The sequence below is a fragment of the Actinoallomurus sp. CA-150999 genome (genome assembly GCF_050942425.1).
In the GTDB taxonomy this organism is placed as follows: domain Bacteria; phylum Actinomycetota; class Actinomycetes; order Streptosporangiales; family Streptosporangiaceae; genus Actinoallomurus.
In genome coordinates, this window is sequence record NZ_CP192063.1 from 8917018 (window position 1) to 8974156 (window position 57139).

The 57139-nt window shown below is 71.0% G+C and carries 51 protein-coding genes and 1 riboswitch (1 of these 52 cut by a window edge); of the genes, 24 read left to right on the forward strand and 27 right to left on the reverse strand.

Annotated features, from left to right (window positions below; translation table 11 throughout):
* From ACQP2O_RS41255 to ACQP2O_RS41290, 8 genes are all read right to left on the reverse strand, one after another.
* A protein-coding gene (locus ACQP2O_RS41255) for a DHA2 family efflux MFS transporter permease subunit (RefSeq protein ID WP_433174636.1) crosses the window boundary here: on the reverse strand, positions 1–1227 show its 5' portion. It extends 234 nt beyond the left edge of the window; only the first 1227 of its 1461 coding nucleotides appear in the window; the start codon lies at positions 1225–1227; its stop codon lies off the left edge, out of view.
* A 288-nt stretch (positions 1228–1515) separates the two neighbouring features.
* Positions 1516–2628: a mannose-6-phosphate isomerase, class I gene (manA, locus tag ACQP2O_RS41260; protein WP_433174637.1), complete on the reverse strand. Its 1113-nt coding sequence runs from the start codon at positions 2626–2628 to the stop codon at positions 1516–1518.
* 3 nt (positions 2629–2631) lie between these two features.
* Positions 2632–3579, reverse strand: a complete 948-nt coding sequence (locus tag ACQP2O_RS41265; RefSeq protein ID WP_433191317.1) for an ROK family protein — start codon at positions 3577–3579, stop codon at positions 2632–2634.
* A gap of 5 nt (positions 3580–3584) precedes the next feature.
* A complete protein-coding gene (locus ACQP2O_RS41270) occupies positions 3585–5477 on the reverse strand; it encodes a cellulase family glycosylhydrolase (protein WP_433174638.1) in 1893 nt (630 codons plus the stop codon).
* Positions 5478–5491: 14 nt separating this feature from the next.
* Positions 5492–6334: a carbohydrate ABC transporter permease gene (locus ACQP2O_RS41275; RefSeq protein ID WP_433174639.1), complete on the reverse strand. Its 843-nt coding sequence runs from the start codon at positions 6332–6334 to the stop codon at positions 5492–5494.
* On the reverse strand, positions 6327–7298 hold the full coding sequence (locus tag ACQP2O_RS41280; protein WP_433174640.1) for a carbohydrate ABC transporter permease: 972 nt from the start codon (positions 7296–7298) through the stop codon (positions 6327–6329). Before ACQP2O_RS41280 ends, ACQP2O_RS41275 begins: the two co-directional genes overlap by 8 nt.
* A 40-nt stretch (positions 7299–7338) precedes the next feature.
* Positions 7339–8652: an extracellular solute-binding protein gene (locus ACQP2O_RS41285; RefSeq protein WP_433174641.1), complete on the reverse strand. Its 1314-nt coding sequence runs from the start codon at positions 8650–8652 to the stop codon at positions 7339–7341.
* Between the two features lie 122 nt (positions 8653–8774).
* Positions 8775–9803, reverse strand: coding sequence for a LacI family DNA-binding transcriptional regulator (locus tag ACQP2O_RS41290; protein ID WP_433174642.1), 1029 nt, complete (start codon positions 9801–9803; stop codon positions 8775–8777).
* A 172-nt stretch (positions 9804–9975) separates the two neighbouring features.
* On the opposite strand from ACQP2O_RS41290, the gene ACQP2O_RS41295 reads away from it, so the two are divergent.
* On the forward strand, positions 9976–10377 hold the full coding sequence (locus tag ACQP2O_RS41295) for an NUDIX hydrolase (protein WP_433174643.1): 402 nt from the start codon (positions 9976–9978) through the stop codon (positions 10375–10377).
* 27 nt (positions 10378–10404) lie between these two features.
* Here ACQP2O_RS41295 and ACQP2O_RS41300 read toward each other — a convergent pair whose 3' ends face one another.
* On the reverse strand, positions 10405–10776 hold the full coding sequence (locus ACQP2O_RS41300) for a winged helix-turn-helix transcriptional regulator (RefSeq protein WP_433174644.1): 372 nt from the start codon (positions 10774–10776) through the stop codon (positions 10405–10407).
* A gap of 91 nt (positions 10777–10867) precedes the next feature.
* Between ACQP2O_RS41300 and ACQP2O_RS41305 the strand changes: the two genes are divergently transcribed.
* Positions 10868–11707 (forward strand): SDR family oxidoreductase, encoded by an 840-nt coding sequence (locus ACQP2O_RS41305; protein WP_433174645.1) that lies wholly within the window; start codon positions 10868–10870, stop codon positions 11705–11707.
* A gap of 7 nt (positions 11708–11714) precedes the next feature.
* Here the strand turns inward: ACQP2O_RS41305 and ACQP2O_RS41310 are convergent, their stop codons facing one another.
* Positions 11715–12413: a winged helix-turn-helix transcriptional regulator gene (locus ACQP2O_RS41310; protein WP_433174646.1), complete on the reverse strand. Its 699-nt coding sequence runs from the start codon at positions 12411–12413 to the stop codon at positions 11715–11717.
* A gap of 130 nt (positions 12414–12543) precedes the next feature.
* Between ACQP2O_RS41310 and ACQP2O_RS41315 the strand changes: the two genes are divergently transcribed.
* Together ACQP2O_RS41315 and ACQP2O_RS41320 are read left to right on the forward strand one after the other, a co-directional pair.
* Entirely contained in the window at positions 12544–12975 is a 432-nt protein-coding gene (locus ACQP2O_RS41315) for an organic hydroperoxide resistance protein (RefSeq protein WP_433174647.1), read from the forward strand.
* A 244-nt stretch (positions 12976–13219) separates the two neighbouring features.
* Positions 13220–14122, forward strand: a complete 903-nt coding sequence (locus ACQP2O_RS41320) for an acyl-CoA desaturase (RefSeq protein ID WP_433191319.1) — start codon at positions 13220–13222, stop codon at positions 14120–14122.
* Positions 14123–14183: 61 nt separating this feature from the next.
* Here the strand turns inward: ACQP2O_RS41320 and ACQP2O_RS41325 are convergent, their stop codons facing one another.
* Complete coding sequence (locus tag ACQP2O_RS41325; protein ID WP_433174648.1) at positions 14184–14594, reverse strand: winged helix-turn-helix transcriptional regulator; 411 nt, start codon at positions 14592–14594, stop codon at positions 14184–14186.
* Between the two features lie 79 nt (positions 14595–14673).
* Between ACQP2O_RS41325 and ACQP2O_RS41330 the strand changes: the two genes are divergently transcribed.
* Positions 14674–15585 carry an NmrA family NAD(P)-binding protein gene (locus ACQP2O_RS41330; RefSeq protein WP_433174649.1) on the forward strand — a complete coding sequence of 304 codons (912 nt, stop codon included), beginning with the start codon at positions 14674–14676 and terminating at the stop codon, positions 15583–15585.
* A 142-nt stretch (positions 15586–15727) separates the two neighbouring features.
* A complete protein-coding gene (locus ACQP2O_RS41335) occupies positions 15728–16582 on the forward strand; it encodes a hypothetical protein (RefSeq protein WP_433174650.1) in 855 nt (284 codons plus the stop codon).
* A gap of 6 nt (positions 16583–16588) precedes the next feature.
* Here ACQP2O_RS41335 and ACQP2O_RS41340 read toward each other — a convergent pair whose 3' ends face one another.
* Both ACQP2O_RS41340 and ACQP2O_RS41345 read right to left on the reverse strand, forming a co-directional pair.
* Positions 16589–17827 carry a cytochrome P450 family protein gene (locus tag ACQP2O_RS41340; protein ID WP_433174651.1) on the reverse strand — a complete coding sequence of 413 codons (1239 nt, stop codon included), beginning with the start codon at positions 17825–17827 and terminating at the stop codon, positions 16589–16591.
* 182 nt (positions 17828–18009) lie between these two features.
* Positions 18010–18879 carry an EamA family transporter gene (locus ACQP2O_RS41345; protein WP_433174652.1) on the reverse strand — a complete coding sequence of 290 codons (870 nt, stop codon included), beginning with the start codon at positions 18877–18879 and terminating at the stop codon, positions 18010–18012.
* Between the two features lie 34 nt (positions 18880–18913).
* On the opposite strand from ACQP2O_RS41345, the gene ACQP2O_RS41350 reads away from it, so the two are divergent.
* A complete protein-coding gene (locus ACQP2O_RS41350; protein WP_433174653.1) occupies positions 18914–19408 on the forward strand; it encodes an Lrp/AsnC family transcriptional regulator in 495 nt (164 codons plus the stop codon).
* A gap of 9 nt (positions 19409–19417) precedes the next feature.
* On the opposite strand, the gene ACQP2O_RS41355 is transcribed toward ACQP2O_RS41350, so the two are convergent.
* The 5 genes from ACQP2O_RS41355 to ACQP2O_RS41375 form a co-directional block, all read right to left on the reverse strand.
* Positions 19418–20386 carry an aldo/keto reductase gene (locus tag ACQP2O_RS41355; RefSeq protein WP_433174654.1) on the reverse strand — a complete coding sequence of 323 codons (969 nt, stop codon included), beginning with the start codon at positions 20384–20386 and terminating at the stop codon, positions 19418–19420.
* Between the two features lie 148 nt (positions 20387–20534).
* A complete protein-coding gene (locus ACQP2O_RS41360; RefSeq protein WP_433174655.1) occupies positions 20535–21209 on the reverse strand; it encodes a lytic polysaccharide monooxygenase auxiliary activity family 9 protein in 675 nt (224 codons plus the stop codon).
* A 123-nt stretch (positions 21210–21332) separates the two neighbouring features.
* Entirely contained in the window at positions 21333–22796 is a 1464-nt protein-coding gene (locus ACQP2O_RS41365) for an APC family permease (RefSeq protein ID WP_433174656.1), read from the reverse strand.
* 83 nt (positions 22797–22879) lie between these two features.
* Positions 22880–24214 (reverse strand): MFS transporter, encoded by a 1335-nt coding sequence (locus tag ACQP2O_RS41370; RefSeq protein WP_433174657.1) that lies wholly within the window; start codon positions 24212–24214, stop codon positions 22880–22882.
* A gap of 147 nt (positions 24215–24361) precedes the next feature.
* Positions 24362–25948, reverse strand: coding sequence for a DHA2 family efflux MFS transporter permease subunit (locus tag ACQP2O_RS41375; protein ID WP_433174658.1), 1587 nt, complete (start codon positions 25946–25948; stop codon positions 24362–24364).
* A 132-nt stretch (positions 25949–26080) separates the two neighbouring features.
* Here ACQP2O_RS41375 and ACQP2O_RS41380 point away from each other — a divergent pair, with 132 nt between their 5' ends.
* The gene (locus tag ACQP2O_RS41380; RefSeq protein WP_433174659.1) at positions 26081–26722 is read left to right on the forward strand and encodes a TetR/AcrR family transcriptional regulator; all 642 of its coding nucleotides are present in this window, start codon (positions 26081–26083) and stop codon (positions 26720–26722) included.
* Positions 26723–26760: 38 nt separating this feature from the next.
* On the opposite strand, the gene ACQP2O_RS41385 is transcribed toward ACQP2O_RS41380, so the two are convergent.
* Complete coding sequence (locus ACQP2O_RS41385) at positions 26761–28767, reverse strand: HelD family protein (protein ID WP_433174660.1); 2007 nt, start codon at positions 28765–28767, stop codon at positions 26761–26763.
* 133 nt (positions 28768–28900) lie between these two features.
* Between ACQP2O_RS41385 and ACQP2O_RS41390 the strand changes: the two genes are divergently transcribed.
* Both ACQP2O_RS41390 and ACQP2O_RS41395 read left to right on the forward strand, forming a co-directional pair.
* Positions 28901–29860, forward strand: coding sequence for a quinone oxidoreductase family protein (locus tag ACQP2O_RS41390; RefSeq protein ID WP_433174661.1), 960 nt, complete (start codon positions 28901–28903; stop codon positions 29858–29860).
* Positions 29861–29926: 66 nt separating this feature from the next.
* The gene (locus ACQP2O_RS41395; protein WP_433174662.1) at positions 29927–31630 is read left to right on the forward strand and encodes a protein kinase domain-containing protein; all 1704 of its coding nucleotides are present in this window, start codon (positions 29927–29929) and stop codon (positions 31628–31630) included.
* A gap of 172 nt (positions 31631–31802) precedes the next feature.
* Here ACQP2O_RS41395 and ACQP2O_RS41400 read toward each other — a convergent pair whose 3' ends face one another.
* A complete protein-coding gene (locus ACQP2O_RS41400; protein ID WP_433174663.1) occupies positions 31803–32171 on the reverse strand; it encodes an ATP-binding protein in 369 nt (122 codons plus the stop codon).
* 235 nt (positions 32172–32406) lie between these two features.
* Here ACQP2O_RS41400 and ACQP2O_RS41405 point away from each other — a divergent pair, with 235 nt between their 5' ends.
* On the forward strand, positions 32407–33213 hold the full coding sequence (locus tag ACQP2O_RS41405) for a GntR family transcriptional regulator (protein WP_433174664.1): 807 nt from the start codon (positions 32407–32409) through the stop codon (positions 33211–33213).
* 12 nt (positions 33214–33225) lie between these two features.
* On the opposite strand, the gene ACQP2O_RS41410 is transcribed toward ACQP2O_RS41405, so the two are convergent.
* The gene (locus ACQP2O_RS41410) at positions 33226–34152 is read right to left on the reverse strand and encodes an alpha/beta hydrolase (RefSeq protein ID WP_433174665.1); all 927 of its coding nucleotides are present in this window, start codon (positions 34150–34152) and stop codon (positions 33226–33228) included.
* Between the two features lie 299 nt (positions 34153–34451).
* On the opposite strand from ACQP2O_RS41410, the gene ACQP2O_RS41415 reads away from it, so the two are divergent.
* The 5 genes from ACQP2O_RS41415 to ACQP2O_RS41435 all read left to right on the forward strand — a co-directional run bounded on the left by ACQP2O_RS41415 (position 34452) and on the right by ACQP2O_RS41435 (position 39871).
* Positions 34452–35360, forward strand: coding sequence for an endo alpha-1,4 polygalactosaminidase (locus ACQP2O_RS41415; RefSeq protein ID WP_433174666.1), 909 nt, complete (start codon positions 34452–34454; stop codon positions 35358–35360).
* A 222-nt stretch (positions 35361–35582) separates the two neighbouring features.
* Positions 35583–36476, forward strand: coding sequence for an SIS domain-containing protein (locus ACQP2O_RS41420; protein WP_433174667.1), 894 nt, complete (start codon positions 35583–35585; stop codon positions 36474–36476).
* Between the two features lie 29 nt (positions 36477–36505).
* On the forward strand, positions 36506–37843 hold the full coding sequence (locus ACQP2O_RS41425; protein ID WP_433174668.1) for an alpha-glucosidase/alpha-galactosidase: 1338 nt from the start codon (positions 36506–36508) through the stop codon (positions 37841–37843).
* Entirely contained in the window at positions 37840–39009 is a 1170-nt protein-coding gene (locus tag ACQP2O_RS41430; protein ID WP_433174669.1) for a carbohydrate kinase family protein, read from the forward strand. Before ACQP2O_RS41425 ends, ACQP2O_RS41430 begins: the two co-directional genes overlap by 4 nt.
* Before the next feature lie 97 nt (positions 39010–39106).
* Positions 39107–39871: a DeoR/GlpR family DNA-binding transcription regulator gene (locus ACQP2O_RS41435; protein WP_433174670.1), complete on the forward strand. Its 765-nt coding sequence runs from the start codon at positions 39107–39109 to the stop codon at positions 39869–39871.
* A gap of 39 nt (positions 39872–39910) precedes the next feature.
* Here ACQP2O_RS41435 and ACQP2O_RS41440 read toward each other — a convergent pair whose 3' ends face one another.
* The 5 genes from ACQP2O_RS41440 to cobN form a co-directional block, all read right to left on the reverse strand.
* Positions 39911–40792: a carbohydrate ABC transporter permease gene (locus ACQP2O_RS41440; RefSeq protein ID WP_433174671.1), complete on the reverse strand. Its 882-nt coding sequence runs from the start codon at positions 40790–40792 to the stop codon at positions 39911–39913.
* Position 40793: 1 nt separating this feature from the next.
* Positions 40794–41732, reverse strand: coding sequence for a carbohydrate ABC transporter permease (locus ACQP2O_RS41445; RefSeq protein WP_433174672.1), 939 nt, complete (start codon positions 41730–41732; stop codon positions 40794–40796).
* 8 nt (positions 41733–41740) lie between these two features.
* Complete coding sequence (locus tag ACQP2O_RS41450; protein ID WP_433174673.1) at positions 41741–43039, reverse strand: ABC transporter substrate-binding protein; 1299 nt, start codon at positions 43037–43039, stop codon at positions 41741–41743.
* 177 nt (positions 43040–43216) lie between these two features.
* Complete coding sequence (locus ACQP2O_RS41455) at positions 43217–44278, reverse strand: amidohydrolase family protein (protein WP_433174674.1); 1062 nt, start codon at positions 44276–44278, stop codon at positions 43217–43219.
* 67 nt (positions 44279–44345) lie between these two features.
* Complete coding sequence (gene cobN, locus ACQP2O_RS41460) at positions 44346–47984, reverse strand: cobaltochelatase subunit CobN (RefSeq protein ID WP_433174675.1); 3639 nt, start codon at positions 47982–47984, stop codon at positions 44346–44348.
* 41 nt (positions 47985–48025) lie between these two features.
* A riboswitch (cobalamin riboswitch) is annotated at positions 48026–48195 on the reverse strand.
* A 172-nt stretch (positions 48196–48367) separates the two neighbouring features.
* On the opposite strand from cobN, the gene ACQP2O_RS41465 reads away from it, so the two are divergent.
* The 7 genes from ACQP2O_RS41465 (at position 48368) to ACQP2O_RS41495 (ending at position 55021) form a co-directional block, all read left to right on the forward strand.
* Positions 48368–48952, forward strand: coding sequence for a helix-turn-helix domain-containing protein (locus ACQP2O_RS41465; RefSeq protein WP_433174676.1), 585 nt, complete (start codon positions 48368–48370; stop codon positions 48950–48952).
* A gap of 92 nt (positions 48953–49044) precedes the next feature.
* Positions 49045–50331, forward strand: a complete 1287-nt coding sequence (locus ACQP2O_RS41470) for an MFS transporter (protein WP_433174677.1) — start codon at positions 49045–49047, stop codon at positions 50329–50331.
* Positions 50332–50342: 11 nt separating this feature from the next.
* Entirely contained in the window at positions 50343–51686 is a 1344-nt protein-coding gene (locus ACQP2O_RS41475) for an FAD-dependent oxidoreductase (RefSeq protein WP_433174678.1), read from the forward strand.
* Positions 51683–52858 carry a CaiB/BaiF CoA transferase family protein gene (locus ACQP2O_RS41480; protein ID WP_433174680.1) on the forward strand — a complete coding sequence of 392 codons (1176 nt, stop codon included), beginning with the start codon at positions 51683–51685 and terminating at the stop codon, positions 52856–52858. The genes ACQP2O_RS41475 and ACQP2O_RS41480 overlap by 4 nt, the downstream gene beginning before the upstream one ends.
* Positions 52855–53634 carry an enoyl-CoA hydratase-related protein gene (locus ACQP2O_RS41485; RefSeq protein ID WP_433174681.1) on the forward strand — a complete coding sequence of 260 codons (780 nt, stop codon included), beginning with the start codon at positions 52855–52857 and terminating at the stop codon, positions 53632–53634. The genes ACQP2O_RS41480 and ACQP2O_RS41485 overlap by 4 nt, the downstream gene beginning before the upstream one ends.
* A 144-nt stretch (positions 53635–53778) precedes the next feature.
* On the forward strand, positions 53779–54624 hold the full coding sequence (locus ACQP2O_RS41490; protein WP_433174682.1) for a helix-turn-helix domain-containing protein: 846 nt from the start codon (positions 53779–53781) through the stop codon (positions 54622–54624).
* A gap of 4 nt (positions 54625–54628) precedes the next feature.
* A complete protein-coding gene (locus ACQP2O_RS41495) occupies positions 54629–55021 on the forward strand; it encodes a VOC family protein (RefSeq protein WP_433174683.1) in 393 nt (130 codons plus the stop codon).
* Between the two features lie 141 nt (positions 55022–55162).
* On the opposite strand, the gene ACQP2O_RS41500 is transcribed toward ACQP2O_RS41495, so the two are convergent.
* Positions 55163–55975, reverse strand: coding sequence for an AMP-binding protein (locus ACQP2O_RS41500; RefSeq protein ID WP_433174684.1), 813 nt, complete (start codon positions 55973–55975; stop codon positions 55163–55165).
* 76 nt (positions 55976–56051) lie between these two features.
* Here ACQP2O_RS41500 and ACQP2O_RS41505 point away from each other — a divergent pair, with 76 nt between their 5' ends.
* The gene (locus tag ACQP2O_RS41505; RefSeq protein WP_433174685.1) at positions 56052–57065 is read left to right on the forward strand and encodes a Gfo/Idh/MocA family oxidoreductase; all 1014 of its coding nucleotides are present in this window, start codon (positions 56052–56054) and stop codon (positions 57063–57065) included.
* Positions 57066–57139 lie beyond the last annotated feature (74 nt).

The following is a 57139-nucleotide window of genomic DNA, read 5'->3' on the forward strand; positions in this document are numbered from 1 at the left end:
GAGACCCGCGTCGCTCGGGGTGGCGTCCGACATGGCCAGCGCGGCCAGCGCCGGGAACGCGATGCCGACGCCGGTGCCGATGAGGACCACCGCGGGTAGGACGTCGATCAGGTAGGCGCCGTCCACGGGCGCGCGGGCGAACAGCACGAGACCCACGGCGGCCAGCGTCAGCCCACTGAGCAGCGTCGCCCGGACGCTGAACGCCGTGATGAGGCGTTCGGCGAAGCGCAGCGAGACGGTGGCCATCACGACGGTCGTGGGCAGGAAGGCGAGCCCGGTCCGCAGCGCGTCGTAGCCGAGCACGCGCTGGAGGTAGAGCACGCCGAGGAAGAACATGCCGAACATCCCGGAGACCGCCAATGCCTGGACCGCGTTGGCGCCGGTGACGTTCCGCGAGCGGAAGATCCGCAGCGGCACCAGCGGGCTGCGCGCCGTCGCCTCCCGTACGACGAAGGCGGTCAGCAGCACGAGCGTGACGGCGGCGAGTTCGAGCGTGCGCGGCGCGGTCCAGCCCTGGGCCGCCGCCGGGTCGACGATGGTGTAGACGCCGAGCATCAGCGCGGCGGTGATGAGGACGGCGCCGAGGACGTCCGTGCCCGCCCCGAACCCGAGGCCCTTGTCCCGGTCGAGCACCCGCAGGGACAGCACGAGCGTCGCCACGCCGACCGGCAGGTTGATGAAGAAGATCCAGTGCCAGTTCAGCGCCTGCGTCAGCAACCCGCCGGCGAGCAGCCCGGCCGAGCCGCCGGCGGACGCGACGAAGCTGTAGACGCCGATGGCCTTCGCCTGCTCCCGCGGCTCGGGGAACAGCGTGACGATCATCCCGAGGATCACGGACGAGGTCATCGCACCGCCGACGCCCTGGACGAACCGCGCCGCGATCAGCGCCGCCGGTCCCTGCGCGAGCCCGCAGGCGAGCGACGCGGCCGTGAAGACCACGAGGCCGGTGATGAAGACACCCCGGCGGGAGACCAGGTCGCCGAGTCGCCCGGCGAGCAGCAGCAGTCCGCCGAAGGCGATCAGATAGGCGTTGACCACCCAGGCGAGGCCGGAAGAGGAGAAGCCCAGGTCACGTTGGATGGCGGGCAGCGCGACGTTCACCACCGTCGCGTCGATGACGATCAGCAGCATGCCGCCGCACAGCACGACGAGCGCGAGCCATCGGGCACGGTCGCTCACCGCCGGTGCGATCAGCTCGGGTTCGGTCGATTCGACGGTGTCGTACATGTGGGGTCCTTAGGGGTTTCGAAGGCGTCACCCCAAACAGACCGCCGCCGGCGAGAGAACTCATCGCCGCACCGTCAAGATCTATTATCGCCGTCGGCGATACCGCGGCCTCGAGCCCTTCCCGGGCTGAACGAACCGAGATCGGCCGGCCCCCTTCTCGGGCTGAACGAACCGCCTGCGGAGATCGGCCAGACCTCTTCCCCGCCCGACGGGCAGCCGTCGGCCCGGGGATCCGTCGCCGTCGCCGAGATCCGAGCCGGACCGCCCAGGGGGTTCTGGCCCTCTGGGTCAGCTCTCCGGGAGGCTGGCGCGGAAGAGGACGCCGGCGCCGGTCGCCTCGATCGGGCCGCCGCGGTGCTCGGCGAACGCGGCCTCGCCGCGGCTCAGCCCGGTCGTCCGGCCGTCGCGGCGCAGCTCCACCCGGCCGTCCGTGCACAGCAGCAGCTGCGGGCCGCCCGAGGGAAGCACCGCGTCGTCCGCGACGTCCACGCGCGACAGCCGGAACTCCGGCGCCGGGGTGAGGTAGACCTCCTCTTCGCCGTGGCGGACGGGGTCGAGCACGTCCGGGCGTCCGGGTTCGAAGGAGGCGAGGTGCAGCAGTTCGGGCACGTCGACGTGCTTGGGCGTCAGCCCGGCCCGCAGGACGTTGTCGGAGCCGGCCATCAGCTCCACGGCCGTGCCGTCGAGGTAGGCGTGCGGCACGCGCGGCGGGACGTACATGGCCTGGCCGGGGGCGAGCCGTACCTCGTTCATCAGCATCGCGAGGATGACGCCCATGTCGCCCGGGTAGCGCTCGGCCAGCGAGGCGTACGGCTCCCCGGCGATGGCGGCGGCCTCCGGCACGACCGCGTCCGGTGACGGCCAGGTGAGCAGCGTCTTCACCGCAGCGCGCAGGTCGCCCGCGGTCAGGAGGTCCGCGACCGGGCGCAGCGCCGGGACCTTCGCCAGGAGTTCGGCGCTCTCGCCCGGGTCGCGCAGGCCGCACAGGGCGTGCACGTCGGTCAGCGCGCACAGCAGCTCGGGCTTGGGCCAGTCGTCCTTGTAGTTGCGCGCCGGGTCGCCGAGCGGGGTCCGTTCCGCGGCGAATCCGCGCTCGGCCTGCTCCCGGTCCGGGTGGACCTGCAGGGACAGGGGCGCGGCGATCGCGAGGACCTTCAGCAGGAACGGCAGCCGCGGTCCGAACCGCGCGACGGCGGCGGGTCCGAGGGTCGCCTCCGGGTCGGCGGCGATGTGCTCGTCCAGGGACGGGCCGCCGGGCAGCCGCGACGGGGCGGCGGGGTGCGCGCCGATCCACAGCTCCGCCTGCGGCCGCTCGGTGGGCGACGGCAGGCCGAGGAGGTCGGCGAGCACGGTGTGCGATCCCCAGGCGTACTCCTGGACGGGGTTCTGCAGACGTTCCATGGGTCAGACGAGCTCCGGGTCGTGGGCGAGGGCGGCGGCGCCGAGAAGACCGGCCTCCGCGCCCAGTTCCGATGGGACCACTGTGACACGCCGGACGAAGGCGAGGCCCGCGTAGTCCCGCATGGCGCGGACCAGGGGTGGCTCGAGGACATCCCAGGACCGGGACACGCCCCCGCCGATGACGACGCGATCGAGGTCGCAGAGGGCGGCGGCCGACGCGATCCCGGCGGCCAGGCCCCGGCCCGCGCGGTCGAACGCCGCCAGGGCCACCTGATGGCCGGCGCGCGCGTCGGCCGCGAGCGCGGCGCCGTCGGGCGCCGGGTGCGTCCAGCCGTTGGCGCGCGCCCAGCGGACCATGGAGGTGCCGGAGGTGAACGTCTCGACGCAGCCCCGTGACCCGCACGGGCACCGCTCACCGTTCAGGTCGACCGTGGTGTGCCCGATGTGCCCGGCGTTTCCGGTCGGCCCGGCGTACACCTTCCCGTCGAGGATCAGCCCGCCGCCGACGCCGGTCGAGACGACCATGCCGAGCATGGCGCGGCTGCCGCGTCCGGCGCCGTGGCGGTACTCCGCGACGGCGCCCGCCACGGCGTCGTTGACCAGCGTCACGGGCGGGCCGCCGAGCAGGGCGGCGAGCCGGTCCCGTACGGGGAAGCCCCGCCAGGAGGGGATGTTCACCGGGCTGGCGGTGCCGGCGACGGTGTCGAGCGGCCCGGCGCAGCCCATCCCCGCTCCGATGACGGTCTCCTCGCCCATCGCCTCGGTGACCGCTGCGGCCAGCGCCGTCCAGATCGCCTCGGCGTCGCCGGGCGGGGTGGGCCGGGTGGTGCGCCCGCGCAGCCGGCCGTCTTGGTCGACGAGGGCCGCGGCGAGCTTGGTGCCGCCGATGTCAATGGCGAGGACGGCGTGCCCGGGCGACCGGCCCGTCGCCGGGGCCGTCTCGGGTACCACGCCGGTCAACTTCGAAGCTCCAGCACACGCACACCATAAGGCCCGAGCACGATCTCTTCATCCCCGGGATGTCCGTTTTCCGCGACGAGCGGCCGGACGGCGAGTTCGGCGTCCGCCTGGCTGACGAGAACGGCGAACCGGGCCCCGTCCGCGCGCACCAGGACGTCGGCGGACACGCGCGGATCCGCGACCCGCACCGGCCGACGCGCCCCGGCCAGCGCCGCGAGCGCGTCGTAGATCCGGTAGGTCGGCTCGGGGTTCACGCGGGGCGTGACGGCCGCCATGTGCTCCAGTGGATAGGTGCACAGGACGGTCCACCCGTCGCCGCATCGTTGCCGCAGGAGGGCGGGCCGGCCGTGGCCGTCGACGGCGACGACCTCCGCCGTCGTGGGCCGCACCGGCAGGTACGCGCGGCTGTGCGCGGTGCCGCCGGCGCGGAACGCCAGCGTGGTCCCCTTCTCCAGCGTACCGAGATCGGCGGTGAGGGTGAGCTCGACGACGTCGTCCTCGATCGGGTCGACGAGCCCGTACGTCAGCCGGTGCTCGACGCCGAACATCGCGTTCATGTGGGAGTACCACGGCCCGCGCTGCCCGCCGTGCGGCCCCGCGCTGTACGACACGTACACGACCGCACCGCCGCGGGCGAGGTCCTCCAGCCGGTGCCAGCCGGGGGCGGTCAGCTGCTTGGCCGAGGGGACGAGGTACAGGCGGGCGTCGCCGGCGATGCCGTCGGACTCCCGGGTCACGCCAGGCGCCAGGTCGGCGGCGCGGGCGGAGACGTACGCCTGCCGGAGCGTGGCGAAGACATACGTGCGGTCCTCCGCCTCGGTGAACGGGAACCCGCCCTCGAGCACCTGGGGCACCACCAGCGCTGTGTCGGTCTCGGCCCGCTCGCAGCCCGCCAGGTCGATCTCGGCGAGCGTACGGGCGAAGTCGCGCATCTCCCGCAGCACCGGCTTGGGCGTGCCGTCGACCGTCGTCAGGCCGAAGTGCAGCTCGAACGGATGGTGGCTGTACGGCGGCTGGTCGACCAGGTCGAAGTCGGTGTTGTTCCACGCGACCCAGCCGGTCGCCCCGGCCAGCAGGCTGTTGTAGAGGACCTGCCGGTAGTAGTGCGCGGCGTTGTCGTCGGCGACGAAGTCGGAGGAGCAGCCGAACTCCTCCAGCACCACCGGCCGCCCGAACGTCCCAGCCAGCTCGCACACGAACGCCGCGCCGTAGTGCTGGCGGACCAGGTCGTCCTCCATGCGGTAGACGTGTGGGCCGACGAAGTCGGTGAGCGCGGCTAGCGCGCGGACCGAGAAGCCGTTGTCGACCCCGCTGACCTCGACGCCCCAGGCGCCGTCCCCGATGGACACCGGCTCCTTCGCCCCGGCCGCGTGGACCGCCTGCACCATGAGCTGCGCCCAGCTCGTCACCCGCTCCTCCGGGGCGATCCCACCGTAGATCGGCATCTCGTTGGTGATCAGCCACCCGGCGATCGCCGGGTGGCCGGTGAACCGCCGCGTCATCTCCTCGGCGAACCACGTCTGCCGCGCCACCAGCCACACGTCCGCGTACAGGTCGCGGCCCTGCCGCCACGCCGGGTCCCAGTTCTCCCCCGACATGTGGCCGACGATGAACGTCGGGATCGTCCGCATCCCCCGCTCGGCGTGCGCCTCCAGGAAGTCGGCGTACCGCTCCGCGAGCGTCTCGTCGATCCGGTCCGGCTCCGGCATGAAGTCGGGCCAGTAGAAGAACGACCGGGTGACGTTCAGCCCGTGCTCGGCCAGCACGTGGAGCTCGTGGCGGACGACCCCCGGGTCGTACGAGCGCCACATCAGCGGGCCGCCGGTCCGGGACCAGAAGTTCGCGCCCAGCCACGCCGGTCCGGGCAGCTTGCGAGAGTCGCGTCGCATTGGGGAGCCTTTCGCTAGGACTTGACGGCGCCCGCGGTGAGCCCGTGGACGAGGAAGCGCTGCAGGGCCAGGAAGCCGACCACCACCGGCAGGCTGATGACCAGGGACGCGGCCATCACCTGGTTCCAGTAGACGTTCGCCTGGGTGACGTACCCGCGGAGGCCGACGGCGAGCGTCCGCGTGTCGTCGTCGGTGAGCACGGAGGCGAACAGCACCTCGCCCCACGCCGTCATGAACGCGTAGATCGCGACGGCGACGACGCCCGGCGCGGCCACCGGCAGCACGACACGGAAGAGCGTGCGCATCGGGCCGGCGCCATCCACGCGCGCCGCCTCGTCTAGCTCGCGCGGGATCGTGTCGAAGTACCCCGCGATGAGCCAGATCGAGAACGGCAGGGCGAACGTGAGGTAGGTGATGGTCAGGCCGGTCCGGCTCCCGTACAGCCGGATGCCGGTGTACCGCTCGACGTTGACGAAGATCAGGAACAGCGGCAGCAGGAACAGGATGCCGGGGAACATCTGCGTCGACAGGACCGCCGTCATGAACGTGCCGCGCCCGGCGAACCGGTACCGACTGACGGCGTAGCCGGCCAGGATCGCGATCACCATCGAGCAGAGGGTGGCGGAGACGGAGACGATCAGGCTGTTCACGAAGTAGCGGCCGAGCGGCACCGTACGCCACATGTCGACGAACGGCCGGAACGTCACGTGCGTCGGCAGCCAGGTGAACCGGCCCTGCACGTCCTTCAGCGGTTTGATCGACGAGACCGCCATGACGTACAGCGGAATCACGGTGAACAGCGCGAGCAGGCCGAGGACGACCGGCCGCGCCCACCGCAGCGTACGAGACTCACGCATGGCGCTCCCTCACCCGTCCGATTCCGAGGTACCCGAGCGTGACGACCATCAGGAACGCCAGGAGCAGCACGGACATCGCCGAGCCCAGCCCGAAGTTCCAGGTGATGAAGGACGCGTTGTAGATGTGGATGGAGATCATGTCGGCGGCCGCGGGCGGCTGGTCGAACAGGGTGTAGGCGGTGGTGAAGTCGTTGAACGTCCACAGGAACAGCACCAGCAGCAGCACCCGGTCGACCGGCCGCAGCAGCGGGAGCGTCACCCGCGTGAGGAGGCGCAGCGACCCGGCGCCGTCGATGGCCGCCGCCTCGTACAGGTCCGCGGGGATGCTCTGCAGCCCGGCGGTGATCGTGAGGAACGCGAACGGCCACAGCCGCCAGACCAGGATGACCACCACGGCGGCGAAGCTGCGATCGCCGAGCAGCCAGAACGGATGGCCGTGCGCCAGCAGCAGTTCGTCGGACAACAGGGCGTTCACCAGGCCGGTGTCGCGCTGGAACATGAACCGCCAGGTGATGACCGCGGTGAACACCGGCAGCGCGTACGGCACGAGGAACAGCGTCCGCAGCGCCGCGCGGCCCGGGAACGGCCGCTGCAGCAGCACGGCCGCGGCCAGGCCGAACAGCCAGCAGCAGACGACGACCACCGCGGTGATCGCGACGGTGATCAGGAAGGAGTGCAGCAGGTCCTTGCCGACGGGCCCGTTCGTGTTCACCGCGATCCGGTAGTTGGCCAGCCCGCCGTACGGCGCCTGCGTCCAGTTGCGGATGAAGAACTGGGTCAGATGCAGCAGGCTCATCCACGCCCCGACCAGCATCGGGACGATGTGGACGGCCAACTCGGCGACGAGGGCGGGCAGCAGCAGAAGGTACGGCAGCGCCTTCGCGAGCCGGGGCCGCCGCCATGGTCGCGGACGCCCGGGAGCCCGCGCGGGCGCGCTCCCGGGCGCCTTGGTCGTCCCGATCACCGGCGCTCCCTGCGGGGCGTTTCCGGACGCTTCGGCACGCTCATCCGCCGGCCTGCATCTTCTTGTTGGCGTCGGCGAGGCGGGCCTTGATGGTGGCGTCGTCGACCGGGCGGCCCGCGGCGGCGTCGGCGATCAGCCCCTTGACGGTGTTGCCGACGAGGGTCTCGAACTGCGCCTCCTGCGGGATCATCGGCAGGGTCTCGGCGGCCTCGGCGAGGACCTTGCGGAACGTCTGGATCGCGGGCGTCTGGAACTTCGGGTCGTCGTACGCCTGCGGGACCACCGGCAGGCTGCCCCACGCCGCGTTGAGGATCTTCTGCTCGTCGGGGCTCGTGAGGAAGTCGACGAGTTTGAGGGCGCCGTCCTTGTTGCCGGAGTTCTTGAACACGCCGATGTTGATCCCGGCGACGTGGCTGGCGACGCGGCGGCCACCGGCCGGCAGCGGATCGGGCAGCGGGATCTGCTCGACGCCGTACTCATCGTCCTTCATGCCGTTCTCGCGGACGCCGGCGGTCGCGTAGCTCTGGATCATCATCATCCCGAACTTCCCGGCCGCGAAGTCCTTGAGGATCTGGTCGTCGTTGACGTACTCCGCGTCGGCGGGATCGACGACCTTGTCGGTGCCGAGCAGGTCGAGGTACTGGCGGACGCCGGCCACCATCGCCGGCGAGTCGAAGCCGGGCTGCCCGCCCTGGAAGAGCCGTGCGCCGTTCTGCGCGCCGAACATGAACGCGAAGTGCGCGCCCTCGGTGTAGCTCGCGCCGAGCATGCCGACGCCGTACCGCTTCTTCGCCGGGTCGGTGAGCCTCTTGGCGTCGGCGACGAGCTCCTGCCAGGTCCGGGGCGGGTTCTTCAGGCCCGCCTGCGCGAACAGCTTCTTGTTGTAGAACAGCCCGTACGCCAGCCCGTACAGCGGCACGAACCCCGGGGGCTTCCCGGCCGCGCCCGTCGAGGTGAGCGTGGAGGGGATGAAGCGGCCCCGGCCGCCGACCTTGGCGATGGTCGCGTCGTCGAAGGACTGGAACGCCCCGGTCGCCTGGAGCGAGGCGGACCAGGTGTTGCCGATGTTGAGGACGTCGGGGCCCTTGCCGCTGGAGGTCGCGGCGAGGATGCGGTTGAGCAGATCGGGCCAGCCGATCACCTCGAGCTTCACCTTGATGCCGGTGCGCTGCTCGAACTTCTTCAGCTCCGGGCCGAGCACCTGCTGATCCTGCTGGATGGAGCGTCCCTGGTTGCTGGCCCAGTAGGTCAGCGTCTTCGGGGACGACTTGTCCCCGCCGCCGCCTCCGCAGCCCGCTCCGGCCATGACCATGATGGCGCCCGTAACGAGCGCCGTGATTCGGCGTGCCTTCACTTGGTGAACTCCCATCAGCCGTCATGGAGGCACCCCGGTCGAGCGCGGACCGGCCGTGGGCGTCTCTCCGAACAACCGCTGGAAATCCGTCGCCTCGATACGATCACTAAACCGGTTTAGCGTCAACCGTTCCGGGCGTTTCTCGGGGCCGGACCCGTGCTGCCCCGTGGTGTCAGCACGGGCGCGGCGTGGCGGCCGCTCTCGACGGGTTGCCCGGCGACCAGGTCGAGCAGGCGGCGCGCCACCTCCGCGCCGTAGGAGGCGATGTCGACGCCGACCGCGGTCAGCGGCGGGTGGACCAGCCGGCAGAGCACCGAGTCGTCCCAGGCGACGATGGACAGCCGGCCCGGAACCGGCACGCCCATCTCCCCGGCCACCCCCAGCCCCGCCAGGGCCATCACGTCGTTGTCGTAGACGATGGCGGTCGGCGGCTCCGGCGCCGCGAGCAGCCGCCGCGTCACGCGCGCCCCCTCCTCACCCGTGTAGTCCGTGGACACCGAGGTCGTCGTCAGGCCCAGCGCGCCGGCCGCCGCCTCGAACGCCGCGCCCCGCGCGGTCGTGTGCCGCAGCTCCGGCGGCCCGGCCACCCGGGCGATCCGCCGGTGGCCGAGGGCCGCGAGGTACTCCACGACGGAGCGCACGGCCTCGGCCTCGTCGTTCCACACTCCGGGCAGCCCGCCGAGCCCGTCCGGGCCGCCGATCACGATCGCGGGCAGCCCGAGCTCGGCCAGCAGCCCGATCCGCTCGTCGTCCACCCGCAGATCGACCAGGAACACCCCGTCCACCCGGCGCTCGGCCCACCAGCGACGGTAGGCCGCCACCTGCGTCTGGCCGTCTTCGGCCATCTGGAGCAGGAGCGCGACGTCGCGCGCGGCGAGCTCGCCCTCGATCCCGGAGATCAGCTGCATGAAGAACGGCTCGATCCCCAGCGTCCGCGCGGGACGGTCCACGACCAGCCCCAGCACGCCCGCCCGGCCACCGGACAGCGCGCGGGCCACACGGCTCGGCCGCCACCCCATCTCCCGCGCGATGTCGAGGATGCGGTCGCGGGTCGCGGCGGACACCCCCGGCCGGTCGTTCAGCGCGAACGAGACGGTGCTCTTGGTGACGCCCGCCCGGCGCGCGATGTCGGCGATCGTCGGACGCTTCATCCCGCCTCCCCCGATTGGCTAAACCGGTTTTGTACTTCCTTGCGACTGTATCGGGAAAGGGCGTTGACATCATTTCTGCGACGGATTAGCTTGCAATCGCCGATGGCATCCGGTCGAGCGCGGACCGTCCTTCCGGATCTCTTCCGGCCCGCATCATGGCACCCTGGGGTGCATGCGAGTGCGGTGCGTCGGAGCGATCGTCCATGACGCCGACGGGCGGCTGCTGGTGATCCAGCGCGGCCACCCGCCGGGCGAGGGCCTGTGGTCACTGCCGGGCGGCCGGGTCGAGCCCGGCGAGACCGACGCCGCCGCGGTCGTCCGCGAGATCGCCGAGGAGACGGGCCTACAGGTCGAGCCCGGACCGCTGATCGGCTCGGTGGACCGCCCGGCCCCGGGCGGGGTGACGTACGACATCCGCGACTACGCCGCCACGGTGACCGGCGGCGTCCTGCGCGCCGGCGACGACGCCCGCGCGGCCCGCTGGGTCGACGCCGAAGAGCTGGCCGCCCTCCCGACGACCACCGGCCTGCTCGAGACCCTCGCCTCGTGGGGCGCCCTCCCCGCCCCCCGCTGACGGTCCACGTTGCCGCCCCGTAACGCGCTATCCCGCGTTGCGCGGCGACAACCGCTGGGTGATCCGGTCGAACAGCTCCGTCAGCGGCTCGCCGACGTCCCGACCGAACTCGGTCAGCCCGTAGGTGACCTGGGGCGGCGTCGTCGGCTCGACCTCCCGCCAGACCAGGCCGTCCTGAACCAGCGCGCGCAGGGTCTGAGCGAGCATCTTCTCGCTGATGCCCTGGATGCTCTCGCGCAGCTCGTAGAACCGCAGGGCGTTACTCCGCAAGGAGATCAACACCCAGACGCCCCACCTGCTGGTCACGTGGTCGACCACATCGCGCGCGGGGCAGTCGGTGTGAAGTACCTCATACCGCTCCACTGCCTCGGCCTGTGTGTGCTGCGAGCCTCCCGCCACGTGATGAGCTTACCTAAAGGTATGTCCTTACCAAAAGTTAGCCCGGCTCCTAGCGTGCAGATCACAGAGGACATCGGAGAAGGAGCTGATCATGATCGTGGTGACCGGGGCTACCGGGAATGTGGGCCGGCCGTTGACGCGGGCGCTGGCCGAGGCGGGCCGGCAGGTGACGGCGGTGTCACGGCACACGGCGGCGGTGCCGGACGGCGTCCGCCACGTGGTGGCGGACCTGGCCGAGCCGGCCGGCCTTGAGCCCGCGCTGGCCGGGGCGAAGGCGCTGTTCCTGCTGCTGTCCGCCGACATGCACGCCGCCGGAGCCGGCCCGGCCGACATCATCCGCAAAGCCGTGGTCAGCGGGGTCCGCCGGGTCGTCCTGCTCTCCTCGCAGGGCGTGGCGACCAGGCCCTTCGGCCCAACGCGGATCGCGGTGCGCGCGGTGGAGGACGCGCTGCGGGAGTCCGGCCTGGAGTGGACCATCCTGCGGCCGGGCGGCTTCGCCTCCAACGCCCTGTGGTGGGCCGAGTCCATCCGCGCGCGGCGGGTCGTCGCCGCACCCTTCGGCGACGTCGGGGTGCCGATCATCGACCCGGCGGACATCGCCGAGGTCGCGGCGGCCTGCCTGCTGGATGACCGGCACACCGGCGACGTGTACGAGCTGACCGGCCCGGAGGTGATCACGCCGCGGCAGCAGGCGGAGGCCATCGCCGCCGCGCTGGGCTCGCCAGTGCGGTTCCACGAGCTCACCCGCGACGAGGCCAAGGCCGCCATGGCCCAGAGCATGCCGGCGGAGCTCGCCGAGGACACCCTGGACATCCTCGGTTCCCCGAGCCCGGCAGAGCTGCGCGTCAGCCCGGACGTCGAGCGGGTCCTCGGCCACGCCCCGCGCCCGTTCGCCGACTGGGCCGCCCGCAATATCGCCGCGTTCCGCTGAGCCGCTCTCAGGACCGGCGAACCGCCTCAGCCGGCGAGCCGGGACGGTCCCGGGCCGGGGGCCGTACGAACAGGTCTTCCAACCTTCGCAGGAGATCAGGGTCGCCGGAGGCGACGGCGCGGCCGTCCTTGAGCCCGGCGGCCAGGTCCGTACGGCCCGAGGCGATGTCGGCGAAGAGGTCTTCGTCGGCCTCGATGACGGCGTCGGGCCGCTGAGCGGGCCCGTGCAGGGTCGCGATCGTGCCGTCGTCGACGTCGGCGTGGAAGACCTCGTCCCCGACCCGGAACTCGTACGTGGCGCGGAGGCCGACGGCGGCCTCGGGGACGAAATAGGCGCGGAGGCCGAGCACGGTCCAGCCCGTGTGGAAGGTCTCACCTTCACGGCGCTCCCCCATCGCCCACTTCATGCCCCACTGGGCGAGGGCGAGCACGGCCGACTCGAGTTCCTCGCCCGCCTCGGTGAGCGCGTAGGCAGGGGTACGGGCCGGGGCGGGCAGCGTGATCTTCTGGGCGAGACCCTCGCGTTCGAGGTGCTTCAGCCGGGCCGAGAGCAGGCCGGTGCCGAGACCGCGCAGGCTGTTCTGCAGGTCGCCGAACCGCTTGGGACCGGTCAGCAGCTCACGGATCAGCAGCAGCGTCCAGCGCTCGCCGACGATGTCGAGGGTGCGCGCGGTCGCGCAGTACTGGTTGTACGATCGCTGGTCCACTTCACCACCATAATGTCCGCACTTCCGATTTTCGAACCATCGGCAGCGCCTCCGCTCGGTGCACACCACGATCTTTACTTCCGATTTTTGAAGTAGTAGCTTCTGTTTTCGGAAACACGAGGAGGAGAACATGAGCGAGGCGCTTTACACGGCCGAGGCACGCGTCACCGGCGGCCGCCAGGGGCACGGGCGGACGACGGACGGCCGCCTGGACGTGGACCTGCGGCTTCCCAAGGAGTTGGGCGGCGACGGCGCGGGAACCAACCCGGAGCAGCTGTTCGCCGTGGGATACGCGGCGTGTTTCGGGGCCGTCCTGGGCATGCTCGGCAAGCGCGAGAAACTGCAGGCCGACGACGCGGTGATCGACGCGACGGTGGCGCTCATCCCGAACGAGAACGGCACGTTCAGGCTCGGCGCCGAACTGAACGTCACGCTGCCCTCGATCGACGACGCCCAGCGCGCCGCCGATCTCGTACGTGCCGCCCACCAGGTGTGCCCCTACTCCAGCGCCACGCGCGGCAACATCGACGTCGTTCTCACGGCGAACGGCGCGCGTCTCTGAGGAACGGCAAGATCGGCCGGCGACTCAGGGTCGGCAGTGTTCATGGCATCTCGTCCAGTGGTTCGGCGGATGGTGGTTTGCGCGTAGCCGGGTAGGAACAACCTTGGGGCGAGGCGCCTCGTCTCGGCCTTTCAGCTGAACGGGATGCCGAACACTCGCATCCACGTCAGAACCGAGGTGACGTGCCGTGTCGACCAGCCTCACCGGCCGATCTCTGCCCGGGCCGGATCGCGGGCCCGCGCCCATGATCACCGGCCGACGTGCGCTCGCCGCACACCTGTCGGTGTACATCTTCGTGATCGTCCCGCTGCTCGCGCTCACCCTCGCGGCCCTCGTGGTGTGGGGCTGGGGCCTGAGCTGGGTGGACATCCTGCTCATGACGATCTGGTACGTGATCACATGTCTCGGCGTGACGGTCGGCTACCACCGCTATCTGACGCATGGCTCGTTCAAGGCCAAACGCGTCATGCGGATAGCGCTGGCGCTGGCCGGCAGCCTGGCCGTACAGGGCCCGGTCATGCACTGGGTCGCCGACCACCGGCGCCACCACGCGTTCTCCGACCGGGATGGTGATCCGCACTCGCCCTGGCTGTTCGGCAACTCGCCGACGGCGATCGCGCGTGGCTTCTGGCATGCTCACCTCGGCTGGCTCTTCGAGCGCGACCTCAGCAACCAGCGCCGGTTCGTGCCCGACCTGCTCGCCGATCGTGACATGCGCGTCGTGCACCGCCTGTTCGGGGCGTGCACGGCGGTCACGCTCGGCCTGCCCGCGGTGCTCGGCGGCCTCATCACGTGGTCCTGGTGGGGAGCGCTCACCGCGTTCTTCTGGGCGGGCCTGGTCCGGATGGCCCTCCTGCATCACGTGACCTGGTCGATCAATTCGATCTGTCACATGATCGGCGATCGGCCCTTCGCCTCGCGCGACAGGTCCGCCAACGTCTGGCCGCTGGCGATCCTCAGCATGGGCGAGTCCTGGCACAACCTGCACCATGCCGATCCGACCTGCGCCCGGCACGGCGTAGGGCGTGGCCAGATCGACGTGTCGGCACGGCTCATCTGGGTGTTCGAGAAACTCGGCTGGGTGTACGACGTCCGCTGGCCGAAGGAGCACCGCCTGGCCCGCCTCTCCGCCACACCGCCCCAGTAGCCCGGAGGCCACGAGCGAGGGGCCGGGTCGACGCCGAAGACCTAACACGCTGTCCGGTGGCCTACTCGGGGTGTACGGCGTCCCAGTGCCGCCGCGCCTCTCCGATCGCGTCCTTGTGCTCGCGGGACCAGTCCGCCAGGCCGGAGACCATCGTTGCGAGGCTCCGGCCCATGGCGGTCAGCCGGTAGTCGACCTGCGGCGGGATGGTGGCGTACACGGTCCTCTCGACGAGGCCGTCCCGGCAGAGCCGGCGCGTCGTCAGGGTCAGCATCCGCTGTGAGATGCCGGGGATCGCCCGCTGCAGCTCGCGGAAGCGCCGGACCCCCTTCGACAGCTCCACGATGACGAGCACGGTCCACTTGTCGCCGATCCGGTCGAGGACCTCACGGATGCCGCAGTCGTCGTCGCCACAAGGACCTGCGGCCTGTGCGCCCCCGGCCTGGGGGGTTACCGCGGTGTGCCCTACGGACATGAGAATGCCTCCTTACGCTCCCGGCAGGTGGTCACGATGCTGGGGCCGGTCATTCGGCAACAACCACCTTGGGGGTCTCATGATTCTCGTGACCGGAACGTCCGGCGCGCTCGGCGGCCTGGTCCACGACCGGCTCGCCGCACTTCCCGGCGTCGACGTGGTGGCGGGCACCCGTACCGCAGGCGGCGGTGCCCGGCGCATCGACTTCGACGACACGGGCTCGCTGGCCGACGGGTTCGCGGGGGTGACCGTGCTGGTGTTCGTCTCGGCCGGGTACGCCGAGGACGACGTGGTCCTCGCCCGGCACGGCGCGGTCGTCGACGCGGCCGCCGAGGCGGGCATCCGGCATGTGATCTACACGAGCCTGGCCGGCTCGGGCGATCGGCTCAGCATCGCGGTGCCGCACCGGTGGACCGAGGACCGGCTCGCCGGCGCCCCGTTCGACGTCACCGTCCTGCGCAACGGACTGTACGCGGAGATGCCCGTCGGATTGGCGCTGATGGCCGCGGAGAGCGCCGCCGCCACCGGCGTGTTCAGCGCGCCCCTGGGCGACGGCAGGGTCGCCGTCGTGGCGCGGGAGGACCTGGCCGACGTCGCCGCGCGGGTCGCCGCGGAGGCGTACGCGGACGTCCATGCCGGTCGCCGTGGCCGGCACGCGGGTCGCACCTATGAGCTCGAGGGGGTGGCCGCAGTCGGCGGCGCGGACATCGCGGCGGTCCTCTCCACGGCGCTCGGCCGCTCGGTCCGGTACGAGCGGGCGGCGCTGTCCGACGTACGCGCCGCGCTCACCGCCATCGGCCTGGAGCCGTACCAGGTCGGCCACACGATCTCGATCTTCTCGAACATCACCGCCGGCTTTCTCGAGCAGCGGGACGGCGATCTGCCGGCGCTGCTGCCGACCGTGCCTCGCCCGCCGCTCGACCTGATCGCCGACGCGATCCGTGCGGGCGGCTTCGCGCCCTCCTCCGTACCGGCCGCGTCTAGACGCTGAGAACCGCGATGGAGCCGATCGGGGACGCTCCCCGATCGGCCTCGTCCCGTCGACCGGATCGCCGGCCACGCCGACGATCCCGGGGCGCTCGGTGGTGATTTCGCCGGACCCGCGGGCCCGGAGGTGGATGACAATGATCCCCGTGACCCGCACCACCGAAGCACCCGCACTGGACATCGCTCAGTTCGTCCCGGGACTGGCCGCGTACGCGTCCACCACCGTACGGCTGCACCCCCGGCCCGGCAGTCCCGGCCCTCGGGACAGCCACATCGGAGGCCCTCTGGCGTGGCCGGCCGCGGAGCCGTGGCCGCACTGCGAGGCCCCCGACTGCGATCAGTACCCGGGAGAGGGTCCGGGATCTCCGATGGTCGCCCTGGCCCAGCTGACCGCCGCGGACTTTCCCGAGATCGCCTTCCCCGAGGGCACGGATCTGCTCCAGATCCTGTGGTGTGTCGGCTACCACTGCTGCGCCGAGCATGCCCCCTGCCGAGTGGTCTGGCGGCGAGCCTCCGAGGTGACCGAGATCCTCGAAGAGCCGCCCGTCCCGGACCTGGAGGACGAGCTTCCGGGGTTCTACGAGACCTACATCCCGCGCCCGTGCGTCCTGCATCCGGAGCGACTGGTCGAGTACCCCTGGCTCTGGGAGCTCCCCGACGACCTCAGGGCCCGCGTCCTGGCATGGAACCAGGACGAGGACGAGTACGAAGAGCTCTCGACCGCTCCCGGCTTCAAGATCGGCGGAACCGTGATCCACGGATCGGCGCCGACCGGCCTGACATGCGTCGCCTGCGGTGCACCGGCCTCCCTGCTCCTGCAACTCGACAACGGTGAGGGCGATGGCCGGTGGTGTGCGGTCGAGGATCGTGACCTGGTCTACGGCACGCCGGAGTACGAGCACGCCTACACGCCGACCGGAATGATGATCGACGTTGGCCCCGGAGGGCTCTTCGCCTGTTCCGCCGACCCCGAGCACCCGGTGCACTTCCACCGGCAGTGAGCTCGATTACCCGGCCGTGAGGTTTACGGGGAGGGAGCTGTGGCCGTTGGAGATGAAGGAGGCGAGCGGCCGGAGTTCGCCGGGCTCGGCGGCGAGGGTCAGGTCGGGGAAGCGGTCGAACAGCGCCGGCAGCGCGATGATCGCCTCCAGGCGGGCCAGGGGTGCGCCGAGGCAGTGGTGGACGCCGTGGCCGAAGGCGACGTGTTCCTTGTCGGCGCGGGTGACGTCGAAGCGGTCCGCGTCGTCGCCGTGCACGCGCGGGTCGCGGCTGGCGGCGGCGTAGCAGGCGAGGATCGCGTCGCCCTTGCGGAGGGTGACGCCGTCGTCGAGGGCGATGTCCTCGACGGCGAAGCGCAGGGGGAGGCTGGCGATGGGGGATTCGGCGCGCAGCGTCTCCTCGACCACGTCGTCCCAGCCGACGCGGCCGGCACGGACCAGCGCGAGCTGGTCGGGGCGGGTGAGCAGGGTATGGATGGCGTTGTCGAGGAGGTTGACGGTGGTCTCGTGCCCCGCGCCGATGAACAGCAGCAGGGTGCCGATGAGTTCCTCCTCGGACAGCCGGGAGTCGTCGTCGCGAGCGGCGATCAGGGCGGAGGACAGGTCGTCTCCGGGGTTCTTCCGCTTTTCGGCGATGAGCGCGCCCAGCAGTTCCATCATGCGCGAATAGGCGGCGGTGGCCTCGCCGGGCTCCGCGGAGGTGTTGAAGAAGGTGCCGACACAGCGGCGCATCTCATCTTGCGCGGCCTCGTCGTCGATGCCGAACAGCTCGCAGATCACCCCGATGGGCAACGGGTAGGCGTACTCCTCGCGCAGGTCCACCGGAAGGCCGGGCTCGACGGCCTCGAGGCCGTCGAGGAGCTCGGTCACGATCTTCTCGATGCGGGGGCGCATCGCGGCGCTCCGGCGCGCGGTGAAGGCGCTGGAGATGAGCCGGCGCAGCCGCCGGTGGTCGTCGCCATAGCTGGTGAGCATGTTGTTCACGACCAGCCAGACGAACAGCGGCGATTCCGGGGAGACCTCGCCATTGATCCACGTGGGCCAGTGCCGGCGAGGGTCCTTGGAGACGCGGGAGTCGGTGAGCAGCAGCTTGAGCAGGGCGGAGTCGCCCACCGCCCACGCCTCCACACCGCCCGGGAGCTCGACTTTCGCCGCGGGCCCACGCGCGCGGATTCGGGCGGCCTCGCCGTGGATGTCGCGACCGGCCGGATCGATGACGATGGGGCCGTCTTGCGGGGTGGTTTCCACCGGAGGTCTCCAGGCATGCGTCGGGAACTCGTACGGCCGTGGCGCTACTCGCGAGTTGATCATCGCCACCCTAACCACGCGGCGACCGGCCGCCAATAGCGCCGGAGATACGGAAGAGTCGGCGAACGCGGCAGTTTTCGGCTGCCGGCCGGCGGTGGCCTTCGCCGAGCGTTCCCCAGGAGTCAGCGGGGTTCGCGGTGGAGGGCGACGCCCGCGATCACCAGGGCGACGCCGGCGATCTCGGCCGGGGACGGGATCTGGCGGAGGACGACGACGCCGACGACGGTGGCGGTCGCCGGGAGCAGCGCGACCAGCAGCGCGTACGTCGAGCGGGCCATTCGCGCCATGGCCAGCTGATCGCAGACGTACGGGATGACCGAGGAACTGATCCCGACACCGATCCCCGCGACCAGCGCGACGGGATCCGTGAACGCCGGCGCGGACTGCCACGCTCCGAGCGGGACGACGAGGAGGCCCGCGACGAGCATGGCCGCCGCGAGCCCGTCGACGCCGCTGGCGGACCGCCGCGCCGCCCGATGGGCGATCACGATGTACGCCGCGAACAGCCCGGCGTTGGCGAACGCGAAGACGAACCCCAGCGGCTGCCCCGTCAGCCGCACGTCGGTGAGCACGTACACGCCGCCGACCGCCGCGACCAGGGCGGCGAGGTTCCGCGGCGTACGGGCGCCGAGCGCGGCCAGCGCGATGACCGGGAGGTACTCGATCGCCGCGACGGTCCCGAGCGGCAGCCGGGAGATCGCCAGATAGAAGCAGCAGTTCATGAGCGCCAGCACGAGCCCCCACCCCACAAGCAGGTGACGTCCGGCGGCCGACCTGGCGAACAGGCGCCAGGGGCGACGCCACACGGCGAAGAGGATCGCCGCGCTCCAGATCCGCAACCCCGCGACGCCGAGCGGCCCCACCCGCGCGAACAGCAGGACGGCGAACGACGGGCCTAGATAGTGGAAGACCGCGCTCCCGGCGAAGTACGACCACGCCGGGACGGTGGCCCGGCGGCGGGTGACGGCCTCGGGCCGCGAATCCGTACGCATGGCCGTATCGTCGATCGGCTCGTACGCTGGCGGCATGGCGAACCGCAGGCCACGGCCCGGACGGGCCTACGAAGCCAAGGATCTCGATGACATCGACCTTCGGATCCTGGCCGAACTGCAGGCCGACGCGCGGCTGAGCGTCGCCGAGCTGAGCCGCCGCGTCGGCCTGTCGGCACCCGCGGTCGCCGACCGGATACGGCGGCTCGAGGACACCGGCGTGATCACCGGCTACCGGGCCGAGGTCGATCCGCAGGCCCTCGGCTTCCCGGTGACGGTGCTGGTCCGCATCAACCCCGCGGTCCGCGAGCTCCCCCGCATCGCCAAGATCGCCGAAGAGATCCCCGAGATCGTGGAGTGCTACCGGATCACCGGCGACGACTGCTTCTTCTTCATCGCGCACCTGCGGTCCGTCGACCGACTCGAGCCGATCCTCGACCGGTTCGCACCGTACGGCCGCACCACCACGTCACTGATCCACGCAGCGACCGTCCCCCGCCGACCGCTCCCAGTGGACGGCGTCGGCCCCTGACCGGGTCCCTCAGGTGTGCCCGATGACCCGGTGTGGACGGTACGGCGCCTCCAGCCGGGCCGCCTCATCGTCGGTCAGCGCGACGCCGACGGCGGCCACCGCGTCGTCCACGTGTTCCGGCTTCGTCACGCCGACGATCGGCGCGCACACGACGGGCCGGCCGAGCAGCCACGCCAGCGCGATCCGCGCCGGGGGCAGTCCGCGCTCGCCGGCGACCGCCCGCACCGCGTCGACGACGTCGAAGTCCCCGTCCTCGTACGACGCGTCGGCGAGCGGATCGTTGCCGGCCCGCGCCGTGTGCCGGCCGCCCTGCCGGTCGCGCGTGCCGGCGAGCAGTCCGCGCGCCAGCGGGCTGTACGGCAGCACGCCGACGCCCTGGTCGCGGCAGAGCGGGATCATCTCCCGCTCCTCCTCCCGGTAGACGAGGTTGTAGTGGCTCTGCATCGACACGAACCGGGTCGCCGCGGCGTGCTGCGCCTTGGCGAACTGCCAGGCGTACATGCTCGACGCCCCGATGTACCGCGCCCTACCGGAGCGGACGACGTCGTGCAGAGCCTCCATGGTCTCCTCGATCGGCGTCCCGTCGTCCCAGCGGTGGATCTGGTAGAGGTCGACGTGGTCGGTGCCCAGCCGTGCCAGTGAGGCGTCGACGGCGGCCATGATGTGCTTGCGCGACAGCCCGCCGTCATTGGGCCCCTCCCCCATCGGGAAGTACACCTTGGTGGCGAGCACGTAGTCGTCCCGGCGCGCGAACAGCCGAGCCAGCAGCCGGCCGGTGACCACCTCGCTCATGCCACGGTCGTACATGTCCGCGGTGTCGAAGAACGTCACGCCCGCCTCGACCGCCCGCCGCACGATCGGCTCGGCGCCGTCCTCGTCCAGATGCCACCGCCGCCGCGACCGGTCGCCGAAACCCATCATCCCCAGGCCGATCCGGGACACTTTCAACCCGGACGATCCCACCCGCACGTACTCCACGCCGCAGCCTCCCAGTCCGAGCCCGGCTCCGTCGCCGAGCCGAGAGGCATCATCCGTGGATCCGGTCCCGTGGCGGAATACGGATCCCACGGTCTCCGCCGCCCGGCTCCTGCGATCCGAAGGCCGATCCGGTGCGTCGCTTCGCGGATCAGCCGAAGTTCACGTCGCTGCAGAAGAAGAACGCCTGGTCCAGGCCCGTCCGCTGCCAGATCGTGTAGACGACGTGGCGGCCGGTCCGTCCAGGGGCGCTCAGGCCCGTGACGGTGTAGCTGCCCGGACCCCCCGTGGAAACGTACTTTCCGGTCTTCTTGATCAGTTCGAGGTCGCTCCAGCGCAGCGGCTGGGTCGTGGCGTCATACCCCTGCTTGGTGACGTAGATCAGCAGGTAGTCGGCGCCGTGTCCCTGATCGTAGAGGGTGACCGAGAAATTGCTCGCGGACAGATCCGTCATCTTCCAGGGGCCCGGTTTGTCCAGCGAGCGGTACAGGCCGTCCCCCGAGAGACCTCCGCTGCACAGTTGCCCGTCGGGGATCTTCTGCTGGAACTGGCCGCCGAGGCCGTTCTGGTAGATGCTCATCCAGTTCCACATGGCGTTCGGGTCGTCCTGCCACGCCTGCCAGCACATCGGGTCCTGCTGCTGCATCGCCGGATCCTGCCAATCGCTGCTCCAGCGCTGGTAGCAGCCGTAGTTGCGGGACACGGGAGCGGTTACCGTGCCGTGCGCGTAGGCGGCACCGGCCCACGGGACGATGAACAGCACGGCGGCCGAGAGCAGGGTCAGTGCGCGGCGCGCTCCGCGGATGGCCCGGAGGGGACGAGGCATCGCGTCTCCATCCTTAGCGGGGGTTTCGGGTGGATCAGGAGCGCCTCTCAGAGCGTAACCTGACAGATTCACTTGACCCAGAATCGCCGTGAAACTTACAAGGGTGCCTGGTGCCTTTCCCGGTCAGTGCGTGAAGACGCTCACGTCTCCGGGTTCGGTCTCGAGCGCCTCGCGGTCGAATATCAGCAGGAGGAGCAGGAACAGCCCGCCTGCGAGGAGCAGGCCGACCACGATCACGACGGGGACGACCGCCGCCGCGGGCGTCACCAGCATGAACAGCGCGGCGACCGACCACACCAGCGCGCCGATCGCGACCGGCAGTTCGAAGCGCCCGAGGTCGAACGCGCCCTTCTTGCGGCCCAGTCGTCCGCGTACCGTCAGGTAGAGGACGATCGTCGAGCCGTAGATGAGCGCCGGGAGGATCGTCGACGCCGTGATCAGCTCCAGGAGCGCGGCGCCCGGCAGCGCGACCATCAGGGCGACTCCCAGGACGAAGATCAGGATCGTCGCCGGGACCGGCGTATGCGTGCGTGGGTCGACCCGCCGCATCAGCCGGTGGGCGGGGAAGCGTGCGTCACGTGCCATCGCGAACACGATCCGCGAGCACGCGGCCATGATCACCATCCCGGCGCCGAAGAACGCGAACGTGATCGCGACCAGCAGCGTCCTCTCCATCACCGGGCCGAGCTGAGCACGCATGATCGCCGCGACCGGCGAGTCGCTCCTGCTGATCCGGGGGACATCGTCGATCGCGACGGTGAGCGCGATCAGGAATACCAGCCCCAGCAGCCCGGCCGCCGCGACCGACCCCACGATCGCGCGCGGGACGGTGCGAAAGGGATCCTTGGCCTCCTCGGCCAGGTTCGCCGCGGCGTCGAAGCCGACGAGCGTGGCGAGGCCTGCGATCATCGCGACCATCAACCCGCCGCCGACGGCGAAATAGCCGTGGGCGTTCTCCGTGATACCGCGCGAGGTGAGGTTGTCGACCGCGCCGTTGCCCGTGATCGCCACGGCGATGATGAGCGCGATCGTGATCACGACGACGAGGACCAGCTCGAGCCCCACCGCACTCGCGTTGATCATGCTGACGATGCGCGTCGAGGCCACGGCGAGCACGGCCTGGATGAGCAGGACCACGAGCGTGATCAGGCGCGCGGTGTCCTCGTCCGGCTTCATGCCGGTGAGCGGCATGAACGCCTGGCTCGCGAGCGCGTTGTCGACCGCCACCACGGCGATCGCCAGGTAACAGAAGGTCAGCCAGCCGAACCCCCAGCCGATCTTCGGATTGGTCAGCCGCGAGGCCCACTGATAGGAGGAGCCGCTGAGCGGAATACGGGCCGCGAACTGCGCGACGACCAGCGCCACCAGGACCTGTCCCACCGCCGCGAAGACCCAGAGCCAGATTCCGACCGGCCCGGCGTTTCGGAGCACGTCGTCGTAGGTCGAGAAGATGCCGACCGCCACCGAGATGAACGCGAACGAGATCGCGAACACCTGGAAGGAGCCGAGCGTCCGTTTCAGCTCTTGCTGGTACCCCCCGAGCTCGACCGCGCTTTCGGCCTGCCCGCTCGTCGAAGCGTCCCCCACCTCAGCCACCTCGTCTCGCCCTCGGTGGGGGGCGCATCAACTCTAGTCAACGGTCTGAGCTGGGGAAAGTCCCCGGGCCAGGGTCAGGCGTACGCGGCGTCCTCGGTCAGGTCGACGCGGGAGCGGTCCGGCAGCAGGGCGGTGGCCGTCAGGGTCAGGAAGGCGGCGATGACCATGACGAAGGAGATGGCCCCCCAGCCGTAGTCGTGCAGGAGCCAGGTCGCCAGCAGGGGCGCCGGGCCGCCCGCGATGACCGAGGCGAGCTGGTAGCCCATGCCCGCGCCGCCGTACCGGAGCTTCGTCGGGAACACCTCGGCGATCAGCGACGCCTGCGGGCCGTACTGCATCGCGTGCGGGACCTGGGCCAGGACGACGGTGAGGAAGACGACGGCCGGGACTGCGGTGTTGAGCAGCGCGAAGTACGGGAAGGCGATGACGCCGAGCAGCATCGCCCCCATCGCGTAGACGCGCTTGCGGCCCGCCGTGTCGCTGAGGTGGCCGAACGTCGGGATGAGGATGAGTTCGAGGACTGCGGCGACGGCGACCGCGTTCAGCGCGAAGGTCTTGGACAGCTTGGTGTGGTCGACGATGTAGGTCAGCGCGAAGGAGGTGAAGATGTAGAACGGCATCTGCTCCGAGCAGCGCAGCAGCGCGCTGAGGATGATCTCCTTCGGGTGCCGGCGGATCACGTCGAGCACCGGGACCTTCGCCACCTCACGGCGTTCGACGACCTTCGCGAACATCGGCGTCTCCATGACGCGGAGCCGCACCCACAGGCCGATGGCGACGAGCACCAGACTGAACAGGAACGGGATGCGCCAGCCCCAGTTCTTGAACGCGTCGCCGCTCGTAGTCGCCAGTGAGGACATCGCGACCGTGCCGAGGATGAGGCCGATCGGCACCCCGATCTGCGGCCAGCTGGCCATCAGCCCGCGCCGCCGGGGATTCCCCCATTCCATGGAGAGCAGCACGGAGCCGCTCCACTCGCCGCCGACCGCGATGCCCTGGAGCACGCGCAGGGCGACGAGGAGGATCGGCGCGGCGACGCCGATCGTGCCGGTGCCCGGCAGGACGCCGATGAGGGCGCTGGACAGACCCATGAGGAGGAGGGTGACGATCAGGGTCGCCTTGCGGCCGAGCCGGTCGCCCCAGTGCCCGAAGATCGCCGCTCCGATCGGGCGGGCGGCGAAGCCGACGGCGTACGTGGCGAAGGACGAGAGCGTCCCGACATAGTCGGTGGACTTGGGGAAGAAGACGTCCTTGAAGACGACGGCGGCGGCGGTGTTGTAGAGGAAGAAGTCGTACCACTCGATCGAGGTGCCGACGATGGAGGCGAGTGCCGCCTTTCGTACCTGCGATCCACGCTCCGCGTCGGTGACGGATCGCGCGTCGCGCGCGTCTTCTGGGTCCAGGACCATCGGATCCTCCTGTCGCCCCCGATCTTTTTTGAGCAACGCAGGACGATTACCCGGTTTTCGGTCCGGCGGAACGATCTACATGTGACGAAAAACACTGATCGCCGTGACGGTCCCGCAGGGCCGTCACGGCGATCAGTGGATGTGCCGTCAGACGTGCATGGCCGCGCCCTCGACCTGGCGGCCGGCGCGGACGAGGAGGCTCAGCAGGGCGGCGGCGAACGCCATGGCCGCGCTCACGATGAACGCCAGGTGCATGCCGTCGATGAACGACAGGTGGCTGGCCTTGACGATCAGCTGGGCGACCTGCGGCGGGGCGTTCTTCGGCACCGGCGCGACGCCCTGGGAGATCGCGCCCTTCATCAGGTCGACCTGCGCCGGGGTCGGCTTCGGCAGCCCCGCGTCGGTCATGTGCCCGGGCAGGACCCCGGCGACCTTGGCGGTGAGCACGGCGCCGAGGATCGAGGTGCCGAGCGCGCCGCCGACCTGCATCGCCACCTGCTGGAGACCGCCCGCGACGCCGGACAGCGCCACGGGGGCGTTGCCGACGATGATGTCGGTGGCGGCCACCATGACGGGGCTCAGGCCGACGCCGATGAGCGCGAACCACGGGGCCATGGACATGAAGCTCGCGTCCACCCCGAGGCCCGACATGCCGAGGAAGGCGACGCCGGCGAGGCCCATGCCGACGACCAAGGGAACGCGCGGCCCGGCCTTGGAGATCACCCCGCCGGCGACCGGGGAGGCCACCATCATGGCCAGCATCATCGGCAGGAGCCGCACGCCGGTGGCCACGGGCGTCAGCCCGTGCACGCTCTGCAGGTAGAAGGTGAGGAAGAACATCGCGCCGAACATGGCGAACGCCATCAGCATCATGAGGACGACGCCGACGGACAGCGACACGGAGCGGAAGAGCGTGAGCGGCAGGAGCGGCTGACGGGCCGTCCGCTCCCGCACCAGGAAGAGGATCAGCAGCACGATCGAGCCGCCGAAGAACGCCAGCGTCTTCGCGTCGCCCCAGCCGTACGTCGGCGCCTTGATGACGGCCCAGATCAAGGTGAAGAGCATTCCGGACAGCAGGACGATCCCGAGGATGTCGAAGCCCCCGGACTGGGACTCACCGCGGGCGTTCAGCAGGAAGAGGGCGCCGACGGTGAGCGCGACGAGGCCGACCGGCACGTTGATGAAGAAGACCGACTCCCAGTTGACGTGCTGGACGAGCAGGCCGCCGACGATGGGGCCGGCGGCGGTCGAGGCCGCGATGCAGGCGCCCCAGATGCCGATGGCCATGTTCAGGCGCTCGGCCGGGAACGCCGCGCGCAGCAGGCCGAGCGCGGTCGGCTGGAGCATCGCGCCGAACAGGCCCTGGAGGACCCGCAGCGCGATCACCATCCCGATCTCCTTGGAGAACCCGATGCCCGCCGACGACAGCGCGAAGCCGGCGGCACCGATCAGGAAGACCGGCTTGTGGCCGAACCGGTCGCCGAGCTTTCCGGCGGTGATCAGTGAGACCGCGAGCGCGAGGAGGTAGCCGTTGGTGACCCACTGCAGGTCCGCCAGTGAGGCGCCCAGGTCCTTGGAGATCGCGGGATTGGCGATCGCCACGACCGTGCCGTCGAGGGTCACCATGATGACGCCGAGCGCCACCGCGATCAGTGTCAGCCACGGGTTCCCCATCCCGCGACGCTTCGGCCCGGCTCCTGCGGGCAATCGCTCCTGGACGACCGGTTGCGACATCTCGCTCCCCCTTACAGAACACGTGCCATGTCGGTTCAGAATTTATGTCAGCTGCTGACAGATGACAAATCGTCCTAAGAGTCAGTTGCTGTCTTATGGCACACTATGAACAGAATGTGAGGTGTAGGTGACATGACCGAAACGTCGGCGGCGTCAGCCCCCGGTCTGCGGGAGCGCAAGAAACGGCGCACACGCTCGGCGTTGATCGACGCGGCGTTCGACCTGTTCCTCGCCAAGGGGTACGAGGCCACGACGATCGACGAGATCGTCGCGGCGGTGGACGTGTCGCAACGGACCTTCTTCCGGTACTTCGCCGGTAAGGAGGACCTCGCCCTCTCGGTGATGAGGGCGTACGACGAGCTCTTCCTCGAACTACTGGCGGCCCGGCCCGCCGAGGAGCCTCCGATCGCCGCCCTGGCGGCCACGATCAACGGTGTCTTCGACGAGGTCCGGCGATCCGGCGACGATCACGCGCGGTTCGCCAAGGTCCGCGACCTGGTCGAGAACAACCCGGCCCTCGCGATCGCACAGCTGCGGTACTTCAACGAGCTGGAGCAGGAGATGGCCTCGATCCTCGCCCGGCGGATGGACGTGGAGCTCGCGACCGATCTGCGGCCGACGCTCATCGCCGCGACCTTCCTCGCCGTCATGCGGGTCGCGTTCGAGGGCTGCGCGCGCGAGGGCCTCTTCCAGCCGGACGAGATCGCCGCGCGAATCGGGGAGGTCTTCGCCATCGCCTCGGAGACGCTCCCCCGCGCCTGGTCCGGCGACTGACCGCCGGTCCTCGGCGAAGGAGCGTCCGTATCCGAGGCTCAGCGCAACAATTCGGGCAGGTCGCGGGCGTGCAGGACGGTCAGCCTCGAGACGGCACGGGTCAGCACGACGTAGAGCCGCCGCAGGCCGGGCGAGCGCTCGCCGTCCGGCTCGGCCTCGACGATGGCCGCGGGCTCCACGACGATGACCTGGTCGAACTCCAGGCCTTTGGCCTGCGTGGCCGGCGTGACGACGAGCCGCGCGGCCGCCATCCCGTCCGCGAGCCGTACGTGCTCGATCCCGCTCGCGGCCAGCCGCCCGGCGAGACCCGCCACGTCGGCCTCGGCGGCGATCAGGCCGATCGAACCGTCGCCGTTCAGGGCCTCCCGGCAGGCGTCCTCCACGGCGGCCGGCAGGTCGGCGACCCGGCGGACCCGTAGCGAGCCGGGTGCCGACCGTACGGACGTGGGCGGCGTCAGCTCCGGCGCGATCCGGGGCAGCAGGCGGCTCGCGAAGTCGATGATCTCGCGGGGCACGCGGTAGCCGCGGTCGAGCACGGTCAGGTCCGCGTCGGGTTTGCCCAGGTGCCGCAGGAGCGTCGGCCAGTCGCCGACCGCCCAGGGCGTGGTGCCCTGCGCGACGTCCCCGAGCACCGTGACCGAGCCGGTCTCGCAGCGCCGCCCGACGGCCCGGCACTGCATGGCCGACAGGTCCTGCGCCTCGTCGAGGACGACGTGGCTCAGGCCGGCGATGCGGTGGAGCAGGTCCGCGGCCTCGTCGACGAGGACCGCGTCGGAGGCCGTCCAGCGCGCCGACTTGGGGCCCTTCGGCGGCTTGGCCCACAGCAGGGCGGCCTGTTCGTCGGGGTCGAGGAGGCCGTCGGCGGCCTCGGCGAGGAACTCCGCCTCGGACAGCAGCCGCATCACCACGCGCACCGGGTCGAGGGCCGGCCAGACCTGGTCGACCATCGCCTTCACCGGCCGGGTCCGGCGGACTGCGTCGTGGGTCCGGTCGTCGCAGGCCTCGCCCGCGTTCTCCATGCGCAGGAGGATGGCGTGCGCGATGCGGTGCCCGAGGAGGTCGCGGCCCGCGCCGTACCGGACGCCGCGGTCGCGCAGAGTCTCGGCCAGTTCGGTGATCTCGTACGCGGGGATGCGCCAGCGGCGGGTGCCGCGCGGCAGCACGAGCGCCTCGGACGGCTCGCGCAGGTGACTCCAGACCGCGCGGCGCAGCACCTCGGCCATCCGGGCGTCGCCCTTGATCCGCCCGGCCGCCGGCTCGTCGAGCGCCTTCACCGGGACGGTCTCGAGCACCTGGTCGAGGGTGTGCTGCTGGACGTTCACCTCGCCGAGCGCCGGCAGCACCCCGCGGATGTAGTCGAGGAACGACGCGCTCGGGCCGATGACGAGGACGCCGCCCCGGCGCATCCGCTCTCGGTGGGCGTAGAGAAGGTAGGCGACCCGGTGCAGGCCGACGGCGGTCTTCCCGGTGCCCGGCGCGCCCTGGACGCACAGCGTGTGGTCGGCGTCGGCGCGGACGATGTCGTCCTGTTCGGGCTGGATGGTGGCGACGATGTCGCGCATGGGGCCGACGCGGGGGCGTTCGATCTCCTGGATGAGCAGCCGCGACTCGACCTGCGCGGAGAAGTCCTCATCTTCGAACGCGGTCAGCTCACCGCCGGAGTAGCCGAACCGGCGGCGCAGCAGGAGGCCCATCGGGTCGGCGGTGCTCGCCTTGTAGAAGGGGCGGGACATGGGCGCCCGCCAGTCGATGACGAGGGCCCGGCCGCCGTCGTCGTGGACGTGGCGCCGGCCGACGTACAGGCGCTCTTCCGGGTGATCGAGGCGGCCGAAGAACAGCGCGGTCGTCGGGTCGTCCCGCAGGGCCTCCGCCCGCTTGGCGAGGTCCGCGCCGAGCACCTGGGCCGAGACCCAGTCGCCGGCCACCGAAGCGTCCAGGGACAGGACGTTCTCCCGCATCCGGCGAAGCGCCTCGCGGGACCGGGTCAGATGCGCGCGTTCGGCCGATATCTCGGGGTCGGTGTCCTCCGCCTCTTTTGTGGGCATGCCGAAAACCTTTCGGGTCGTTGGGAGCGCGAAGTTCCCAACTTAGTACGCGGCCGCGTCCTTCTCAGCTCGTTTTCCCGCGCCCGGACCAGTGCGCTAATGTTCGATGTGAGTCGAACACAAGGAGGTCGGAATGCGTGCGATCGTGGTGACCGAACACGGCGGGCCGGACGTGCTCAACCCCACCGACGCGGAAGACCCCCGGCCTGGACCGGGAGAGGTCGTCGTCGAGCTCGCCGCCACCGGGGTCAACTTCAAGGACGTCTACGAGCGCAAGGGCAACTACCCCATGGGGCTCCCGGGCGTTCCCGGGTCCGAGGGCGCGGGCCGGATCATCGAGGTCGGCGAAGGAGTGACCGACCTGCGCGTGGGCGACGTGGTGGCCTCCGCCGACTTCACGGGCTCGTACGCCGAACGCGCCGTCGTGGCCGCCGCCAAGGCCGTGCCGGTGCCGGACGGAGTGGCCCCCGACCTGGCCGCCGCCGTACTCCTGCAGGGCCTCACCGCCCACTACCTGACGCACTCGACGTACGAGGTCAAGCCGGATGACACCGTGCTCGTCCACGCCGCCGCCGGCGGGATGGGGCTCCTGCTCACCCAGATGATCAAACTGCGGGGTGGCCGGGTCATCGGCACGGTCTCCTCCGACGAGAAGGAGAAGCTCGCGCGCGACGCGGGCGCCGACGAGGTCCTCCGCTACGACGACTTCGCCGAGGAGGTACGGCGCCTGACCGACGGGGGCGTGCCGGTCGTGTACGACGGCGTCGGCAAGACCACCTTCGAGGGCAGTCTCTCCTCGCTGCGCCCGCGCGGCCTGCTCGCGCTGTACGGGGCCGCGAGCGGCCCGGTGCCGCCGATGGACCCGCAGCGCCTCAACAAGGGCGGCTCGCTGTACCTGACGCGCCCGTCGCTCGTGCACTACGTCGCGACCCGCGAGGAGCTGATGTGGCGCGCGGAGGACCTCTTCGGCTGGATCGCCTCCGGGGAGCTCTCGGTGCACGTCGGCGGGCGCTACCCCCTCGCGGAGGCCCGCCGGGCCCACGAGGACCTGGAGGCACGCCGCACGACCGGCAAACTGCTGCTGATCCCCTAAGTCCCGGAACCCCCCTCCTGTCCCGTTAGTCTTATCGCTCGTCGAGAAGAGGAGAGACGGGCCGTCGTGACCGGAGTCAACACGAACGATCAGCTACGGCCCGGTGACCCGTCCCGGCTCGGGGACTACCGGCTCGTCGGCCGGATCGGCCGGGGCGGGATGGGCACGGTCTTCCTCGCGGAGAGCGCGCGCGGCGAACGCGTCGCGGTGAAGGTCATCAACCCGGACCTCGCCGACGACGAGATGTTCCGGGACCGCTTCCGCCGGGAGGTCGAGTCCGCCCGCCGCGTACGGCGCTTCTGCACCGCACCCGTGCTGGACGCCCGGCTCGACGGCGAGCCGCTGTTCGTCGTGACCGAGTTCGTCGACGGCCCCGACCTCGACGCCTTCGTCCGTGACAGCGGGCCGATGCGCGGATCGAGCCTGGAGCACCTGGCCGTCGGGGTCGCCACCGCGCTCACCGCGATCCACGGCGCGGGCGTCGTGCACCGCGACCTCAAGCCCGCGAACGTCCTGCTGTCCTCGGTGGGGCCGCGCGTCATCGACTTCGGCATCGCCCGGGCGCTCGACACCGTCTCCGGCGCGACCCGGACCGGGCAGTTCATCGGCACGCCGGCCTACATGGCGCCCGAGCTCATCGCCGGCGAGACCGCCTCTCCCGCGTCGGACGTGTTCGCCTGGGGATGCGTCGTCGCGTACGCGGGAACGGGACGGGCACCGTTCGACGCCTCCAGCGTGCCCGCCGTGCTCTACCAGATCGCCCACGGCGAGCCGTCCCTCGACGACGTCGACGAGGGGTTGCGCGATCTGGTCGCGCAGGCCCTCGCCAAGGACCCCCGGCAGCGTCCGTCCGCGCAGGAGCTCCTGGACCGCCTGACCGGACGGCCGCACGCCGACACCGCGCGCGCCGCCGAGGCCGTCGGCCGTACCTGGGCGATGCCGACCGGCGGCCCGGCGCCAGGCGCCGCCGACGGACCTTCGGCCGGGCCGCCTTGGGCGGGGACCCGTCCGACGCTGGCGGACCCGCCGCCCCCGGCGAGGGGCCGCACCGCCCTCCTGACGACGGCACGCCGCCGGCCGTGGATACCGGCGGCGGCCGGTGCGGCCGCCGTGGTGGTCCTCGGCGCCGGAGCGTTCCTGTACTTCGGCGGCTCCGACGGACCGCCGTCGAAGACCGTGTTCAACTACGGCGACGACTTCTCCAACAACAGCTCGGGGTGGTCCGGCTCCACGTGGATCTCCGGGAGCGGCTACTGGCAGGGCGGTTACCGCATCGACGCGGGCAGCAGCATCTACCAGCGCCGGGCGGAGCCCACCCCCTCCAAGCAGGAGCCGCCGGCCCGGGAGCTCATCGGCGTGGACGTCTCGGTGCTGGGCGGCCCGCCGTACGGGATGGCGGGGGTGTTCTGCCGGGCGACCGGCGATAACGACGACGCCGCCTACTACGAGTTCCTGGTCCGCGCCGACGGCGAGGGAACGCTGATCCGGAAGACCGCCGGGAAGGCCGGCTCCCGGGAACTGGTCCGGAAGTCGTCCGCCGCCGGGTTCAAGAAGAACGCGAAGAACCGCCTCCAGGCGTCCTGCGAACAGGACGGCAAGAACGTCCGGCTGCGGCTGTGGCTCAACGGCACGCTCGCCGCCGAGACCACCGACGCCGACGGCCCGCTGGGCAACGGGCAGACCGGCCTGGTCGCCGTGCAGGAGAACGGCGGCAGCGGCGGCGACATCAGAGTGCTGTTCGACAACGTCGCCATCTCCTCGATCGAGTAGCGGACACGCGCTGGGGCCTGTCTCGAAGTCCCCGTCCGTAGCGAGCGGTGTCCAGGTGGTGCCTCGCAAGGCGGAGGAGGGAGTCAGCCTGGTGTTGGCTGGCGACCGACGACAACGCGGCGAGGCGCCGCCTGGACACCGCGCAGTAGGACAGCGGACTTCGAGACAGGCCCTAGAGCTCGAACCAGAAGGTGAGGCCGTCGGGGTGGGTCTGGGTGCCGCAGGCCGCCGACAGCTCTTCGATGAGGAACACGCCGCGCCTGCCCTCGCGCAGCTCGGATACGCCGTAGAGCGTGGGCAGCGTGTCGCCGCCCTCGTCGGTGACCTCGACCCGTACGCCGGTGGGCGTCTCGAGCACCACCACCCCCACCATGGTGCTGGCGGTGTGCACGACCGAGTTGGTGACCGCCTCGCTCGTCAGCAGCACCACGGTGTCCGCCTGCGGGTGGCCCGCGAGCGTCTTGGCGACGAACCGCCGGGCCGTCGCGACCTCCCCCGGATGGCCGGGGATGGTGATCGCTCCCAGCACCGATCGAGCCATCAGGACGTCACCGGGAAGTGACGGAGTGTGGCGAACTTGGCGGTAACACCAGCACAGCGGGCTTCGGCTGTAGCAAGATGGGCAGGGTGATCGAAACGAACACGCATGGATCGAAGCCCTCTCAGCGGCGGCCTTTAGGGGGCCTAAACGAGATAGGTTGTGAGCATACGGCCACGATGCGTAACCGCGCAACAGGGGGGATAGAACTCGTCTCGAAGAGCGGAGCCCCGTCGCCGTGAACCACAGCACCCTCCGGGAGATCGCCACGGTTTCCGACCCGATCGAGCGCGCTCGCGCCCTGGGCATGGTGATGGCGGAGCAGCAGGCACTGGTCGAAGAGGCTGCCCGGATGCGCCGCCAGGCGATCGCCGAGGCCAGGGAGAGCGGCCACCGGCTCGAGGACATCGCCAACGTGCTCGGAGTGTCGCCCGGCCGCATCTCGCAGATGCGCAAGGGCGTGACCTCTCGAACGCCGGAGACGCCGCCCGAGCCGACGCCCCCGGTGATCGTGCACCGGTCGCTGCCCAGCGAGCCCACCATGTACGGCACCGGATGCATGTTCCTGAGCGTGGCCGAACGGCAGGGCGTCCGCGCCGAGCTGCGCGTCCTCGGCGTCGGTCTGGAGCCCGCTCCGGAGCACGTCGCCACCTGCCTGCGCACGCGGCCCGGCGAGGACGTCATCGCCCGCCGCCGGGTGATGCTCGCCGACGACGTGCCGGTGCGGATCGCCATCTCCTACTTCCGCGCCGACCTGTTCGCGGGCACCCCGGTCATGGATCCCGAGCTGCTCAAGCCGACCATGCACGAGGCGATCGCCGCGCACGGGCACACCTTCGGGCACGCGGAGGAGACACTGGTAGCGCGGCCGGCCGCGCGAGTGGAGACCGAACTGCTCCGCCTGGATCCCGGCGACTGGGTCGTTCAGGTGCTCCGGGCCTCCTACTCCACCGACGACACGCCGATCCACGTGCTCGAGACCGTCTGCGCCGCCACCCGTCACGTGTTCACCGTCAACCAGGCCGGCGGGTGCGAGGTGTTCTGATCCCGCGGGCGGTCACAGGTAGGCCGTCATCCACCGCTCGAGCTCGTCGAACACCTTCTTCCGTACGGGCTCGGCGGACAGCACCAGGTCGTGCAGGCCGCTCTCGACGCGCACGCAGGTGACGTGCCGGCCGAGCCGGGTCGACAGGTAGGCGATGTCGTCGGCGTTCAGCACGCCGTCGCCGGTCGAGAAGTCGCCGTTCTTGCCGCGGACCGTCGTCGTGGAGGACATCGCGAGGATCGGCACGTCGATGGCGAGCCCGGCACGGACCTGCCGCTGCCCCTTGATGATCGCCGTGAGCCACCCCACCCGTACGCCGAAGCCCTCCGCGGGTTTCAAGGTCAGGTCGAAGTCCCACTCTCCGTCGTGGTCGCGGTGGATGCTGTGGACGTACGACCGGCTCACCCCGGTCGGCAGCACCATGGTCGGGCGTCCCTTCGCCAGCGCGCGGACGACGGGCGTCAGTGTCCGCCGGACCCCGGCCGGGACGTTCAGCTCCAGGAACGGGCTGTTGAGGAACAGGCCGTCGACCAGGCCCTGACCGCGCACGCGGTCGGCCCACAGCGCCGAGACCAGGCCGCCGGTCGAGTGGCCGTTCAGCAGCAGCAGGTCGTTGTCCTCCCGGATCAGGCGCACCGCCTCGTCGATCTCCGGGAAGTAGTCGGACATGCTGTGGGCGAAGTTGGGCGTCTGGTGGTCGAGCAGCGAGCGCCCGTACTTGCGCAGGTCCAGGGCGTAGAAGCTGAAGCCGCGCTCGACGTAGAAGTCGGCGAGGTGCGTCTGGAAGAAGTAGTCGACGAACCCGTGTATGTAAAGCACGGCCTTCCGGCTGCCGGGACAGGGGCGACGGACGAGCGTCGCCACCACCTCGCCCTCGGCGTCGTTCTCCAGCGTCAGCCGGATCGCCTCGTACTCCGCCCCAAGCACATCCTGTCCCATGGCGGATCAGCGTAAAGCGCCGTCGCAGAGCCGCGCTATGGCCGACCACACCAGGCGGCAGTCGATGCGCATATCTGCCCGAAACGCTTGCGAACCGCGCACGAATCGGCAATTCTCTCTGCTGGTCAGCAGAAGCCGGCCGACGGAAGGAGCAGTCCTTCGCGTGCTGGCGTCAGTCCTCCGGATTCGTCTGGGCGACGCCACCCCTGCCGCCGCGGTGACTCCGGGGCCGGCGAGTACGGGGAGTGCGGAACAGCACGCATGCCGCCCCGTGTTTCTCCGACTCACGAGGAGCGCCCATGCGCGTTAGAGCACGTCTCGCCGCCGCCTTCAGCGCGGCCCTCATCTCCTGCCTGGGACTGACCGCGTGCGCGACGTCCGGCCCGGAAGCCACTCTCCGAAGTGCTTCTGGACCGGACGCCGCGTCCAAGGCAGCCGCCCTCCCGGCTCCCGTCTCGTGTTCCGGCTGCTGGAAGCCGGCGCTGAACACAAGCTGGCAGTGGCAGCTGAAAACGGTCCCGTCCGCGCCGTACCTGGACGTCGCGATGTACGACATCGACGGGTTCGACGCCACGGCCGCCGACGTCTCGAAGCTGCACTCCACCAAGTCCGGCCGCAAGGTCGTCTGCTACATCAGCGCCGGAACGTACGAGGACTGGCGTCCGGACGCCGGCGACTTCCCCAGCAGCGTGCTCGGCAACAACGTCGACGGCTGGCCGGGTGAGCGCTGGCTGGACGTCCGGCAGTACGGCGGAAAGCTCGGCACGATCCTTCAGAAGCGCATGGACATGTGCAAGTCCAAGGGCTTCGACGCCATCGAGTTCGACAACGTCGACGGCTACACCAACGACCCCGGGTTCTCGATCAGCGCGGACGACCAGCTGAACTTCAACACCTGGCTGGCGAACGAGGCGCACCGCCGGGGGCTGTCCGCCGGGCTCAAGAACGACATGGACCAGCTCCAGACGCTCCAGCCGTACTTCGACTGGGCGCTGAACGAGGAGTGCTGGACGAACAAGGAGTGCACGTCCGCGCAGACGGGCGGCTACGGCTATGACAAGTACGTCGCCGCCGGCAAGGCCGTCTTCAACGTCGAGTACAACCTGGACACCTCGAAGTTCTGCTCGAAGGCCAACGCGCAGAACTTCAACTCCCTGAAGAAGGACCTCGACCTCACCGCCTACCGGGTGCCCTGCCGCGGCGTCTGACCCTCGCTCCGGCGGTGGTCCGTGGCTCCCGGGCCGCCGTCGGTCGTTTCCCCGACCGATCAGGACCTGTGCGCTCCCGGCGCTCTTCGCCTCGCGGCGGAGGCACCGGGAGCGCACGCATGAGCGACCGCCAAATCGTATTGCCCGATTGTGAGCGGTCATGCTATTAACTGATCAGAATCAATCACATGCTTCTTGTCGCAGCTCAGAACGGAGCCCGCCGTGACGACCCACGTCGAAGTCGAGATCGCCGACCAGCCTGCCTGCTGGCGGCGGGCCGCCGAGCTCGCCGCCGGACCCGTGACCGGGCTGCCGGAGCGGGGCGAGCGCGTCGCCGTCGTCGGGTGCGGCACCTCCTTCTTCATCGCCCAGGCGTACGCCTCGCTGCGGGAGAGCGCCGGGCACGGCGAGACCGACGCCTTCGCGGCCTCACAGATGCCGGTCGGCCGCCCGTACGACCGGCTGCTCGCGCTCTCCCGGTCCGGCACGACGACCGAGATCCTGGACCTGCTCGACCGGGTGCGCGGCACGATGACGACCGCGGCCGTCACCGCCGATCCGGCCACCCCGGTCATGACCGCCGCCGACGAGGTGGTCGTCCTGGACTTCGCGGACGAGAGCTCGGTGGTGCAGACCCGGTTCGCGACCACCGCCCTCAGCCTGTTCCGCGCCCACCTGGGCGAAGACCTCTCCCCCGCCATCGCCGACGCCGAACGGGCCGTTCACGAGCCGCTCCCCGTTGGGGTCGCCGAGCGGACCCAGTTCACCTTCCTCGGCGAGGGCTGGACCGTCGGGCTGGCCGACGAGGCGGCGCTCAAGATGCGCGAGGCGTCGCTGAGCTGGACCGAGTCGTACCCGGCCCGGGAGTACCGGCACGGGCCGATCGCCATCACCGACGAGCGGTCCGCGGTCTGGATGTTCGGGCCGGCGCCCGAGGGCCTGGCGGCGCAGGTCGCGGCCACCGGCGGGCTCTGGATCCAGCAGGACCTCGACCCGGCCGCCTCGCTGATCGCCGTCCAGCGGCTCGCCGTGGCGCTGGGGACGTCCCGCGGGCTGGACCCCGACGCTCCGCGTCACCTCACCCGTTCGGTGATCCTGCGTCCCGCCTCCGTCTGACGCGACCCCCTCAAGAGAGGTTCTCCGACATGTCCTCACCGATCCGTATCGCGTTCGTCGGTGCCGGCTCGATCACCTTCACCCGGCAGCTGCTGCGCGACATCTTCTCCTTCCCCGAACTCGCGGACGTACGGATCGCGCTGCACGACATCGACCCCGAGCGGTTGTCGGTCGCCGAGGCCCTCGCCCGCCGTACGGCGGACCAGCACGGCGCCAAGCCCGTGATCGTCGCGGAGGCCGACCGCCGGGCCGCGCTGGAGGGCAGCGACGTGGTGGTGAACATGGTCGCGATCGGCGGCCATCAGGCCACGGTGACCGACTTCGAGGTGCCCGAGCGGTTCGGGCTGCGGCAGACGATCGGCGACACGCTCGGGATCGGCGGCATCTTCCGCGCGCTGCGCACCTTCCCGTTCCTGGCGGCCCTGGCCGGCGACATGGCCGCGGTCTGCCCGGACGCGTGGCTGCTCAACTACACCAACCCGATGGCCATGAACCTGCAGTACCTCGCCTCGGTGGCCCCCGGGCTGAAGACCGCCGGCCTCTGCCACTCGGTCTACTGGACCGTACGCGGGCTGTGCGAGATCGTGGGCGTCCCATACGAGGAGGTCGACCACCTGTCGGCCGGGGTCAACCACCAGGCGTGGATCCTGCGCTGGCAGCACCAGGGGCGGAGCCTCTACCCGGCGCTGGACGAGGCGATCGAGCGTGATCCGGAGCTGCGCCGGCGGGTGCGGGTCGACATGTACCGGCGGCTCGGCTTCTATCCGACCGAGACCAGCGAGCACTCCTCCGAGTACGTCCCCTTCTACCTCCGGCACCCGGCCGAGATCGAGCGGCTGCGCATCCCGATCGGCGACTACGTGGGGATCAGCGCGGACAACGTCGCCGAGTACGGCTCCATCCGGGACCGTCTCGCGGCGGGCCTCGACCCGGAGCCGGACACGCAGGAGGAGGACGCCGCCGAGTACGCCCCGCAGGTCATTCACAGCCTCGCCACCGGGACCCTCCGCACGATCCAGGTGACCACCGCCAACCGCGGGCTGGTCACCAACCTGCCCGCGGGCGCGGCGGTGGAGGTCCCGGCGACCATCGACCGGCTGGGCGTTCACCCGCACGCGGTGGGCGCGCTGCCGCCGCAGCTCGCCGCGCTCAACCGGAGCTTCCTCAACGTCGTGGAGCTGGTCGTCGCCGCCGCCGTCGAGGGCGATCCGCGGCATGTCCGGCACGCGGCCATGTCCGACCCGGCGACCACCGCCGCACTGACCGTCGACGAGATCTGGGCGCTCTGCGACGCCATGGTGGCCGCGCACGGCGACGCCCTGCCGCCGGCGCTGCGCACGCCGCTCTCGCCCGGAGCGCGTCGATGAGCAGCACCGCGAGACCGGACCTGCTGGTCGTCGGGGACGCCAACCCGGACGTCCTGGTGTCGGGCGCTCCGGAGACCCCGCCCGCGGGACAGGCCGAGACGCTGGTGGACGCCGGCGTCCTCGCCCTCGGCGGGTCGGCGGCGATCGTCGCCCACGGCGCCGCCCGCCTCGGCCTGTCCACGGCCTTCGTCGGGATGGTCGGCCGCGATCCGGCGGGGGATTTCGTCCTCGACACCCTGTCGGCCGCGGGCGTCGACATCAGTGGCTGCACGCGGCACGAGAGCCTGCCGACGGCGCTGACGGTCTGCCTGAACCGGCCGGACGGGGACCGGGCCATCCTCACCGCGCCCGGTTGCCTGCCCGCCTTCGGTCCCGAGCACGTGCCCGACGTGGCCGCCCGCCACGTGCACGCCGCCTCCTACTTCCTGCAGCCACGCCTGGCCGCCGGGCTGCCGGGGCTCCTGGCGGCGGCCAGGGCCGCGGGGGCGTCCACGTCGCTGGACACCAACGACGACCCGGCGGGCGCGTGGCGGCTCGCGCCCGGGCTGCTGGCAGCCTGCGACCTGCTGCTGCCCAACGAGGATGAGGCGCTCGCGCTGGCCGGTGCGCTCCGCCCGTCACGGCTCCCCGACGCGCCCGGCGAGAGCCTCGACGGCGGCCGCAGCGCTTCCGGCACGAGTCCCCAGAGCCCCGACGACGCCCGCGGCGCTTCCGGCGCGCGTGCGGAGAGCGCCGACGACTTGGGGGCCGGCGGAGCTCCCGGCTCGGGGGCCGAGAGCTCCGGGGCCGCGGACGCCGATGGCGGTCCGCGTGGCCGCGATCCCCTGGCGGACGCGCTGGACGTGCTGGCCGCCGCCGGTCCGCTGCCGGTGGTGAAGCGCGGCCGCCGGGGGGTCGTCGCACGTTCCGGGACGGAGATCATCGGCGCCCGTGGCCCGGAGGTCGCACCGGTCGACACCGTGGGTGCGGGTGACGGGTTCGACGCGGGCTTCCTGGCCGGCTGGCTGACCAAGGGCGACCTCGCTCACGCGCTGGCCTGGGGGTGTGCCTGCGGCGCGCTGTCCACTCGGGCCGCGGGCGGCACCGCGGCACAGGCCGGTCCAGAAGAGGCCGCGGCCTTCGCCGCGCGGATCCAGGTCGGCTCCGACCTGCTCGGATCCGTGTGATCCGCGCATCGAGACGGCGCAAGTGAGCAGCGGGAGTGAGCGGTTTCATCCCGTGCCGCCGATTATCAATCGCCATGGAACGCCCTATAGTGATCGGATGCGTCAAGAGGAGCGCCTAGGCCTGATCCTCGATCGGCTCGCCCGGGACGGCTCCGTCTCCGTGGCCGACCTGACCGCCGAGCTGAAGGCCTCACCCGCCTCCATCCGCCGTGACCTGCACGTGCTGGAGGAGCAGCAACTGCTCAAACGCACGCACGGTGGCGCGGTCTCGGCCGAGGTGATGTACGAGCTGCCGATGCGTTATCGCACGGGCCGCCATCACCAGGAGAAGCTGCGGATCGCCCAGGCCGCGGCGGAGCTGGTCACCGATTCGGTGCATTCGGTCGGCCTGGGCGGCGGCACGACCACGACGGAGCTGGCCCGGCTTCTCGGCGCGGCGGCCCGCCCGCTCAAGGTGATCACGAACGCGCTCAACATCGCCGGTGAGCTGTCCGTACGTCCGTCCATCGACCTCGTCGTGACCGGCGGCAGCGTGCGCTCGGCGTCGTACGAGCTGGTCGGCCCGATCGCCAATCAGGCGCTGGCCGACATCAACCTCGACCTGGTCTTCATCGGCGTCGACGGCATCGAGGCCGGCCGGGGCATCAGCACGCACGACGACGTGGAGGCGCAGACCGACCGTTGCCTGCTGCGCACCGCCGACCGGGTGATCGTGCTGACGGACGGGTCCAAGGTCGGCAAGCGCGCCTTCTCCCGGATCACGGGGATCGAGGACATCTCCATGCTGATCACCGATGTCGGCGCGGACCCGGCCGAGCTCGACCGTCTCCGCGCCGCGGGCGTCGACGTCACCACCGTGTGAGCGGATGACCTGGTCGGTCATCCGCTCACGGCCGGTGGGTCACTTGAGGCCGGACGAGGCGATCGACCGGACGAAGAAGCGCTGCGCGAGCACGAAGAGCACGAGCACCGGGATCTGGCTGGTCACGGTGCCGGCCATGAGCACCGGCCAGTTCGTCTGGTGGGCGCCCTGGAAGTTCTGCAGCCCGAGCTGAATCGTCATGTTCCCGGGGCTCTGGACGGCGATCAGGGGCCACAGGAAGTCGTTCCACACGTTGAGGAACGTCAGCACGGACAGGGTGGCGAGGGTCGGCCCCATCAGGGGGAGCAGGATCTTCCCGAGCGTCCGCAGCCGCCCGGCGCCGTCGATGCGGGCCGCCTCTTCCAGTTCCTTCGGCACGGTGGTGAAGAACTGCCGCATCAGGAAGACCCCGAACGGGGTGGCGAGGTTCGGTGCGATGAGCGCGCCGAGGGTGTCGGTCAGATGGAGGTGGTGCATCACGATGAGGGTGGGCAGCATGACGATCTGGAACGGCACCATCAACGTCGCGAGCACACCGATGAACAGCAGCCGGCTGCCGAAGAAGCGGATCCGGGCGAAGGCGTAGCCGGCCAGCGAGCACAGCACCAGGTTGCCCACCACACAGCTGACCGACACGATCGTGCTGTTGAGCAGCCAGTGGCCGAACGGTCCCTGGTGCCAGGCGGCGGTGTAGTTCTGCCAGTGGATCCCGGCGGGCAGACCCGGCGGGAAACGCCGGGACTCCCGCTCCGTGGAGATGGAGAGCAGCACCATCCACCCCAGCGGAGCGAGCATCACGACCGAAAGCGGAACGAGTATCAGGTGCAGCGGGCTGGGCCGCCGGGACCGCGCTCGGGGTGGGCGTCCTCCCTCGTGGACGCCGGCCATGCGTGCCGGTCGCGTCAGCGTCGTGTCGGCCATCTCAGTTCACCTCGTACGGGGAGGCACGGCGGCTCAGCCAGAGCTGGACCACCGTGACGGCCAGGATCACGACGAACAGCGCGCTGCCGATGGCCGCGGCGTAGCCGCCGTCGAAGTCGACGAACGCCTGCTGGTAGAGGTAGTAGACGAGCACCGTGCTGGCATGCAGCGGTCCGCCCTTGGTGGTCACGTAGACCTCGTCGAACAGCTGCAAGGCGTTGATCGTCAGCCAGACCAGCAGGAAGGACGAGGCCGGCGCGAGCAGCGGCAGCTCGACCTTCCAGAACGCCTTGACCCGCCCGCAGCCGTCCAGGGCCGCGGCCTCCATGAGCTCGCGGGGCACGTTCTGCAGCGCGGACAGATAGATGATCACCGCGAAGCCGAGCCAGCCCCACACGGTCATCGCCACCACCGCCGGCAGCGCCTCACCGGAGCTCTGGAAGAACCCCTGCTGGGGTAGGCCGAGCTTGGCCAGGCCCGCGTTGACGGGGCCGAACTGCGGGTTGAGGAGCCAGCTGAAGATCACGCCGGTGGCGACGGTCGAGGTGACCAGCGGGACGAAGACCGCCATCCGGTAGAAGGTCATGCCGCGGACCTTCTGGTTCAGCAGGACCGCGATGGGGATCGCCAGCACCATCGTAATCGGCACGAACAGCACGCAGTAGACCAGCGTCTGCCGCGCGGCCTGCCAGAAGACCGGGTCGTGCACCATCCGCCGGTAGTTGGCGGCTCCGGACCAGGTGCCGGGCGAGGTCAGGTCCGTCTGCTGAAAGGACAGCAGGAGGGACCAGACCACCGGCACCAGACCGAACAGGCCGATCAGGAGCACGGCCGGTGACACGAACGCCCAGCCGGCGAGATGGTCGGCTCGGCGCGCCCGGTTCGGCCGGCGCCGCCCGCCGTCTCTCCGAGCCGAGTTCCTCTCGCGTGCGGCCGCCATGACCGCCATTACGAGCCCGCCAGGATGGCGTCGACCTGGTCACGGGCCTGGTCCAGGGCCGCCTTCGGCTGCGCCTTGCCCAGCAGGACCGACTGCACCGCCGTGCCGAGGACCTGGGAGATCTTCGGGTAGGCCGGGATGTTGGGCCGGGACTTGGTGACGTACTTCGACAGGTTGTCCACGAAGACCTTGTTGGCCGGGTACTTCTTGAGGAAGTCCTGGTAACCGGGGAGCTTCGTCTCCGACTCGCGCAGCGGGAGGTCCCCGGTGGCGATGGAGAACCGCAGGTGGACCTCGGGGGAGTCCAGCCACTGCAGGAAGGCCCACGCGGTCTTGCGGTCGCCCTTGTTGAACAGCATGTAGTTGTCAGGGCCGGCGATGGTGGCGTGGGTGACCTTGCCGGGCAGGATCTGGCTGCCGTACTGGACGTCCTTGGGGATGCCGGCGAGGTCCCACGGCCCCGTCCAGAGCATCGCGATCTTCCCCGAGTTGAAGAGGTTCTGGTACTGGCCGTCGCCGGTCTCGAGGTAGACGGAGTGGTCGGTCACCGCCATGTCGTGCAGCAGTTGCATCGCCGACAGCCCGGCGGGCGAGTCGAACGCGGACTTCTTGCCGTCCGGTGTGAGCAGGTCGCCGCCCGCCTGCCACAGCATCGCGATGAACCGCCAGACGGTGTCCTCCGAGCCGTCGTTGAAGTACGACCAGCCGTACTGGTGCTTGGAAGCGTCGGTGAGGCGGCGCGCGGCGTTCTGGAAGTCGGTCCACGTCCAGGACGGCGTGGGATAGGAGACGCCCGCCGCGTCGAAGAGCTTCTTGTTGTAGACCAGCGCCAGGTTGTCGACCAGCGCGGGGATCCCGTAGATCTTCCCGTCGGGAGTGGTCGCCGCCTGCCGCGCGGCCGGGAAGAAGTCGTTCCACTGGAAAGCGGGGGTGCTCTTCACCAGCGGCGTGAGGTCCTGGGTCTGCGACCGCTTGGCCAGCGTCGTGATCGAGGAGCCGAACTCATAGGCGACTCCCGGCGTCTTGCCCGAGACGAAGGCGCCCAGCGTCTTCTTCAGGGCGTCGTCGTTCATGCCGGCGAACGTGACGTTCACCTTCTGGTCGGGGTGGGCCTTGTTCCACTCCTGGCCGAGGGCGTTGATCGCCGTCAGCTCTTTGTCCGTGTAGCCATGCCAGACGACCACGGCGTCGTGCGACGTCCCCGAACCTCCGGAGCAACCCGCCACGGCGCCGAGGGCCAGCGTGGCGCCGACGGCGGTGAGTCGGGCGCCGAGCCCTCGGCCAAGCGGTCGCGATGGTGCGCGCATCTTCATACTCCCCTTGCGTAGGGCCGCCGAACGAGTGCGCTTACGAAGGCTTCATGCTCGTTAGCGATTGTTGTGAGGGACTTTAGATCAGGATCGATCACGGAAACAAGGCATACGTGAAGAATGCGTCACATTGACGGGCGGTCAGGGCCGTAGCGGCGCGGCGCGGTCGCGCGGTCAGAGCCGGAGCAGGCGACGGGCGTTGGCCGCGTACAGCGAAGGCAGCACCGTGGCCGGCAGGTCGAGTGCGTGCACCTGCCAGCGCCCCTGGGGCGGGACCGCCTCGTCAGGGGCGTAGGAGAACGCCTCGTCCGCCGACTCGAGGAAGCGGAACCACAGGCGGTAGTCGTCGCCGCGAGGGGGGAACGCGTCGGTCCCGAACAGCACCCGCTCGGGGTGGCGGAGGAAGAGTGCCCGTGCCGCCCGCGGCTGCCGGCCGAGCTCGGCCATCCGCCCGCCGAGGTCGATGTGGAAGTTCGGATAGGCGGTGAGCATGCGGTCGACCCACCGCAGGTCCTCGGCGTTGCAGCCGACGTGCGCGCCGATGAAGACCGTGCCCGGATGGGCCTTGACCAGGACCTCCAGGGAGCGCATCAGCTCTCCGAACGTCGGGAAGCGGTCCCGGTCACCGAACCACCAGTCCGGGTTCTCGATCAGCTCTTCGAGCCGTTCGTTGTGCCGGTCCAGGGGCTCGAAGAAGGCGACGGGATCGGCACTGTGGATCAGTACCGGCACCCGCAGCTCGGCGCAGGTCCGCCAGATCGGCGCCAGGCGCGGATCACCGGGCGGCAGCAGCCCGCCGTCGGCGTCGCGGACCCGCAGGCCGAGGTCCTTCCACACCTTGAGGCCGCGGGCGCCGCGCGCGACCGAGGCTCGGAGCTCACGGACCAGCCGGTCCACCCCGTCCGGCTCGGCCACCAGCCGCCAGTCAAGCTGGCAGAAGGTGACGAAGCGGCCCGGATAGGTGGCGTCGTACCGGTCGAGGTTCTCGCCGAGCTCCTCCCCCCAGCGGCCGTCGAGGTTGACGACCGTCGCGACCTGGCATTCGTCCATCATCGCGATGAGCGCCGCCGCGTCCCGGACGAGCCAGCCGCCGTCGGGCGACAGCCACCGTCCCAAGTGGTTGTGCACGTCGACGCACGGAACGGCGGCGGTCGGCACCGACGTGACCTCGGCCCGCGCCTGGGAACGAGGGGTGTAGTCGCGGAGCCTCAGCTCAGCCAGCGAATCAGCGCTCATTGCGCAGATTCAACCAGTCTGGGTGATCGGATAAGCGCGAGTGGGGTCGAAAGTCAGCAGATATCGCCTACTCGCCCGCCTCCAGGTCACCCTCGAGATCGAGGTAGGTCTGGCGGAGGCGCTCCAGGGTCTCGGCGGCGGGTTCGGCCCACAGGCTGCGGTCGGCGGCCTCGAGCAGCCGCTCGGTGATGCCGCGCAGCGCCCAGGGGTTCGAACGCTCCATGAACTCGCGGTTCTCGGCGTCGAAGACGTACTCCTGCGCCAGCTTCTCGTACATCCAGTCGTCGACCACCCCGGCCGTGGCGTCGTAGCCGAAGAGGTAGTCGACGGTCGCGGCGAGCTCGAAGGCGCCCTTGTAGCCGTGCCGGCGCATCGCGGCGATCCACCGCGGGTTGACGACCCGGGCGCGGAACACCCGGTGGGTCTCCTCCCCGAGCGTGCGCGTCTTCACCTGGTCGGGCAGCGCGGAGTCGCCGACGTAGGCGGCGGGGCTCTTCCCGGTGAGCGACCGGACCATGGCGACCATGCCGCCGTGGTACTGGAAGTAGTCGTCGGAGTCGACGATGTCGTGCTCGCGGGTGTCCTGGTTCTTGGCCGCGACCGAGATGCGGCGGAACGCCGCCTCCATGTCCGGGCGCGCCTCCCGCCCGTCCAGGCCGCGCCCGTACGCGTAGCCGCCCCACACGGCGTACACCTCGGCGAGGTCCCGGTCGTCCCGCCAGTTGCGGGCGTCGATCAGCGGCAGCAGGCCCGCGCCGTACGCGCCCGGCTTCGAACCGAAGATCCGGCTGGTCGCGCGCCGCCAGTCGCCGTGTCCCGCCATGTCCTCCAGCGCGTGGGCGCGCACGTGGTTGTCCGGCTCGTCGAGATCGGCGACCGCGCCGATCGCGTCGTCCACGAGCGCGATGACGTGCGGGAACGCGTCCCGGAAGAACCCGGAGATGCGCAGGGTGACGTCCACGCGCGGCCGGCCCAGCTCCTCTTTCGGGACGATCTCGAAGCCCGTGACACGGCGCGACGCCTCGTCCCACACCGGGCGGACGCCGATCAGTGCCAGCACCTCGGCGATGTCGTCGCCCTGCGTGCGCATCGCGGCGGTCCCCCACACCGTGAGGCCGACGCTGCGCGGGTACTCGCCGGTGTCGTCCAGGTGGCGCTGGATCAGCGACTCGGCGAGGGACACCCCGACGTCCCACGCCGTACGGGACGGGATCGCCTTCGGGTCGACGGAGTAGAAGTTACGGCCGGTCGGCAGCACGTTGACCAGCCCGCGCGTGGGCGAGCCGGACGGGCCGGCGGGCACGTAGCCGCCGTCGAGCGCGTGCAGGACCGCGTCGATCTCTCGCGACGTGGCGTCCAGGCGCGGCACGACCTCGTGCGCGCCGAACTCCAGCAGGCGTACGACGTCGGGAACCTCACTGCCGAGCACCTCGGCGCAGACGGCCGCCGCCCGGGAGGCGTCCCAGCCGAGCGTCTCCATGCCGACGACGAGCCGGCGCGCCACCGCCTCGAGGAGGTCGACCACGTCGGAGGCGGTCCGCGCGGGACCGTCCACGAGCTCGGCGAGCGCCGTGGCCTCGACCCGCGCGCCCGGTTCGGCGAGCAGTTCGCGCTCGTCCAGCCCGTAGGCCTGCGCGATCGCGGCGCGCAGGCCCGGCAGCGCGCCCGCCCGGCCCGCCCACACCTGCGCGGCGCGAAGCACGGCCAGCACCAGGTTGACGCGCTGCTCCGCCTCCGGCGCCTGGCCGAGGATGTGCAGGCCGTCGCGGATCTGAACGTCCTTGATCTCGCAGAGGTAGCCGTCGATGTGCAGGACGAAGTCGTCGAAGTCGCCCTCGCCCGGCTCGTCGCTGACGTGCAGGTCGTGGTGGAGCTCGGCGGCCTTCACCAGCGTCCAGATCTGGGCGCGCACGGTGGGCAGCTTCGCCGGGTCCATCGCCTGGACGGTGGCGTACTCGTCGAGGAGCTGTTCGAGCTTGGCCAGGTCCCCGTACGTGTCGGCGCGCGCCATCGGCGGCACCAGATGGTCGACGACCACGGCGTGGCCGCGCCGTTTCGCCTGGGTGCCCTCGCCCGGGTCGTTGACGATGAACGGGTAGACGAGCGGCAGGTCGCCGAGGACCGCGTCCGGAGCGCACTCGGCCGACAGCCCGAGGCCCTTGCCGGGCAGCCACTCAAGCGTGCCGTGCTTGCCGAGGTGGATCACCGCGTCGGCGCCGAACACCTCGTCCAGCCAGCGGTACGCCGCCAGGTAGTGGTGCGAGGGCGGCAGGTCGGGGTCGTGGTAGATCGCCACCGGGTTCTCCCCGAACCCGCGTGGCGGCTGGATCATCAGCACGACGTTCCCGAACCGCAGCGACGCCAGCACGATGTCGTCGTCATCGGTGTACAGCTCGCCCGGCGGCTCGCCCCAGTGCTCCCGCATGCCCTCGCGCAGCGACTCCGGCAGCGCGGTGAACCACCGCTCGTAGTCCTTCAGCGGCACCCGGGCGGGCGCGGCGCGCAGCTGGTCCTCGGTCAGCCACTCGACGTCGTGGCCGCCCGCCGCGATCAGCGAGTGGATCAGCGTATCCCCGTCGGTGGGGTGGTCGCCGACGTCGTAGCCGGCCTCGCGCAGGGCCGCGAGCAGGCGGACCGCCGAGACGGGCGTGTCCAGGCCGACGGCGTTGCCGACGCGGGCGTGCTTGGTCGGGTACGACGACAGCACGATCGCGAGCCTGCGCTCGGCGACCGGCGTGTGCCCGAGCCGTGCCTGGCGGGCGGCGATCCCGGCGACGCGTGCGGCCCGCTCCGGGTCGGCGGTGTACACGGGGATGCCATCCGGTCCCTCCTCCTTGAAGGAGAACGGCACCGAGATCAGCCTGCCGTCGAACTCGGGGATCGCGACCTGCATCGCGGCGTCCATCGGGGACAGCGCGGCGTCCGACGCCTCCCAGGTGGCACGGGACGTCGTCAGGCACAGCCCCTGGATGACGGGGACGTCCAGGGCGGCCAGCGCCCCGGCGTCCCACGCGTCCTCGTCACCGCCCGCCGACGCGTCCGCGGCCACCGCCCCGCCTGCGGCGAGCACGGTGACGACCAGCGCGTCCGCCCGGCCCAGCAGTTCTAGGAGCTCTTCGTCGGCGGAGCGCAGGGAGCCGCAGAAGACGGGAAGCGCGTTAGCGCCCACCTCCTCGATCCGCTCGCACAGCGTGTCCACGAACGCGGTGTTGCCGGACAGCTCGTGCGCCCGGTAGAAGACGACGCCGACGGTCGGCCGGCCGTCCTTCGGCTCGGCGCCGGTCTGGTGCACGCCGTACGCCGGCATCCGCCGCGGCGGCTCGAAGCCCTCGCCCGTGAGCAGCACGGTGTCGGACAGGAAGCGGGCCAGCTCCCGCAGGTTGTCCACGCCGCCCTCGCGCAGGTAGTCCAGCGCCTCCGCGGCGACGCCGGCGGGCACCGTCGACAGCGCCATCAGCTCGGCGTCCGGAGCGGCCTCCCCGCCCAGCGCGATCAGCGGCAGGCCCCGGCGGCGCAGCTCCTCCACGCCCTCCTGCCAGGTCTTCAGCCCGCCGAGCAGCCGGACGACCACGACGTCGGCGCCCTCGCAGAGCCCATCGAGGTCGGCGACGTCCAGCCGGGACGGGTTGCCGGTCACATATCCGGCGTTCGCGGAGCGCGCCGACAGGAGTTCGGTATCGGCCGTTGAGAGCAGCAGGACACGCACGTGTCGTTCCTTCCCTCGGGGGTCCTCGCCCCGGCTCGGGTAAAAGGTCACCGACGGCGGGAAGTCTCCTGACTCCCAGGTCACCGCTCCCCCGCGGCCTTCCAGCTGGTCGCCGTGGCCGTACACGCGGGTTCGCTACCTGGTCACAGTTGCGGGACAGCCCCGGATTCACACCGGGTTCCTTCCCCTCTCCGTCGCGCGCCCAGTCTACGAGCACCACCCTCGGCCCGCACTGCCCCAGGTCACCCGGCTCTGACCCCGGTCTTGGATGAAACTCCCAGGACGCCCACGGGACCGCCCGCGACCATCACCCTTGACATGATGAAGAACTTCATTATGGTGAAGAACTAGTCGCCTCGAAATGGACATTGAGGGAGGTCGCAGTGAAAGATGCCAGCGTGCCGGAACCCGAGCTCGCCATCGTCGCTGTCGGCCGCCAGATACGTGCTCTGCGCAAGGAGCGCGGTCTCACCCTCGACGAGCTCAGCGAGCGGTCCGGCGTCAGCACAGGGCTGATCAGCCAGGTCGAGCGCGGCAAGGGCAACCCCGCCTTCGCCAGCCTCGCCCAGCTCGCGCACGGACTCGACGTGCCGATCGGCCGGTTGTTCCACATCACGGACCAGGTCTCACCCGTGGTTCGCAAGGATGAGCGGCGCAGCCTCAGCCCGCACGGCACCGACGACAGTGCGGTGTACCAGTTGCTCACGCCGAACCTGGACGGCGCTCTGGAGGTGCTGTGGGTGGAGACCTCACCCGGGCATGACACGAGCGCGACCCCGTTCCGGCACAACGGTGAAGAGTTCGGCCTGCTGTTGTCGGGGCGCAAGGACGTCTACGTCGACGGCGTGAAGTACAGCCTGGAGCCGGGTGACTCGATCACCTACCCGTCCAGTGTCCCGCACTGGTATTCCAACCCCGGATCCGAACCCGCCGTCTCCATCTGGGTGATCACGCCTCCCACCTGGTAGGCGCCCGTCTCTCTCAGCGCACCGCGACCGTACGGTCCCGGTGTCGGCCTCGCGCGGCCTGATGCCGCCCGACACCCCAGCGAGGTGCCCTCATGGCATCCACCCTTGACCAGCAGACGTCGGCCGCGGCCGGCCGGCTCTCCTCCCGTCGTACCCTGCTCGCCCTCGGCGGCGGCAACGCCATCGAGTGGTTCGACTGGACCGTCTACGGTCTGCTCGCCGCCCTCATGGGCCCGCATTTCTTCCCGAGCGCCGATCCGGTCTCCGCCACCTTGTCCGCGCTGGCGGTATTCGCGGTCGGCTTCGTCGCACGGCCGCTCGGCGCGATCATCCTCGGCACGCTCGCCGATCGGGTCGGCCGCCGCCGGATCATGCTCGTCTCGGTCGGATCGATGGCCGTCTCGGCGGTCGTCATCGCGGTGCTGCCGACCTACCAGGAGATCGGGGCCTGGGCCGGTGTCATTCTCGCCTGCAGTCGCATCGTGCAGGGCATCTCGACCGGCATCGAGGCACCGCTGACCTCGACGTACGCCGTCGAACTGGCGCCGCCCGGCAAGACCGCCCGATTCGGCGGAATCCTGGGTTCGTACGTGCAGCTCGGCATCTTGGGCGCGTCCGTGGTCAACTTCGTCACGAGCGCCGTCGTCGGCGACGCCGCCATGGCCGACTGGGGCTGGCGGGTGCCGTTCGTGGTCGGTGCGGTCGCGGGCATCGGGGTGCTGTGGCTGCGCCGCGGCCTGCCCGAGACCACGCATGCCGAGCCGGGCACGGGCACCCGCGACCTGTGGGCGCAGGTCGGCCGGAACAAGCTCGCCCTGCTCGCGATCGTCTTCGTGGTCGCCGGCGCGCAGACGTTCAACTACGCGTGGAATGTCGGGCTGCCTGGCCTGGCCCGCTCGGTGTACCACGAGAGCCCCACCGCGATCTTCGGGGTGACGTCGCTGCTCGGCGTTGTCTGCTCGATCCTCTTCATGGTCTTCGGGCGGGCCGCCGACCGGTTCCGCATCTCGCGGACCTTCGTCGCCGCCCAGCTCCTGGCGGTCCCGTTCGTCTTCCTGATGCTCGCCTACAACAGGCCGGGCGTGGTCGTGTTCGCGGTGGTCATGTTGCTGGGCGGCGTGAGCATGGCCTTCACCATGGCGCTCTACAACGTCGTCGCGGCGACTCTGATGCCGGCGAGCTGCCGGGTCACCGGGGTCGGCCTCGGCTACGCCGTCGGCGTCGCCCTGTTCGGTGGGACCGCGCCCTACCTGCTCCTCTGGCTCCGCAAGATCGGCGCCGTGTGGGCCTTCCCCGCGTACGCCGCCGTCATCTTCCTCGTCAGCGTTCTGCTGTACCGCATTGCCTACCGGCGCGGCTCGGTCCGCGTCGGCGACTGAAGGGAGAACCCTTGTCCATCCGACTTCCCGACCGTGAGGCGCCCGTCGTCCGGCGGTCCGACGTGATCGTCGTCGGCGGCGGCCCCGCCGGGGTGGCCGCCGCGGTCGCCGCGGCCCGCGGCGGCGCGAGCGTGACCCTGCTGGAGCGGTACGCCGCGCTCGGCGGCCTGGCCTCCGGCGGCATGGTGCTCGTCCTGGACGACATGTGCAACGGAGACGAGGTGACCGTCGGCGGTGTCGTCGACGAGTACGTCGAGCGGATGCAGAAGCTCGGCCTCGCCGTCTATCCACCCGTCGAGGAGCGCGTCTCCTCGACCGAGATGTGGAACAAGTGGGGCCGATGGGGCTCGTTCGACTTCCATTCCCACACCAACCCCAAGCCGATCTGCTACTCGGTCGCGTTCGATCCCGACGGCTGGAAGCGGGTCTCCAACGACCTGATCCAGGAGAACGGCGTCCACCTGCGCCTGCACAGCTGGTTCTCCCAACCGGTGGTCGAGGACGGTGTGATCAAGGGCGTCGTATGCGAGACCAAGTCCGGTCCTCAGGCCGTCATGGGCGATGTGGTCATCGACACCACCGGCGACATCGACGTCGCGTCCCGCGCGGGCGCCCCGTACACGCACGACCGGTACCTGACCACGCTGGTGTTCCGGCTCGGCGGTGTGGACACCGCCGCCGCCGAACGGTTCGAGCAGGAGAACCCGCGTGCGGCCCGCGCCATCAACCGCAAGATCAAGCGGATGCTCGGTGGCGCCTGGGAGCTGTGGTGGCTCAAGACCCCGGTGCCCGGCGTCGTGTGGTGCAACTGCCCGCACCTGACCGGATTCGACGGGACCGACCCGGTGTCGATGACCGAGGCCGAGTTCGAGGCGCGAGCCCGGATGACCGCGGCCGTCGACCACATCCGCGAGAACCTGCCCGGCTTCCAGGATTGCCACGTCCTGGACGTCGCCGAGCAGATGGGCGTACGACAGACCCGCCTGTTGCAGGGCGAATACGTCGTCACCAAGGACGACGTGACCACCCGGCGGCACTTCGCCGACAGCGTGGCCCGCGGTCGTGACTACTACACGCCCTATCGCGCGCTGCTCCCCCGCGACGTCGACCAGCTCCTCGTGGCCGGCCGCCACTACTCCGCGACCCCCGAGGCGCAGCGCATCTCGCGGGAGATCCCGCCGTGCATGGCGATGGGCCAGGCCGCCGGATCGGCCGCCGCGCTCGCCGTCGACCAGGGCGTGCGCGTCCGTGACGTGCAGGTATCCGATATCCAACGGCGAATGCGCGACCAGGGCGCAGACCCGGGTGACATACCGTCCGAGAACGCGACCGTTGATGTGGAGGTGTCCGCGTGAGCCCGCTGAGTGGTATTACGATCATCGATTTCACCCAGGTGATGATGGGGCCGAGTTGTACGCAGTTGCTCGGCGACTTCGGCGCCGACGTGATCAAGATCGAGCGGCCGGAGACCGGGGACATCGCCCGGACGACCATCCCGGACCCGGCGGGCCTGGACAACCCGATCTTTCTGAGCCTCAACCGGAACAAGCGCAGCGTCGTCATCGACACGCGAACCGACGAGGGCCGCACGATCGTCTACGACCTGGTGCACGGCGCGGACGTGGTGGTGAGCAACTTCCGTGCCGGGGTGATGGATCGGATCGGTTTCGGGTACGAGCGGCTCAAGGAGATCAACCCGGGAGTCATCTGGGCGTCCGGCACCGGCTTCGGACCCGAGGGGCCGTACCGTCACAAAGGCGGTCAGGACGTCCTCGCCCAGGCGTACAGCGGGGTGATGGCACGGCGCTCCCCGGGCACGCCGCTGACCATCTATCCGACGACGCTGTGCGACTACACCGCCGGGATGCACCTGGTGCAGGGCATCCTGCTCGCGCTGCTGAACCGGGAGCGCACGGGCGAGGGCCAGAAGGTCGAGGTGTCGCTGTACGACTCGATGCTCGCCATGCAGATGCAGGAGGCCACGCAGCGGCTGAACCGCGGCCACGAGATCAACTGGGCGTCGATGCCGCTGACCGGCGTGTACGAGACCACCGACGGCGCGATCTGCATGGTCGGCGGGTTCCGGGAGAACGCGCTGCACCACATCTCGATCGCGCTGGAGATGGACGAGGACCTGTCACTGCGTCCCGAGTTGGCCACGCTGGAGGGGCAGTTCGAGCACCGCCCCGAGTTGCAGCGGCTGTTCGCCGAGGCGCTGGCCAAGGGCTCCACCGAGCACTGGATCAAGCGGCTGGAGGCCGAGAACCTCCTCTGCGCGCCGGTCCACGACCTGGAGGAGGCCCTGGCCGATGAGCAGACCGCGGTCAACGAGATGATCGTGGAGATGGAGCATCCGGCGGCCGGCCGCATCCGGGCGCTGAACGCCCCGATCCACCTGTCCGCGACGCCCGCCGAGGTGCGCCGCGTCCCGCCACGGCTCGGCGAGCACGGCGCCGAGGTGCTGGGCGAGCTCGGCTACGGCCCGGACGCGGTCGCACTGCTCAAGGAGAAGGGGGCACTGCGATGAGCGTCGCGTACGAGCGCGACGGCCACGTCGCACGGGTCACCATCGACCGGCCCGAGGTGCTCAACGCCGTCGACCCGGCCACGCACGCACGGCTGAACGAGATCTGGGACGAGATCGAGGCCGACCGCGGCGTACGGGCGGTCGTCCTGACCGGCGCCGGCGACCGGGCGTTCTGCGTCGGCGCGGACATGTCCGCCGCCGCGATCGCCAAGACCGGCCTGGAGTACTGGGCCGACCTCGACCCGAACGGGTTCGGCGGGATCAGCCTGCGCACCACGCTCGACGTCCCGGTGATCGCCCGGGTCAACGGGTACGCCCTCGGCGGCGGCATGGAAATGGTGCTCGGCTGCGACATCGTGGTGGCCGCCGACACCGCCCGGTTCGGCCTCACCGAGCCGCGTGTCGGCCGGATACCGCTGGACGGCGGGGTGTTCCAGCTCGTACGCCGGGTGCCGCACACCCAGGCGATGGGCCTTCTGCTCACCGGACGCAAGGCGCCGGCCGCCGAGCTGCACCGCATCGGCCTGGTCAACGAGGTCGTGCCCGCCGCCGACCTGGACGCCGCCGTAGATCGCTGGCTCGCCGACATCCTGGCCTGCGCACCGACGTCGCTGCGCGCCATCAAACAGATGGTCCAGCGCGGCATGCACCTGTCCCCGCAAGAGGCGCACGCGATGCGCGTCCCGGCGCTGCTGGCCGCCCTGGACAGCGAGGACGCCAAGGAGGGCGTACTCGCGTTCCAGGAGAAGCGCGCCCCCGTCTGGCCGGACGCGTGATCGCCCCACGAGTCGTCCTTGCCACTCCCTCGACGTGGACGAGGCCGGCCTGGCCAGGCTCGCCGCGTCTCCGCGCGCCGGGGACCTTTCCGGACCGCTGAGCGACGGAACGCCCGCCCGGCGAGGGGCGCGTACCGTGTTCCCATGAGCGCTCGCGTCGACCGGACGATCCGGGTACGCCCGCGGGCACACCTCGCGCCGCTGGTGACGCGCTGGATCGGCTACCACTACGCGGGCTTCGAGCCGGGCACACACCTCGGGCTCCCGTCTCGGCACCTGACCGTCGTCCTCAGCCTGGGCGAGCCCACCCGCACCAGCGGCCCGGCCGAGGAGGACGTCGCTCCCCTGGCGTTCACGGCGCTGGCCGGCGGCCTGCACACCCGTCCCGTGACGATCGTGCACGACGGTGACCTGGCCGGGATCCAGCTCGACCTCACGCCAGAGGGAGCGCGCTCCCTGTTCGGGCTGCCCGCCGGCGCGATCGGCGGGGCGGTCCTGTCCCTCGACGACCTGATCGGCCCGCGGGCCGGGGAGCTGGTCGAACGCCTGGCCGAGGCCACGACCTGGCGGGCGCGATTCGCCGCGGTCGAGGACGTGCTGTCGCGCGGCATCGACCTGCTGCCGGGGCCGGAGCCCGAGCTCGCGTACGCCTGGCGGCGCCTCGCCGAGACCGACGGGACCGTACGGATCGCCGACCTGGCACGCGAGGTCGGCTGGAGCCGGCGGCACCTGGGCGAGCGGTTCGCCGGTGAGTACGGCCTGCGGCCCAAGGAGGCCGCCCGCGTGATGCGGTTCGAGCGCTCCAAACAGCTGCTGCAGCGGCCCGGCCGGCCGTCCCTGGCGGACGTCGCGGCGGCCTGCGGCTACTACGACCAGGCTCACCTGGCCCGCGAGTGGAACGACCTGGCCGGGTGTCCCCCGTCGGCATGGCTGGTCGACGAGGAGCTCCCATTCGTCCAAGGCGACGAGGACGCTCCAGGGGAACGATGAGGGCATGAGCGAAACACGAATCTGGCCCACACTCCGCTACAAGGACGCCCACGCCGCCATCCGGTTCCTCGCCGACGCCTTCGGGTTCGAGGAGGTCGCCGTCTACGAGGACGAAGGCCGGGTCGAGCACGCCGAGCTCCGCGCGCCGGGAGGCGGCGGCGTCATGCTCGGCAGCTCCGCCCGCACCGAGAGCGCGATCGCCGACCTGCCGCCCGGCACGGGATCGGTGTACGTCGTGATCGACGAGCCCGACGCGCTGTACGAACGGGCGGTGGCGGCGGGGGCGACCGTCGTGCAGGGCCTGCGCGACGAGGACTACGGGTCGCGCGGGTTCACCGTCCGGGACCCCGAGGGCGTCTTCTGGAGCTTCGGCACCTACGCGGGCGCGGCGTCCTGACCTCCGGTCAGGACCCCTACGCAGGCGCGGTCGCTGATCGCCGGTCACGGGTCCGGTGACCAGGGTCCGCTACATCGGCGCGAGCTTTTGAGCGCCCGGCACGGTCTGGTCAGGGCACCTAGGTCGGCGCGGGCCCCTTGGTCACGGCGTGAGGACGGGGCAACCGAGCCATTCCTCGGCGTGCACCGGCGGGGGCGCGCCCTGCGACACGGCCATGCGCAGCGGCCAGAACGGCTCGCGGGACCCCTCCGCGGCGAGCCTCGTCAGGAATGCCGACGTCGAGAGCAGGACGCTCGCGCGGTGGCGGCGCACCCGCTCGGCGACCCCGGTGACCGACCGACGGCCGGAGTCGAGCACCGCGCTCGCCCCCGAGTACAGGGGCAGGAAGACGGTGTTGCGCAGCCCCACCGGGTCGTAGGTCTTCGGCACGGAGAACAGCACGTCGTTCTCCCGCAGGCCGAACGGCTCCATCGCCAGGAACGACGCCTCCGGGTCGCCGTGCGCGTACAGCGCGCCGTACTGGGCGAAGGCCGGCGTGCCCGGGTGCACCGCGTGCGCCGGTGGCGTCCGCGCGCGGGACATCGCGGCGACCAGCTCGGCGGGCGTGATGACGTGCTCGTGCCGGCCGAGTGCGCAGACCGCGACCTCTCCCGGGGGGAGGGCCGAGGCCTCCGGGTCGCTGAGCAGCGCGATCGCCCCGATGCGCACCGCGCCGAGGAACGCCCACACGAACTCCATCGACCCGGGCAGCGCGATCACCACCCGGTCGCCGGGCCGTACCCCGTGCTCCCGGAACACGCCCGCCGCGCGGCCCGCCCCGAGATGCACCTCCCCGTGGGTGAAGTCGTCGTCACCGCACAGGAACGCGACCCGGTCCCACCAGCCGAAAGCGAGTGTCCATTGGCTCAGCGACTCGGTCAGATTCGTGGCCGGGGACGGGTCGGACGTGCGCACACTCGGAGAGTAAGCCGACTCCACCGTGCCGGGACAGACCCGCAGCGTGATCAAATGGTCTCGAAGGAGGCCATCTGTGGACAATCTGCGTGTCGCTCTGATCGGGTATGGAACCGGGGGCGCGGTCTTTCACGCTCCCCTGATCGCCGCCGCCCCCGGCCTGGAGCTGGCGGCCGTCGTGACCCGCGACCCGGAACGCCGGACCGCCGTACGTGACCGGTACCCCGGCACCGAGCTCCTCGACGCGCCCGACGACGTATGGTCCGGCGGATACGACCTGGTCGTGGTGACGACGCCGAACCGCACGCACGTCCCCTTGGCCCGCACGGCACTCGACGCGGGCCTCCCCGTCGTGGTCGACAAGCCGATCGCGACCACGGCCGCCGAGGCCCGGTCGCTGGCCGGCGGCCCCCTGGTCGTGCCGTTCCACAACCGCCGCTGGGACGGCGACTTCCGGACCGCCGCACGGCTGATCGGCGACGGGACGCTCGGCGGGGTGCTGCGGTTCGAGTCGCGGTTCACGCGGTGGCGCCCGCAGATCAAGCCGGGCTGGAAGGAGACCGCCGACCCGGCCGCCGCCGGCGGTGTCCTGTACGACCTCGGCGCCCATCTGATCGACCAGGCCGTCACGCTGTTCGGCCCGCCCGTCGACGTCCACGCCGAGCTGGACGTACGGCGGCCCGGCGCGGAGGCGGTCGACGACGCGTTCGTGGCGCTCACGCACGAGAGCGGGGTCCGGTCCCACCTGTGGATGAGCGCGATCAGCGCGGACCTCGGCCCCCGGTTCCGGGTGCTGGGCGACCGCGCCGCGTACGTCACCTACGGCCTGGACGTCCAGGAGGACCAGCTCCGTGCCGGGCTCACGCCCGCGGATCCGGAGTACGGCGTGACGCCGCCGGAGGCGTACGGAAGGGTCGGGACCCCCGGCGACACCCGGCCCGAGCCGACCGACCCGGGCCGCTACCAGGACTTCTATCCGGCCGTCGCGGCGGCGGTCCGCGGCGAGGGGCCGCCCCCGGTCACCCTCGAGGACGCCGTCGCCGGCCTCGAGGTCATCGAGACCGCCGTACGCCGGGCCGCGGGCGGCTGAGCACTCCACTCGGCACGGCGAGGCCCGTTTCCGCAGGGCCACGGGTGGCTGAGCACTCCACTCGGCACGGCGAG

Excerpts from the sequence above, each read along its gene's own strand:
- manA (WP_433174637.1), bottom strand. The coding sequence starts at position 2,628 with ATGGAACGTCTGCAGAACCCCGTCCAGGAGTACGCCTGGGGATCGCAC.
- ACQP2O_RS41270 (WP_433174638.1), bottom strand. The coding sequence starts at position 5,477 with ATGCGACGCGACTCTCGCAAGCTGCCCGGACCGGCGTGGCTGGGCGCG.
- ACQP2O_RS41275 (WP_433174639.1), bottom strand. The coding sequence starts at position 6,334 with ATGCGTGAGTCTCGTACGCTGCGGTGGGCGCGGCCGGTCGTCCTCGGC.
- ACQP2O_RS41290 (WP_433174642.1), bottom strand. The coding sequence starts at position 9,803 with ATGAAGCGTCCGACGATCGCCGACATCGCGCGCCGGGCGGGCGTCACC.
- ACQP2O_RS41295 (WP_433174643.1), top strand. The coding sequence starts at position 9,976 with ATGCGAGTGCGGTGCGTCGGAGCGATCGTCCATGACGCCGACGGGCGG.
- ACQP2O_RS41305 (WP_433174645.1), top strand. The coding sequence starts at position 10,868 with ATGATCGTGGTGACCGGGGCTACCGGGAATGTGGGCCGGCCGTTGACG.
- ACQP2O_RS41315 (WP_433174647.1), top strand. The coding sequence starts at position 12,544 with ATGAGCGAGGCGCTTTACACGGCCGAGGCACGCGTCACCGGCGGCCGC.
- ACQP2O_RS41320 (WP_433191319.1), top strand. The coding sequence starts at position 13,220 with ATGATCACCGGCCGACGTGCGCTCGCCGCACACCTGTCGGTGTACATC.
- ACQP2O_RS41325 (WP_433174648.1), bottom strand. The coding sequence starts at position 14,594 with ATGTCCGTAGGGCACACCGCGGTAACCCCCCAGGCCGGGGGCGCACAG.
- ACQP2O_RS41330 (WP_433174649.1), top strand. The coding sequence starts at position 14,674 with ATGATTCTCGTGACCGGAACGTCCGGCGCGCTCGGCGGCCTGGTCCAC.
- ACQP2O_RS41345 (WP_433174652.1), bottom strand. The coding sequence starts at position 18,879 with ATGCGTACGGATTCGCGGCCCGAGGCCGTCACCCGCCGCCGGGCCACC.
- ACQP2O_RS41350 (WP_433174653.1), top strand. The coding sequence starts at position 18,914 with ATGGCGAACCGCAGGCCACGGCCCGGACGGGCCTACGAAGCCAAGGAT.
- ACQP2O_RS41360 (WP_433174655.1), bottom strand. The coding sequence starts at position 21,209 with ATGCCTCGTCCCCTCCGGGCCATCCGCGGAGCGCGCCGCGCACTGACC.
- ACQP2O_RS41370 (WP_433174657.1), bottom strand. The coding sequence starts at position 24,214 with ATGGTCCTGGACCCAGAAGACGCGCGCGACGCGCGATCCGTCACCGAC.
- ACQP2O_RS41375 (WP_433174658.1), bottom strand. The coding sequence starts at position 25,948 with ATGTCGCAACCGGTCGTCCAGGAGCGATTGCCCGCAGGAGCCGGGCCG.
- ACQP2O_RS41380 (WP_433174659.1), top strand. The coding sequence starts at position 26,081 with ATGACCGAAACGTCGGCGGCGTCAGCCCCCGGTCTGCGGGAGCGCAAG.
- ACQP2O_RS41385 (WP_433174660.1), bottom strand. The coding sequence starts at position 28,767 with ATGCCCACAAAAGAGGCGGAGGACACCGACCCCGAGATATCGGCCGAA.
- ACQP2O_RS41390 (WP_433174661.1), top strand. The coding sequence starts at position 28,901 with ATGCGTGCGATCGTGGTGACCGAACACGGCGGGCCGGACGTGCTCAAC.
- ACQP2O_RS41400 (WP_433174663.1), bottom strand. The coding sequence starts at position 32,171 with ATGGCTCGATCGGTGCTGGGAGCGATCACCATCCCCGGCCATCCGGGG.
- ACQP2O_RS41410 (WP_433174665.1), bottom strand. The coding sequence starts at position 34,152 with ATGGGACAGGATGTGCTTGGGGCGGAGTACGAGGCGATCCGGCTGACG.
- ACQP2O_RS41415 (WP_433174666.1), top strand. The coding sequence starts at position 34,452 with ATGCGCGTTAGAGCACGTCTCGCCGCCGCCTTCAGCGCGGCCCTCATC.
- ACQP2O_RS41425 (WP_433174668.1), top strand. The coding sequence starts at position 36,506 with ATGTCCTCACCGATCCGTATCGCGTTCGTCGGTGCCGGCTCGATCACC.
- ACQP2O_RS41430 (WP_433174669.1), top strand. The coding sequence starts at position 37,840 with ATGAGCAGCACCGCGAGACCGGACCTGCTGGTCGTCGGGGACGCCAAC.
- ACQP2O_RS41435 (WP_433174670.1), top strand. The coding sequence starts at position 39,107 with ATGCGTCAAGAGGAGCGCCTAGGCCTGATCCTCGATCGGCTCGCCCGG.
- ACQP2O_RS41440 (WP_433174671.1), bottom strand. The coding sequence starts at position 40,792 with ATGGCCGACACGACGCTGACGCGACCGGCACGCATGGCCGGCGTCCAC.
- ACQP2O_RS41445 (WP_433174672.1), bottom strand. The coding sequence starts at position 41,732 with ATGGCGGCCGCACGCGAGAGGAACTCGGCTCGGAGAGACGGCGGGCGG.
- ACQP2O_RS41450 (WP_433174673.1), bottom strand. The coding sequence starts at position 43,039 with ATGCGCGCACCATCGCGACCGCTTGGCCGAGGGCTCGGCGCCCGACTC.
- ACQP2O_RS41455 (WP_433174674.1), bottom strand. The coding sequence starts at position 44,278 with ATGAGCGCTGATTCGCTGGCTGAGCTGAGGCTCCGCGACTACACCCCT.
- ACQP2O_RS41470 (WP_433174677.1), top strand. The coding sequence starts at position 49,045 with ATGGCATCCACCCTTGACCAGCAGACGTCGGCCGCGGCCGGCCGGCTC.
- ACQP2O_RS41485 (WP_433174681.1), top strand. The coding sequence starts at position 52,855 with ATGAGCGTCGCGTACGAGCGCGACGGCCACGTCGCACGGGTCACCATC.
- ACQP2O_RS41490 (WP_433174682.1), top strand. The coding sequence starts at position 53,779 with ATGAGCGCTCGCGTCGACCGGACGATCCGGGTACGCCCGCGGGCACAC.
- ACQP2O_RS41495 (WP_433174683.1), top strand. The coding sequence starts at position 54,629 with ATGAGCGAAACACGAATCTGGCCCACACTCCGCTACAAGGACGCCCAC.